55 protein-coding genes, 2 tRNA genes and 1 pseudogene (2 of these 58 cut by a window edge) are annotated in these 53,796 nt (G+C 64.9%); 30 read left to right on the forward strand and 28 right to left on the reverse strand.

The annotated features are described in order from the left end of the window. Positions 1-321 carry the 3' portion of a hypothetical protein gene (locus AC5ZFO_RS09610; protein ID WP_085405488.1) on the forward strand. 174 nt of this gene lie to the left of the window's left edge, so only the last 321 of its 495 coding nucleotides appear in the window; the start codon falls outside the window, past its left edge; the stop codon is at positions 319-321. A gap of 62 nt (positions 322-383) precedes the next feature. Here AC5ZFO_RS09610 and AC5ZFO_RS09615 read toward each other — a convergent pair whose 3' ends face one another. Further along, a complete protein-coding gene (locus AC5ZFO_RS09615) occupies positions 384-770 on the reverse strand; it encodes a VOC family protein (protein ID WP_282521025.1) in 387 nt (128 codons plus the stop codon). A gap of 181 nt (positions 771-951) precedes the next feature. Here AC5ZFO_RS09615 and AC5ZFO_RS09620 point away from each other — a divergent pair, with 181 nt between their 5' ends. The 3 genes from AC5ZFO_RS09620 (at position 952) to AC5ZFO_RS09630 (ending at position 2,404) form a co-directional block, all read left to right on the forward strand. Next, positions 952-1,524, forward strand: coding sequence for a hypothetical protein (locus AC5ZFO_RS09620; RefSeq protein ID WP_282521024.1), 573 nt, complete (start codon positions 952-954; stop codon positions 1,522-1,524). Positions 1,525-1,686: 162 nt separating this feature from the next. Further along, positions 1,687-2,175, forward strand: coding sequence for a hypothetical protein (locus AC5ZFO_RS09625; RefSeq protein ID WP_282521023.1), 489 nt, complete (start codon positions 1,687-1,689; stop codon positions 2,173-2,175). Positions 2,176-2,327: 152 nt separating this feature from the next. Beyond that, positions 2,328-2,404, forward strand: a tRNA-Arg gene (locus AC5ZFO_RS09630). Between the two features lie 547 nt (positions 2,405-2,951). On the opposite strand, the gene AC5ZFO_RS09635 is transcribed toward AC5ZFO_RS09630, so the two are convergent. From AC5ZFO_RS09635 to AC5ZFO_RS09645, 3 genes are all read right to left on the reverse strand, one after another. Beyond that, positions 2,952-3,104, reverse strand: a complete 153-nt coding sequence (locus tag AC5ZFO_RS09635; protein ID WP_014494567.1) for a hypothetical protein — start codon at positions 3,102-3,104, stop codon at positions 2,952-2,954. A 188-nt stretch (positions 3,105-3,292) separates the two neighbouring features. Continuing rightward, positions 3,293-4,258 carry an AraC family transcriptional regulator gene (locus tag AC5ZFO_RS09640; RefSeq protein WP_282521022.1) on the reverse strand — a complete coding sequence of 322 codons (966 nt, stop codon included), beginning with the start codon at positions 4,256-4,258 and terminating at the stop codon, positions 3,293-3,295. Between the two features lie 499 nt (positions 4,259-4,757). Then, on the reverse strand, positions 4,758-5,036 hold the full coding sequence (locus tag AC5ZFO_RS09645; RefSeq protein WP_282521020.1) for a hypothetical protein: 279 nt from the start codon (positions 5,034-5,036) through the stop codon (positions 4,758-4,760). Between the two features lie 309 nt (positions 5,037-5,345). Here AC5ZFO_RS09645 and AC5ZFO_RS09650 point away from each other — a divergent pair, with 309 nt between their 5' ends. Then, a complete protein-coding gene (locus AC5ZFO_RS09650; RefSeq protein WP_282521019.1) occupies positions 5,346-5,807 on the forward strand; it encodes a host attachment protein in 462 nt (153 codons plus the stop codon). Between the two features lie 30 nt (positions 5,808-5,837). Here the strand turns inward: AC5ZFO_RS09650 and AC5ZFO_RS09655 are convergent, their stop codons facing one another. Then, positions 5,838-6,101 (reverse strand): hypothetical protein, encoded by a 264-nt coding sequence (locus AC5ZFO_RS09655; RefSeq protein WP_282521018.1) that lies wholly within the window; start codon positions 6,099-6,101, stop codon positions 5,838-5,840. 291 nt (positions 6,102-6,392) lie between these two features. Between AC5ZFO_RS09655 and AC5ZFO_RS09660 the strand changes: the two genes are divergently transcribed. The 3 genes from AC5ZFO_RS09660 to AC5ZFO_RS09670 all read left to right on the forward strand — a co-directional run bounded on the left by AC5ZFO_RS09660 (position 6,393) and on the right by AC5ZFO_RS09670 (position 8,654). Continuing rightward, positions 6,393-6,839, forward strand: coding sequence for a hypothetical protein (locus tag AC5ZFO_RS09660; RefSeq protein ID WP_063982650.1), 447 nt, complete (start codon positions 6,393-6,395; stop codon positions 6,837-6,839). A 98-nt stretch (positions 6,840-6,937) separates the two neighbouring features. Further along, on the forward strand, positions 6,938-7,810 hold the full coding sequence (locus tag AC5ZFO_RS09665; protein WP_282521017.1) for a DMT family transporter: 873 nt from the start codon (positions 6,938-6,940) through the stop codon (positions 7,808-7,810). Positions 7,811-7,907: 97 nt separating this feature from the next. Continuing rightward, positions 7,908-8,654 carry a hypothetical protein gene (locus AC5ZFO_RS09670; protein WP_282521016.1) on the forward strand — a complete coding sequence of 249 codons (747 nt, stop codon included), beginning with the start codon at positions 7,908-7,910 and terminating at the stop codon, positions 8,652-8,654. Positions 8,655-8,705: 51 nt separating this feature from the next. On the opposite strand, the gene AC5ZFO_RS09675 is transcribed toward AC5ZFO_RS09670, so the two are convergent. Further along, positions 8,706-9,005, reverse strand: a complete 300-nt coding sequence (locus AC5ZFO_RS09675; RefSeq protein ID WP_282521015.1) for a histone — start codon at positions 9,003-9,005, stop codon at positions 8,706-8,708. 64 nt (positions 9,006-9,069) lie between these two features. Continuing rightward, positions 9,070-10,461, reverse strand: coding sequence for a cryptochrome/photolyase family protein (locus tag AC5ZFO_RS09680; RefSeq protein ID WP_496122048.1), 1,392 nt, complete (start codon positions 10,459-10,461; stop codon positions 9,070-9,072). A gap of 169 nt (positions 10,462-10,630) precedes the next feature. Between AC5ZFO_RS09680 and AC5ZFO_RS09685 the strand changes: the two genes are divergently transcribed. Next, the gene (locus AC5ZFO_RS09685; protein WP_282521014.1) at positions 10,631-12,361 is read left to right on the forward strand and encodes a methyl-accepting chemotaxis protein; all 1,731 of its coding nucleotides are present in this window, start codon (positions 10,631-10,633) and stop codon (positions 12,359-12,361) included. A 95-nt stretch (positions 12,362-12,456) separates the two neighbouring features. Here AC5ZFO_RS09685 and AC5ZFO_RS09690 read toward each other — a convergent pair whose 3' ends face one another. Further along, entirely contained in the window at positions 12,457-13,116 is a 660-nt protein-coding gene (locus tag AC5ZFO_RS09690) for a peroxiredoxin (protein WP_014494579.1), read from the reverse strand. Positions 13,117-13,508: 392 nt separating this feature from the next. Between AC5ZFO_RS09690 and AC5ZFO_RS09695 the strand changes: the two genes are divergently transcribed. Then, complete coding sequence (locus tag AC5ZFO_RS09695) at positions 13,509-14,081, forward strand: hypothetical protein (protein ID WP_028154483.1); 573 nt, start codon at positions 13,509-13,511, stop codon at positions 14,079-14,081. Positions 14,082-14,151: 70 nt separating this feature from the next. Here AC5ZFO_RS09695 and AC5ZFO_RS09700 read toward each other — a convergent pair whose 3' ends face one another. Then, complete coding sequence (locus AC5ZFO_RS09700) at positions 14,152-16,005, reverse strand: alkaline phosphatase family protein (protein WP_282521013.1); 1,854 nt, start codon at positions 16,003-16,005, stop codon at positions 14,152-14,154. A gap of 520 nt (positions 16,006-16,525) precedes the next feature. On the opposite strand from AC5ZFO_RS09700, the gene AC5ZFO_RS09705 reads away from it, so the two are divergent. Next, positions 16,526-16,969 carry a hypothetical protein gene (locus tag AC5ZFO_RS09705; protein WP_282521012.1) on the forward strand — a complete coding sequence of 148 codons (444 nt, stop codon included), beginning with the start codon at positions 16,526-16,528 and terminating at the stop codon, positions 16,967-16,969. Positions 16,970-16,987: 18 nt separating this feature from the next. Here AC5ZFO_RS09705 and AC5ZFO_RS09710 read toward each other — a convergent pair whose 3' ends face one another. Then, positions 16,988-17,830: a GNAT family N-acetyltransferase gene (locus tag AC5ZFO_RS09710; RefSeq protein WP_282521011.1), complete on the reverse strand. Its 843-nt coding sequence runs from the start codon at positions 17,828-17,830 to the stop codon at positions 16,988-16,990. A gap of 110 nt (positions 17,831-17,940) precedes the next feature. Between AC5ZFO_RS09710 and AC5ZFO_RS09715 the strand changes: the two genes are divergently transcribed. Next, entirely contained in the window at positions 17,941-18,645 is a 705-nt protein-coding gene (locus AC5ZFO_RS09715) for an SDR family oxidoreductase (RefSeq protein ID WP_282521010.1), read from the forward strand. 278 nt (positions 18,646-18,923) lie between these two features. After that, positions 18,924-19,751 (forward strand): outer membrane protein, encoded by an 828-nt coding sequence (locus tag AC5ZFO_RS09720; RefSeq protein ID WP_496122007.1) that lies wholly within the window; start codon positions 18,924-18,926, stop codon positions 19,749-19,751. Between the two features lie 68 nt (positions 19,752-19,819). On the opposite strand, the gene AC5ZFO_RS09725 is transcribed toward AC5ZFO_RS09720, so the two are convergent. Continuing rightward, the gene (locus AC5ZFO_RS09725; protein WP_496122008.1) at positions 19,820-20,875 is read right to left on the reverse strand and encodes a serine hydrolase; all 1,056 of its coding nucleotides are present in this window, start codon (positions 20,873-20,875) and stop codon (positions 19,820-19,822) included. A 280-nt stretch (positions 20,876-21,155) separates the two neighbouring features. On the opposite strand from AC5ZFO_RS09725, the gene AC5ZFO_RS09730 reads away from it, so the two are divergent. Both AC5ZFO_RS09730 and AC5ZFO_RS09735 read left to right on the forward strand, forming a co-directional pair. Next, entirely contained in the window at positions 21,156-21,545 is a 390-nt protein-coding gene (locus AC5ZFO_RS09730) for an ArsR/SmtB family transcription factor (RefSeq protein WP_063982661.1), read from the forward strand. Then, positions 21,545-22,036, forward strand: a complete 492-nt coding sequence (locus tag AC5ZFO_RS09735; RefSeq protein ID WP_282521007.1) for an SRPBCC family protein — start codon at positions 21,545-21,547, stop codon at positions 22,034-22,036. Before AC5ZFO_RS09730 ends, AC5ZFO_RS09735 begins: the two co-directional genes overlap by 1 nt. Positions 22,037-22,205: 169 nt before the next feature. On the opposite strand, the gene AC5ZFO_RS09740 is transcribed toward AC5ZFO_RS09735, so the two are convergent. Both AC5ZFO_RS09740 and AC5ZFO_RS09745 read right to left on the reverse strand, forming a co-directional pair. Then, a complete protein-coding gene (locus AC5ZFO_RS09740) occupies positions 22,206-23,177 on the reverse strand; it encodes a Bug family tripartite tricarboxylate transporter substrate binding protein (RefSeq protein ID WP_282521006.1) in 972 nt (323 codons plus the stop codon). A 36-nt stretch (positions 23,178-23,213) separates the two neighbouring features. Beyond that, entirely contained in the window at positions 23,214-24,095 is an 882-nt protein-coding gene (locus tag AC5ZFO_RS09745) for an IclR family transcriptional regulator (RefSeq protein ID WP_282521005.1), read from the reverse strand. A gap of 589 nt (positions 24,096-24,684) precedes the next feature. Between AC5ZFO_RS09745 and AC5ZFO_RS09750 the strand changes: the two genes are divergently transcribed. Beyond that, the gene (locus tag AC5ZFO_RS09750) at positions 24,685-25,527 is read left to right on the forward strand and encodes a hypothetical protein (RefSeq protein ID WP_282521004.1); all 843 of its coding nucleotides are present in this window, start codon (positions 24,685-24,687) and stop codon (positions 25,525-25,527) included. Here the strand turns inward: AC5ZFO_RS09750 and AC5ZFO_RS09755 are convergent. Together AC5ZFO_RS09755 and AC5ZFO_RS09760 are read right to left on the reverse strand one after the other, a co-directional pair. After that, positions 25,508-26,194, reverse strand: a complete 687-nt coding sequence (locus tag AC5ZFO_RS09755; protein ID WP_282521003.1) for a response regulator — start codon at positions 26,192-26,194, stop codon at positions 25,508-25,510. The two genes, AC5ZFO_RS09750 and AC5ZFO_RS09755, sit on opposite strands and share 20 nt — an antisense overlap. Continuing rightward, positions 26,191-27,576: a HAMP domain-containing sensor histidine kinase gene (locus AC5ZFO_RS09760; RefSeq protein WP_282521002.1), complete on the reverse strand. Its 1,386-nt coding sequence runs from the start codon at positions 27,574-27,576 to the stop codon at positions 26,191-26,193. The genes AC5ZFO_RS09755 and AC5ZFO_RS09760 overlap by 4 nt, the downstream gene beginning before the upstream one ends. Before the next feature lie 188 nt (positions 27,577-27,764). Here AC5ZFO_RS09760 and AC5ZFO_RS09765 point away from each other — a divergent pair, with 188 nt between their 5' ends. Then, positions 27,765-28,640 carry a DUF3280 domain-containing protein gene (locus AC5ZFO_RS09765; RefSeq protein WP_282521001.1) on the forward strand — a complete coding sequence of 292 codons (876 nt, stop codon included), beginning with the start codon at positions 27,765-27,767 and terminating at the stop codon, positions 28,638-28,640. 14 nt (positions 28,641-28,654) lie between these two features. Here AC5ZFO_RS09765 and AC5ZFO_RS09770 read toward each other — a convergent pair whose 3' ends face one another. Genes AC5ZFO_RS09770 through AC5ZFO_RS09780 form a run of 3 tightly spaced genes read right to left on the reverse strand, consistent with a single transcriptional unit; the run spans position 28,655 to position 31,691 of the window. Continuing rightward, entirely contained in the window at positions 28,655-29,686 is a 1,032-nt protein-coding gene (locus AC5ZFO_RS09770; RefSeq protein WP_282521000.1) for an L-idonate 5-dehydrogenase, read from the reverse strand. A 25-nt stretch (positions 29,687-29,711) separates the two neighbouring features. Next, entirely contained in the window at positions 29,712-30,479 is a 768-nt protein-coding gene (locus tag AC5ZFO_RS09775; protein WP_282520999.1) for an SDR family oxidoreductase, read from the reverse strand. Between the two features lie 12 nt (positions 30,480-30,491). Next, positions 30,492-31,691, reverse strand: coding sequence for a mandelate racemase/muconate lactonizing enzyme family protein (locus AC5ZFO_RS09780; protein WP_166342234.1), 1,200 nt, complete (start codon positions 31,689-31,691; stop codon positions 30,492-30,494). Between the two features lie 174 nt (positions 31,692-31,865). Here AC5ZFO_RS09780 and AC5ZFO_RS09785 point away from each other — a divergent pair, with 174 nt between their 5' ends. Next, the gene (locus AC5ZFO_RS09785) at positions 31,866-32,633 is read left to right on the forward strand and encodes a GntR family transcriptional regulator (RefSeq protein ID WP_282520997.1); all 768 of its coding nucleotides are present in this window, start codon (positions 31,866-31,868) and stop codon (positions 32,631-32,633) included. A gap of 25 nt (positions 32,634-32,658) precedes the next feature. Further along, a complete protein-coding gene (locus AC5ZFO_RS09790; protein WP_282520996.1) occupies positions 32,659-34,023 on the forward strand; it encodes an MFS transporter in 1,365 nt (454 codons plus the stop codon). 9 nt (positions 34,024-34,032) lie between these two features. Here the strand turns inward: AC5ZFO_RS09790 and AC5ZFO_RS09795 are convergent, their stop codons facing one another. The 4 genes from AC5ZFO_RS09795 to AC5ZFO_RS09810 all read right to left on the reverse strand — a co-directional run bounded on the left by AC5ZFO_RS09795 (position 34,033) and on the right by AC5ZFO_RS09810 (position 39,728). After that, complete coding sequence (locus tag AC5ZFO_RS09795) at positions 34,033-35,283, reverse strand: arsenic transporter (protein WP_282520995.1); 1,251 nt, start codon at positions 35,281-35,283, stop codon at positions 34,033-34,035. A 25-nt stretch (positions 35,284-35,308) separates the two neighbouring features. Continuing rightward, positions 35,309-36,583 (reverse strand): MFS transporter, encoded by a 1,275-nt coding sequence (locus AC5ZFO_RS09800; protein ID WP_282520994.1) that lies wholly within the window; start codon positions 36,581-36,583, stop codon positions 35,309-35,311. Between the two features lie 68 nt (positions 36,584-36,651). Next, positions 36,652-37,092, reverse strand: coding sequence for an EamA family transporter (locus AC5ZFO_RS09805; protein WP_166342232.1), 441 nt, complete (start codon positions 37,090-37,092; stop codon positions 36,652-36,654). A gap of 158 nt (positions 37,093-37,250) precedes the next feature. After that, the gene (locus AC5ZFO_RS09810; protein ID WP_496122009.1) at positions 37,251-39,728 is read right to left on the reverse strand and encodes a PAS domain S-box protein; all 2,478 of its coding nucleotides are present in this window, start codon (positions 39,726-39,728) and stop codon (positions 37,251-37,253) included. Between the two features lie 213 nt (positions 39,729-39,941). Between AC5ZFO_RS09810 and AC5ZFO_RS09815 the strand changes: the two genes are divergently transcribed. From AC5ZFO_RS09815 to AC5ZFO_RS09830, 4 genes are all read left to right on the forward strand, one after another. Further along, the gene (locus tag AC5ZFO_RS09815; protein ID WP_282520992.1) at positions 39,942-41,012 is read left to right on the forward strand and encodes a zinc-binding metallopeptidase family protein; all 1,071 of its coding nucleotides are present in this window, start codon (positions 39,942-39,944) and stop codon (positions 41,010-41,012) included. Between the two features lie 176 nt (positions 41,013-41,188). Further along, positions 41,189-43,204 (forward strand): acetyl-CoA carboxylase biotin carboxylase subunit, encoded by a 2,016-nt coding sequence (locus tag AC5ZFO_RS09820; protein WP_282520991.1) that lies wholly within the window; start codon positions 41,189-41,191, stop codon positions 43,202-43,204. 118 nt (positions 43,205-43,322) lie between these two features. After that, positions 43,323-44,189 carry an isocitrate lyase/PEP mutase family protein gene (locus AC5ZFO_RS09825; protein ID WP_282520990.1) on the forward strand — a complete coding sequence of 289 codons (867 nt, stop codon included), beginning with the start codon at positions 43,323-43,325 and terminating at the stop codon, positions 44,187-44,189. Continuing rightward, positions 44,186-44,485, forward strand: coding sequence for an acylphosphatase (locus AC5ZFO_RS09830; RefSeq protein ID WP_282520989.1), 300 nt, complete (start codon positions 44,186-44,188; stop codon positions 44,483-44,485). The genes AC5ZFO_RS09825 and AC5ZFO_RS09830 overlap by 4 nt, the downstream gene beginning before the upstream one ends. Positions 44,486-44,557: 72 nt before the next feature. Here the strand turns inward: AC5ZFO_RS09830 and AC5ZFO_RS09835 are convergent, their stop codons facing one another. After that, a complete protein-coding gene (locus tag AC5ZFO_RS09835) occupies positions 44,558-46,078 on the reverse strand; it encodes a PAS domain-containing hybrid sensor histidine kinase/response regulator family protein (RefSeq protein WP_496122010.1) in 1,521 nt (506 codons plus the stop codon). A gap of 154 nt (positions 46,079-46,232) precedes the next feature. Here AC5ZFO_RS09835 and AC5ZFO_RS09840 point away from each other — a divergent pair, with 154 nt between their 5' ends. The 4 genes and pseudogenes from AC5ZFO_RS09840 to AC5ZFO_RS09855 all read left to right on the forward strand — a co-directional run bounded on the left by AC5ZFO_RS09840 (position 46,233) and on the right by AC5ZFO_RS09855 (position 49,343). Next, the gene (locus AC5ZFO_RS09840; RefSeq protein WP_028153219.1) at positions 46,233-46,790 is read left to right on the forward strand and encodes a GbsR/MarR family transcriptional regulator; all 558 of its coding nucleotides are present in this window, start codon (positions 46,233-46,235) and stop codon (positions 46,788-46,790) included. 16 nt (positions 46,791-46,806) lie between these two features. Further along, positions 46,807-47,472, forward strand: a pseudogene (locus AC5ZFO_RS09845) (DUF4166 domain-containing protein). Further along, entirely contained in the window at positions 47,469-48,905 is a 1,437-nt protein-coding gene (locus AC5ZFO_RS09850) for a TIGR01777 family oxidoreductase (protein ID WP_282520987.1), read from the forward strand. The pseudogene AC5ZFO_RS09845 and the gene AC5ZFO_RS09850 overlap by 4 nt, the downstream one beginning before the upstream one ends. A 60-nt stretch (positions 48,906-48,965) precedes the next feature. After that, positions 48,966-49,343 (forward strand): hypothetical protein, encoded by a 378-nt coding sequence (locus AC5ZFO_RS09855; RefSeq protein ID WP_282520986.1) that lies wholly within the window; start codon positions 48,966-48,968, stop codon positions 49,341-49,343. On the opposite strand, the gene AC5ZFO_RS09860 is transcribed toward AC5ZFO_RS09855, so the two are convergent. Next, positions 49,340-50,191, reverse strand: coding sequence for a LysR family transcriptional regulator (locus tag AC5ZFO_RS09860; RefSeq protein ID WP_282520985.1), 852 nt, complete (start codon positions 50,189-50,191; stop codon positions 49,340-49,342). The genes AC5ZFO_RS09855 and AC5ZFO_RS09860 overlap by 4 nt on opposite strands. A gap of 113 nt (positions 50,192-50,304) precedes the next feature. On the opposite strand from AC5ZFO_RS09860, the gene AC5ZFO_RS09865 reads away from it, so the two are divergent. Beyond that, positions 50,305-50,727, forward strand: a complete 423-nt coding sequence (locus AC5ZFO_RS09865; RefSeq protein ID WP_282520984.1) for a tautomerase family protein — start codon at positions 50,305-50,307, stop codon at positions 50,725-50,727. Between the two features lie 45 nt (positions 50,728-50,772). Here AC5ZFO_RS09865 and AC5ZFO_RS09870 read toward each other — a convergent pair whose 3' ends face one another. Together AC5ZFO_RS09870 and lipB are read right to left on the reverse strand one after the other, a co-directional pair. Beyond that, positions 50,773-51,486: a DNA helicase gene (locus tag AC5ZFO_RS09870; protein ID WP_282520983.1), complete on the reverse strand. Its 714-nt coding sequence runs from the start codon at positions 51,484-51,486 to the stop codon at positions 50,773-50,775. A gap of 200 nt (positions 51,487-51,686) precedes the next feature. Beyond that, positions 51,687-52,424 carry a lipoyl(octanoyl) transferase LipB gene (gene lipB, locus AC5ZFO_RS09875; RefSeq protein WP_282520982.1) on the reverse strand — a complete coding sequence of 246 codons (738 nt, stop codon included), beginning with the start codon at positions 52,422-52,424 and terminating at the stop codon, positions 51,687-51,689. An 82-nt stretch (positions 52,425-52,506) separates the two neighbouring features. Here lipB and AC5ZFO_RS09880 point away from each other — a divergent pair, with 82 nt between their 5' ends. Both AC5ZFO_RS09880 and AC5ZFO_RS09885 read left to right on the forward strand, forming a co-directional pair. Further along, a complete protein-coding gene (locus tag AC5ZFO_RS09880) occupies positions 52,507-52,749 on the forward strand; it encodes a FliM/FliN family flagellar motor switch protein (RefSeq protein WP_015685538.1) in 243 nt (80 codons plus the stop codon). Positions 52,750-52,948: 199 nt separating this feature from the next. Continuing rightward, positions 52,949-53,033, forward strand: a tRNA-Leu gene (locus tag AC5ZFO_RS09885). A gap of 178 nt (positions 53,034-53,211) precedes the next feature. Here AC5ZFO_RS09885 and AC5ZFO_RS09890 read toward each other — a convergent pair. After that, complete coding sequence (locus AC5ZFO_RS09890) at positions 53,212-53,538, reverse strand: putative quinol monooxygenase (RefSeq protein ID WP_282520981.1); 327 nt, start codon at positions 53,536-53,538, stop codon at positions 53,212-53,214. 71 nt (positions 53,539-53,609) lie between these two features. Next, on the reverse strand, positions 53,610-53,796 hold the 3' portion of the coding sequence (locus AC5ZFO_RS09895) for a nuclear transport factor 2 family protein (RefSeq protein WP_282520980.1). It continues 179 nt past the right edge of the window; the window shows 187 of its 366 coding nt (coding positions 180-366); the start codon falls outside the window, past its right edge — the gene reads right to left on this strand; it ends in the stop codon at positions 53,610-53,612.

A 53,796-nucleotide genomic window follows, 5' to 3' on the forward strand; every position in this document is an offset into this window, starting at 1 on the left:
CGTGGCCAGTTCGTCAACACCAATGCCGAATTGAAGGCGTGGTTCGACGGCCTGCGCAGCGGCAAGGGGCCTTGCTGTTCCGATGCCGACGGCTCGGCGCTCTCGGACACCGACTGGGAGAGCAAGGACGGACACTATCGTGTCCGCATCCCGCGCCTGGGCCACGTGCTCGACGGCCAGCAGCAGGAGCTCGTCTGGGTTGACGTGCCCGAGGAGGCCGTCATCTCGGAGCCGAACCGGGTCGGGCGCACCATGGTGTGGCCGATCTACGGCTACATGGGCGTCGCCATCCGCTGCTTTATGCCGGGCAGTATGAGTTAGCCGGGCGATAGCGCGCCCGGCTTCTCGTCGACCTCCGATGAGGCGCCAGATGAGGCGATGGGTCAGGTGTATTTCTTGTCGCGCTCGAGCAGCTCGATGGAGATGCCTTCCGGGCCGCGGATGAAGCAGATGCGCACGCCCGGCCGGATCGTGGTCGGCTCGCGCGTGAAGGTGACGCCCTTGGCCTTGATCTCGGCCGCGACGGCGTCGATGTCCTTCACGGTGAGACCGAAATGGTCGAGACCCTGATGCGGGTGCGGCGGCGGCGGGTTGACGGCGTTGTCGCCCTCGAGCGACGCGATGAAGATCTTTGCGCCGCCGAGATTCACGTCGATCCGTCCCGGTGCGCGCACGATCTCTCCGCCGAGGATGTCCCGCAGCCAAGCCGCTGTGGCCTCAGGATCGGGACTGCGCAGATGGACGTGATCCCAAGTGACGGCGATTGGCATTTCATGTTCTCCCAACGGGGTCTTCGATGTTGCAGCGCATGTTAGCGGCCCCGGCTGGTGATCACCACCGTCCTTGCCGACTCGGCATGAGCGCGGGAACCTTAGTTCGTCTCCCGGATTAAGGTAAGCGGTGGCCGAGTCCGTCGTCGAACGGGCTCCGGCCGCGGTCGGTGATGCAGCCATGAACGCCAGGTTTGACCGGATCGGGTGGGGACGTTTCGCCGGGAGCGGCGAGCGCTTGGCGCGAGCCGTGACGATCGCGAGCGTCTCGTTCGGGCGAAGCCTGCTCTGGCTGCTGGCGGCGATCATCGTCGGCTGCGGTGTGTGGATGCTGCTGCCGCTCTCCAGGGGCAACGGCGCCGAGCCGGTGAAGTCTGACGTGGCAACGGTCGAACCGGCACCTCCGGGCAGTACGGCGGCGGCGGTCTCGCCGATTGTCGAAGCTCAGGCTCCGGCTGCGGCAGAACTCGATCGCCTCAAAATCTCATCGCAGACCTGGCGCCGTGGCGGGCTCGGCTCGAAGGCGCTGGTGACGTTCACGCTGCGAAACGACAATGACTATGCCGTTAAGGATCTGGAGATCGTCTGCGCGTTTACGCGGCGCGATGGCAGTCATCTCACCGACCGCAGCCGCATGCTTGCCGACACGGTAACGATGAAGAGCCGCAAGACCTTTGCGCGTATTCCTGTCGGCTTCATCAACGTTAACGCCGATCAGGCGAAGTGTTCGCTGGTCGCAGCACGGCGCGCGTAACGTCCGGCAGTTCCCGGTAGCGGAAAAGTTACTGTCCGCAGGCCTTGGCCAAAAAATTGGCGTCGCCATTTGAACCGAAGGGCAGGGCCAGGAACCAATCAGAGTATCGCCTGTTTAAGGCGAAGAGCCCACGCGGGGATTGCGGGGGGCGGAGTGCGGCCAATGCCCATCTTTCGGTATTTCATGTTTGTCGGCGGAGCGTTGCTCGGACTGCTGTTCGCGGTGAACTTCGTCATGCCGGCCTCGCCCGTGGCGCCAGCCGCCGCGACCGCAAGCAACGACCAGCCGTCGATCCGGATCCGGTCCGATCGCCATCTGCCCGAGCGTGTCGTGCTCGACACCAGCCAGCCGTCGATTGCCCCGCCCGCGGTGAAGACCGCTGCCGTCGTTGCGCCTCAGCCGCCGGATACCGCGTCGGCAGCGGCCCTCGCAGAGATGTCGGCCAAGGCGCGGGTGCGCGAGACCTTTGCCCAGTTTACGCCTGGTTCGAAGGCCGACGCCGCCAAGAAGCCGCAGGCTCAGGCTCAGCCCAAGCGTAAGGTCGCCAGAGCGCATCCGGCCCCGCAATATCAATATGGTGGGCCACAGTATGGCCGGCCGATGATGGTGGCGCAGCAGCCGCATTTCGGCCTCTTCAACACGACCTGGTGACAAGCCCGCTCTGACCCGCCTCCGCGGAGGCGGGAAGGGCTTTTTATTGGCCAGCCTCTCTGCTAATTCGAACCCGTCCGAACGGCGCACGATGTCTGGCTTGCCAGCCGCGGTCCGCGCTTCTCGGTTGCGGCCCAATACCCGGGCCGGGGGCGCTCGTAGCTCAGCTGGATAGAGCATCGGATTTCGATTCCGAGGGTCGGGAGTTCGAATCTCTCCGAGCGCGCCAATAAAATCAATAGCTTGGCTTATGATCGCGATCAGGCAGCCGAGCTCGATAGGCAGGCCATCCATTGGGGTCTCGAGGCTCGCAACCGGCCGAAGGCTGTTGCTGATGCTTTCAACCAATGCGCTAGTCAGGCTCGGAAAGTCGCCGCTCTCTTGCGCGTCGGCGTTGCCTCCTGCAGTCGCGGCGGGTCAAAGGCTGCGGCGTGCTCGTCCACCGGTTTGCAACCTTGGGGAAAACGCTCCCTAGGTCAGTACGGCTGCATTTTCCGAATCGCCGCCCTGTGCTCGCTCATCCAATATTTCGGCGCGGGAGTGCAGGCTTGAGCCAATTTTTATCCCTGTTGTTATTGGTGACGGCTCTGACGTTGACCCTATGCTTTGGGGTGGCAGCTTGGCGTCAATCCGCCGGCAGAGATGTAGATATCACCGCCGCCATTCCACATCGGGGAACCGGCTGGAGGTCGGAACGGAGCAACTGAGGTCTTGCGTTCGCCTCCGGTTGCGGAATCCTGATCAAACTCAGGTCCAAGCTCCAATCACTTCGTTGACTACTTGCCCTGGATCTTCAGCCCATTGGGGCCGACATTGATCTGCAGGCCGTCGGGCTGTTTCTTCGCCTGGTAGAGGTTGTAGCCGAGCACGGCTGCCGTGACGACCAGAGCCCCGATGATCAGAAACAAGACGTTGCGGTTGATGGACATTCTCTTCCCTGAACCACTTGATTGACGGCGACAAAAACCCCGCGCGGAGGGCGCGCGGGGTTTCTCAGCGCGCGCCCGGGGCTGGCTGGCGGCGCACTGCTCGGACCTGACAACGTCGTTCGAGGGAACCTGTTCCATAGCCGCCCGACCCGTGGTCAAGGCAAGCCATCGGCGTCGCGCCTGCGGCGTCAGCTCGCAGAGAAACCGGTGTGCCGGGCCCGTGCCAGCGTGTCGGAAGGCGCCTCGTGGAAGATCGCGCGGTAGGCCGCGGCAAACTCGCCGAGGTGATGAAATCCCTGGGCGCGTGCGCATGTGGCGACCGTCGCGCCGCCGCCCTTCAGGAGCCGCGAGCGTGTGGCCCACAGCCGCTTCAGGCGGATGTATTGATGCAGGCTCATGCCGCGCACCTTGCTCACCGCGCCGCCGAGCGTTCGGACCGAAACGCCCAACTCGCCGGCTAGATTGGCCGTATAGATCGGAGCGGTCGGATAGGCCGCGACGTAATCGTCGATCTGTTGCACGAGCCTGGCTGATCGCGCGCCTGCATTCGGGGCGGTACGATCAGACAACGGGTCGATTTGAAACAAATCGTCGAAGGCGAGCAGCAGACCCTCCTGGAGATGCGCGGCGACCTCTGTGGTTTCGAACATGTGCGGCTCTACGGACGCGGTCCGCAGGATGTCGAGAACGAGCTGACGCGCGTAGAGATGCGCCGCGGGGTCCGCGATGCGAACCCACAATGCATCGGCGCGATCGAACCAGCCGCGATCCCTGAGCGCGGGGGAGAACATGATCAGCGCGTGGTAATTGGTCTGATGCTCGACGAAATGACAATGATGATTGCCGCGCAAGGCGATGAAAACGCGCGAGTCGAGTTCGATCCCGCTCGAGCTGGCCCGCAGATCGTCGGTCATCGGCAGGATCACCATGCCGCCCGGTGCGCGATAGGCGGTATCGAGAATCCGCGCAAACGACCTAGCCACGATGATCCGGCACCCCGGCAGGTTCACGATCGCACGCGCCGCAGCGAAGTTGGCGACGTCGAGCGGAATGCTACGGGCGTCTTCCATCGACTCGGCGGGTCGAAACGCGTCGACATCGGCAAACCGGATCAGCTGGAGGGCGGAGGAGGGGGCGAGAGCGTCGAAGAACATGCTTCTGGCCGAATGCTGAAATGTGACAATTAAATGAAAATCGATACATCGCAATCAATGGCGAAACAGGATGATTCAGTAAACCGGATTCCGGGCCGTAGTATTGCGGACATCATGCCACGCGGCAGGTCGATGTCACCGTCAACGGTCCCGGTTCATCGGTTGGCCTGAGGCGAGGTCGATGAAATGGAGACGCGTGCAGGCGGGACAGGCGAAGGACTCGAAGCTCCGCCCCTCGAGCCGCCGTCCCTCAAGCCTCCGCTCGCCAGGCCTCCGCTCGCCAGGCCTTGGCTGCCTCTCGAGATGCGTCTGCACATTCATGCCCGTCTGGGGGCATCGGAAAACAATGAAATCCGCCATCGACGTAGAATGACGGCACGGCGAATTTCATCTTTGATCTAGATCAGTTTTGGAATCGCTCCACGCGGACCGCGAGCACGCGAATGGACGCAACGCGCGATCTCGCAAAAGCGAAGGGGCCCGAGGGCCCCTTCAGAAATCACCAGCGGCGATAGCGTGGTCCGTAATAGCGAGGCCCATAGGCGCGTGGCCCATACCCATAATATCGGGGCCCGTAATACGGCCGCGGGCCGTAATACCCATCATAGTTCGGGCGCCAGAAACAGCGTCCCCAGGCGTCGCAGACCATGCGGACCTGCTCGACGTCGGAGACCTGCGGCGTCGCAGGTGCGGGCGCGATGGGCATGGCGGACGCCGCCGGCGATGCCATCATGGCACCGAACAGGGATGCCGCGACGAGGCCAGTCTTGAGATTCATGATGTATTCCTCTGCTTACGCAATACAGGATATCGAAGTCGTTCTGATCAAATTGTGGCGGAACCGAAATGTAATGCTGATGAACAAATCTTCAGCAAGCTCGCCGCAGGCCTGACCTTTCGCTTCGCCAGACTATCCCACGTCGCGCGCGTGACCAATACTGCGCTTGCACTGGCGCTGCATGGCAGGACATCGCGTTTATCCTTGATCCTGCGCAATTCGCCGGGACGGCTTCGTCCCTAGTCTTGCCGTAGCCAGCGCTTCGAGGAATTCGAAGAGCAGGCTCGCGAGATCGCTTGGAGCTGTGCAATGGACAAGATGAGAATAGACAAGGGTGACTGGCTGGTCGTGTGCGACGGGCGCAAGGCGCTCATTCTGGAAAACCTCGGCGACGAGATGTTTCCGAACCTCCACACCCGGGAGGTGCACGAGCAGCCCAATCCCTCGACCGGTGCGCAAGGGACCGATGCGCCGGGCCGGCTGAACGCCGCCGTCGGCGGCGCACGCAGCTCAGTCGAGCAGACTGATTGGCACGATGAGGCCGAGCGCGCCTTCCTGCGGAGCCTGGCCGGCCGGCTCGATGCCGCCGTCAGCGCTGGCGAGACCTCGGCCCTGACCATGGTGGCCTCACCACGCGCGCTCGGCATGATCCGCGCCGATTATTCGGACGTCGTGCGCAAGGCGCTTCAGGGCGAGGTCGGCAAGGACCTCGTCAAGCTGCCGGTCTACGAGATCGAGAAGCAATTGCTGCTGTCGGGCGCCGCCAAATAGCGGCACCCGCAGAGGATGCGCCAGCGCCCCTCAGAAGCAGGGGTGCCGACGGCCGTCCTGGCCGACATAGGCGGCCGAGCTCTGGTAGCAGTGGTTGGTCGACGGGCCGTCGTACAAGGCGAACGTGCCGGGGGTGATGCCGGGCCCGTAATTGTGCAGATAGCTGATCGGGTAGGGCAGCGGGTTGGTGTAGTGGCGGTGGTACCGGTGGTGTCCCCGCGCCTCCGCAAGGCTGGGGGCGAGGATTGCGGCCGACAGGGCAGCAACCGCGGCTACAAGCTTCAACGTGCTCATCTCGATTCTCCGGAACCGGCGCGAATAGGTCAGGTGTTTATAGCCATTTCGGGCCGCCGGGGCACCCATCCGGCGCCTGGAAATCGGGGCCAATCCCGCCGATTCCCGGGTGGGTGTGACAGAATTGTCGGAAGCAGGGGCGAAGGCTGCCCATTTTTGGCCTTTTCGGGATGCTTAACGAATTCCCCACACAAGTATGGCCAAAGAGAATTCGCTCAAGAATCCCGTCGCCGGCCCTTTGGGGGTCCTTCGAGGCCGGTTCATTCCTGAAGGCTTTTGCCGTCACGCACCATGCGCATCACGCTTTTGAGCCTGCTGTTGCTCTCCGTCGCCGCCGCCACGCCGGCGCGCGCCGAGCTGCACATCACCCGTGACCACGGCGGCTACGTCGAGGAGTACAAGGCCAAGTACAAGCGCGTCCGTGAGAAGGGTGAGCGCGTCATCATCGACGGCATCTGCAACTCGGCCTGCACTCTGGTGCTCGGCATGGTGCCGATGAACAAGATCTGCGTGACGCCGCGCGCCAGCCTCGGCTTCCACCAGGCCTATTACGACAAGGCCTTCACCTTCGGCATCAAGGTCACCAGCGCGGAGGGGACGTCCGACCTGATGTCCTATTACCCCAACACGGTGAAGGACTGGATCCGCCGCAATGGCGGGCTCACCACCGACATGAAGAAGATCAAGAACGGTGTCGAGCTCTGGAAGATCATCGACCCCTGTCCGGAAGAATGGTGAGCGGCTGAGCTGCGCGCCCGCGGTCCGTCGCAGCGCAGCATCGCTCGTTTGGAAATTCGCATTGCCGCATAGGTCCCGGTCGGGCAATGAGGGCGGCAATGAACCATAATCAAGAAGCCCTGACCGCTCGCGCCGCGCCGATCCTGTTCGTCGTGCTCTGGAGCACCGGATTCATCGGCACCAAATACATCATCAACAACGCCGATCCCTTGACCTATCTCGCCATTCGCATGGCGATCGTGGTTGGCCTGATGGCGATCATCGCAGGCGTTGCGCGACCGAAATGGCCGGACCGTGTCGACGTCGCGCATAGCGCCGTTGCCGGCATTCTCGTCCACGGCTTCTATCTCGGCGGCACCGCGATTGCGATTGCGCATTCGATCCCGGCCGGACTCTCGGCATTGATTCCGGGCCTTCAGCCGATCCTGACCTCGACCATCGCCAACCGCTGGCTCGGCGAACGCGTGACGCCGGTGCAATGGGCGGGGCTCGTGCTTGGCCTCGGCGGCGTGGTGCTGATCCTGCACGGACGCCCGATGACCGGCGAGGCCGGGCTCGGCTGGCTCGCCTCGGTGGTATCGCTGATCAGCATCACGCTCGGCACGCTCTATCAGCGCCGCTACTGCAACCACATCGACTGGCGCGCCGGCAACCTCGTGCAATATATCGCCGTCACCGTCTTCTTCACGGTCGGCGCCTTCTTGTTCGAGGACCGCGTGGTGCACTGGACGCAGGAGTTCGTGCTCGCGCTTGCCTGGCTCGCCGTGGCGCTCTCGATCGGATCGATCGGGCTGTTGTACTGGCTGATCCGCCACGCTGCGGCGACCTCGGTTGCGAGCCTGTTCTACCTGGTGCCCGCCGTCACGGCGCTGATGGCCTATCTGCTGTTCGGGGAGAAGCTCGATGCGCTGGCGATTGCCGGCATGGCGATGTGCGCGGCGGCAGTGTTCGTGGTCAACCGGCGTTTCTAGGCACGCAGGCCAGTACGTCGGAATACATCCCTGACGTGCGGCGCGCGCGCGTGCTAGGCTGGACTGATTTCAGCTTCCCTTTGGCAAGGTGATTTCCATGAAGAAAGCGAGACGCGCGCTGCTCGGCAGGTCCTTGAGGCCGGTCCGGATTGCCTGCATCAATTACGCCGAGGAGATGATGAGCGAGCGGATGATGGGGAGGCTCACAGCGGCGCTCCAGAAATGCTACGACGAGCATTTCCTGCCGGTCTGGGGCTATCCCATCGACCTCGACGTCACCCGCAAGCCGAAGCCGACGGACTGGCAGCTGCTCTATTTTGACGACGCCACCCACAAGAACTTCCTCGGGCGACACGAGCTGACGCACCGCGGCCAGCCGATCTCAAAGATCTTTCTGAAGGCACTCGGCGAGGACGATCCGGTCAGCCTGGCGGCCTCGCACGAACTGTTCGAGATGGTGCTCGATCCCATGGCCAATCTGTGGGCCGACAAGACCCGGCACACCCAATATGCCTACGAGGTCTGCGACGCCGTGGAAGAGGAGTCTTTTCTCGTCAACGGCTTTCCGATGTCGAACTTCGTCTATCCGTCCTGGTTCGAACCGTTCGAGCATCCCCGCGGCACCAAATTCGACCATATGGGGTCTCTCAACGCGCCGTTCTCGATGACGGAAGGCGGCTATGTCATCAAGAAGGTCAACGGCCGGAAGGTGATCAAGCAGTTCGGCTCAACCGAGAAGCGGAAGCGCTTCGCCAAGGAGGACCGGCGCGGCCATCGCAGCGAATTTCGTGATCCGCAAGGCGAGCATCACCCGGGCCGGCGCGCAGCCAAGCGGCGAGGGTAGGGGTGAGTCTCCGGGCGCGCCCGCCCCCGGAGACCTGCTCGAGCGCTGCGATCAGCGCTTGGCCTTCTTTTTCGACTTGGCAGCCTTCTTCGCAGACTTCTTGGTGGCCTTCTTTGCAGTCTTCTTGGCCGCTTTCTTCGACGACTTCTTTGCAGCCTTCTTCGCAGATTTCTTGGATGCCTTCTTGGTCGCTTTCTTCTTGGAAGCCTTCTTCGGCGCTACTTTCTTCGCGACCTTCTTGGCGGCTTTCCTGACCTGCTTGACGGCGGTGACAGCGGCGTCCTGGGTCGCTTCCACGGCGGTGGTGATCGTGTCCAGCGCCTGTTCGGTGATCGGCTTCTCGTCGTCCATATCGTCCCCCACGGTTTATGGAGCGATGACGATAGCGGGTTTCATAATTGTGTCAAAGCAACGCTCAACCTTTGCGGATCCTTGCGTAGGCGGCGAGCGCGCGCTCGCGCCCCTTCGCGTGATCGATGATCGGCTGCGGATAGGTCTTGCCGAGCGTGACGCCCGCGCTCGCAAGCTCGATTGGTGATGCCTGCCAGGGCTGGTGGATCAGCTTGGCCGGCACGTCTTTCAGCTCGGGCACCCAGCGCCGGACATAGGCTCCATCAGGATCGAACTTCTCGCCCTGGAGAGTTGGATTGAACACGCGGAAATAAGGCGCGGCGTCGGCGCCGCAGCCGGCGACCCATTGCCAGTTGGCGGGATTGCTGCCGGCATCCGCATCGACCAGCGTGTCCCAGAACCAGCGCTCGCCGTCGCGCCAGTCGATCAGGAGATGCTTGACCAGGAAGGACGCCACCACCATCCGCACCCGGTTGTGCATCACGCCGGTGTGCCAGAGCTCGCGCAGGCCGGCGTCGACGATGGGATAGCCGGTGCGTCCGCGCTGCCAAGCGGCGAGCGCTTTCTTGTCTCCCTTCCAGGGAAAGCCATCGAAATTCGTTTGCAGGTTTTCGGTGGCAAGGCTCGGGTGATCGTGGAGGAGGTGGCGGCAGAATTCGCGCCAGCCGAGCTCGCTCAGGAACTTTTCGACGCCGGGCCCGATCGCGGGATTCTCCGCTGCGGCAAACCGCGCGGCGTGCCAGACCTGGCGCGGGCTGAGCTCGCCGAACCTCAAGTGAGGCGACAGGCTTGAAGTCCCCTCGCGATCCGGGCGGTCGCGATCGCCGACATAGACGCGCGCGGTGTGCTGGAGGAAGTCGCGGAGGCGTACGCGGGCCGAGGCTTCGCCCGGCGTCCAGGTCTGGCGCAGGCCGCCAGCCCAGTCGGGCTTTGTCGGCTCGAGCGTCCAGCTCTCCAGCGCGTCGCTGGCAAGCTGCGGGGCGGGGCGTAGCTCCCGCGGTGCGGGCAGAGGCTTGGGCGGATGGCCCAGCGACAGCACCCGCCGCCAGAACGGCGTGAACACGCGAAGGCCGCGGCCCTCCTTGTTGCGGATCGCCGAGGGTGGCGCCAGCAAGTCGCCAGGGAAGCTCTGCGAGTCCACGCCGAGCTTTGCCAGCGCCGCTTCGAGCTGTTTCTCGACGGCCTGGTGTGGCGCCTGCGCGACCCCGTTCCAGTAGACCATTGCGGCTCCGCTCTCGCGCGCCACTTCGGGGATCACCTTGGCCGCCGGACCCTTGCGCAGGATCAGCGATCCGCCGCGCGTTGCGATCTCGGCGCCGAGCGCCCGCAGCGACTGCGCCAGCCACCAGCGCGTCGCGCCGCCCGGCACCCGTCCGGCCATCTCATCCATCACATAGAGGCAGATCACCGGCGAACCTGTCTTCGCGGCAGCATGGAGGGCGGGATGGTCGGACAGGCGGAGGTCATCGCGGAACCAGACGATGACAGGCGGCGCGCTTGGCGTGGTCAGGGCAGGCCTCGTTTACAATTTGGCAAGCATGCCGCGTGTGGCGGTGTGAACCGTCGTTAATTCGGTCGTAAGCCGATTGCATGAATATGCAGGAATTCCGGGGGTGGTTCCATTCATGTCCAACCGTGCGACGGCAAAGTTCTTGCCGCAACTCAAGCTGGGTACCAAGGCCGTCCTGTGCGCCGTGCTGCTGATCGCCGTGAACACGGCGCTCGTGGTCGGCGCCGGCTACTGGTCGCTCACCTCCGCCTTCAACGATCGTGCGCTGCGCGACATCGAGGTCAATTTGCGCACGCTGGCGCTGGCTTTTGCCGAGGTCGTTCCCGACGCCAAGATCACGATGCGGGATGGCGGGGTGGCGCGCGCCGAGATTCCCAGAATGCCGGAGTTCAGGGATCACGCCATCGTCGATCGCGCGGTGTCCTATGTCGGCGGCAACGCGACCCTGTTCGTGTTCGATGATGCGAGCGGGCAGTTCGTCCGCCGCTCGACCAACGTGAAGAAGGAGAACGGCGACCGCGCTGTCGGGACCCAGCTTGCCGCCGATCATCCCGGGCAGGCCGTCCTGCGCCGCGGCGAGGCGTACAAGGGCCCGGCCACGCTGTTCGGCAAAACCTTCATGACCGCCTATTTCCCGGTCGCGGATGCCACCGGCAAGGTCGTCGGCATTCTCTATGTCGGCATCCCGATGGCGCAGCTCGAGAGCATGCTGACCCAGGCCATCGAGAGCATGGCGATTGCGGCCGGTATCGCCGCGCTCCTGGTCCTGGTCCTCACCTTGCTGGTCGTCCGCCGTATCACCAGGCCGCTCACCTCGGTCACGCGCTCGCTGACGGCGCTCGCCGAAGGCCAGAGCGACGTCGAGATCGATTGCGAGGATCGCGCCGACGAGATCGGCGAGATCGCCCGCACGGTCGCCGTATTCAAGAGCAACTCGCTGGAGCGGGCGCGCCTGCGCAGCGAGCAGAGCGCGGCCACGGCTGCCGCGGCAGAGCAGCGCAAGGCGGAGCTGCGCAACTTCGTCGAGCAGTTCCGCGGCAGCGTCGGCGGCATCCTCGACAAGGTGCTGAGCTCCTCCGGTGAGTTCGAGCGGGTGGCGCGGCAACTCACCGACACCGCACGCTCCACCGCCGATCTGTCGGCGCAGTCGGCCGGCGCGTCCGAGAACGCCTCCGAGCACGTGCGCACGGCGGCCTCGGCCTCCGACGAACTGTCCCAGTCGATCTCCGAGATCACCCGCCGGGTGCAGGAATCGAACGAGATCTCCGCCGAGGCGGTACGGCAGGCCGAAGCCACCGACCAGCGCATGGCGCAGCTCTCGGAGGCGGGGGCGCGCATCGGCGACGTCGTCAAGCTGATCACCTCGATCGCCGAGCAGACCAATCTTCTGGCGCTGAACGCCACCATCGAGGCCGCGCGCGCCGGGGACGCCGGTCGCGGCTTCGCGGTGGTGGCCCAGGAGGTCAAGACGCTCGCCGGCCAGACCGCCAAGGCGACGGACGAGATCTCGAACCAGATCGCCAGCATGCAGCTTGCAACGGAGGAATCGGTCACCGCCATCAAGGCGATCGGCCAGACCATCGAGCGCATCAGCGGCATCGCGGGCTCGATCTCGGCCGCGGTCGAGCAGCAGAGGAGCGCCACCCACAACATCGCGGCCAGCGTTCGCGCGGCCGCCTCCGGTACCGCCGATGTCGCGGTCAATGTCCGTCACGCCGCCAAGGGCGCGAGCGAGACGGGAGAGACCTCGAGCCGGATGTTCGCCTCTGCCCAGGCGCTGTCAGGCGAGAGCCTGCATCTGAAAGCCGAGGTCGACAGCTTCCTCGACGGCGTGCATGCGGCTTAACTCATGCTGTCATTCCGGGGGCGGTGCGCAGCACCGCCCCCGGAATCTCGAGATCCCGGGTCTGGTCCTTCGGACCATCCCGGGATGACAGTGGCTTATTTCGGCTGCGGCACGATGCGGATGTAGGGCTTCGGTTCCTTCCAGCCCTGCGGATAGATCGTCTTCGCCTCGTCGTTGGAAACCGAGCCGGCGATGATGACGTCCTCGCCCTGCGTCCAGTCGGCCGGCGTGGCGACGCGATGCTTGGCGGTGAGCTGAAGCGAGTCGATGACGCGCAGGATCTCCTGAAAGTTCCGGCCTGTGGTCATCGGATAGACCAGCACCAGCTTGATCTTCTTGTCCGGCCCGATGATGAAGACGTTGCGGACGGTCTGGTTGTCGGCCGGCGTGCGGGTGAGGGGATCGCCCGAGGTCGAAGCCGGCAGCATCTCGTAGAGCTTCGACACGTTGAAGTCGGTGTCGCCGATCATCGGGTAGTTGGGGGCGGCGCCTTGGGTCTCCTTGATGTCCTCCGACCATTTGGAATGGCGGTCGACCGGATCGACCGAAAGGCCCATCAGCTTGACGCCGCGCTTGTCGAATTCCGGCTTCAGCTTGGCAAGCGCGCCGAGTTCGGTCGTACAAACCGGCGTGAAGTCCTTGGGGTGGGAGAACAGGAGGGCCCAGCTATTGCCGATCCAGTCGTGGAACTTGATCTTCCCTTCGGTGGTCTCGGCTTCGAAGTCGGGCGCGGTGGTGCCGATCGGAAGTGTCATGGTTCTACCTCATCTCATTGAATTTACTATAGAATTTATCTTCGGCCGTCGCGGTCAGTATAGGCTCTCCGCGACCCCAAGTGAACGTCAAGTGAACCGCTTCAAGTAAAATGTGAATTTCTTCTCTGAAGGGCCGATTTCCTAGCACCTTTCTGTTACAGCCGCGCGTGCGACGAAACATCTCGACCGGAGCCGTACGGTTTCGATTGCCCCCATAAAGCCTTTTATGACCCGCATCACGCTCGCCCCGACGCCTCCGGAACCGAAATGGTCCTCGTAGCGACTAATCGGCAACCATTGAGAAAAGTCGCGATCCCCGTATCGAATCATTAACCACCCCTTTACGCCCGCATGAAAATGCTGGTCGATCAGAAGAAATCTGGAAGTGAACTATGTCTGCCGCTGCGCATAAGTCTGTTGAGTCGCCGTCCCTCGAACCGTCCTGCCGCGATACCGCGGCTCATGCATTGACCGTCGTGCGCGACGGCGTGATCACGGGCGAAGGCCCGACCACCAAGGGCCGGGTCCACTTTTCCCGCTCGCTCGATGCCGATGACACCGCCTGGTGCGCGCGCATCCTGACCGCCACGGCCGTCAACGACCAGCCGGTCAGCCGCGCCGAAGCCGAGGCGCTGTTCGAGATCAATGAAGCCGCAACCGAGCGCACCGATGGCGGCCGGTTCGACGACCTGCTCGCCAAGGCCGTTGCCCATTACGCCGCGAGCGCCTCGGGCCTGAAGGTGCCGCCGCGCAGCGTCGCGCTGTCGGCAGAGTCCGAGATCGAGAGCTGGGCGCCGTCCTACGCCGCCAAGGTCAACAGCGAGATGCTGGAGTGGATCGCCGGACAGATGCGCGGCAAGCGCCAGAACAACCGTCGCCTGATGGCGATGGTGGCGACCTTCCTGGGCGCCACCGCGCTGCCTTTGGCGGGCCAGTTGCCGAACGTGTTCGACATCGGCATGTAAAAGATCTGGGCCTGTAAGAATTAGACGAGACTGTCGCGCCCCTTGCGAGGCGCGACAGACGGCGGCGGGGTTATTTCCCCGCCGTTTTTTGTTTGTCGGTGTTCGGCTCGAGCCCGAGCGTGCGGCCTGGGAATCCGGCGGCGTCGAAATAGCGCTGGCTGCCGACGCGCTGGAAGTTCAGCACGGTCACCAGGCCGCCCTCGGCGGGCTTGGACTTCAGCGTGCCGGTATAGGCCTTCGGCACGATGCCGTTGGGCAGGGCCTCCGACATTACGCGGCCGACCAGGCCGCCGTTCTGCGAGCTGCGCAGGCCCATGAGCTGGGCGGCCGTCATGCCGACATCGGCATTGCTCACGGGGATCTGGCTGACATAGCCGGCTTTGAAGTCCGGACCGATCGCGGCCATGAAGTTCATGGTGTCGCCGCGGCTGAAGCTGCCATGCATGCCCTGGCCCTGGCGCAGCACGGTGTCGGCGACCTGCACCGAGCAGTTGGTCGGCGCCTCACCGCAATCGCTCGCATAGGAGCGAAAATTGACGACGATCGCCGGCGTTGGCGTCGCCGACTTGCCGCGCAGATTGATGCTCGACAGCGGCAGGGTACCAGGGATGCGGCCGAGCGAGTCGTCCACGAACAGGCCGGAGACGTAATCCTGCTCGAGCAGCGCCTTGACGGTCTTGACCGCCAGCTTCTTGTCCTTGTTCGGCAGGTAGATCAGGTCCGAGCCGCCATTGGTGGCGATGACGAGGTCAGGCTTGGTCGGATCCTTGCCGAGCACGCCGTTGCCGGCCTTCGGATGGGCGTTGCCGGTGACGGCGGCGTTCTTGTCGTTGGGGTCGAACAGCGGCAGGTCGAGCGCCTTGGCGAGGTCGATTGCCAAAAAGCCCATCGGCAAAAAGTCCTTCGGCGTGTCGTCATAGCTGACCTTGGCCGAGGGGCTGGTCTTGCTCTCCTTGGAGATGGTCGAGAAGCCGTGGTCGGCCTGGATCATGATGTTGGTATTCGCGGCCAGCCCGAGCTCGTCGAGCGCCTTGCGGAGCTGGGCGAGGTTGTTGTCGGCGTTCTTGATGCTCGCCATCGTGCTCGGGCCGTTGATGCCCGGCTTGATCTGGTTGAGGCTGTCGCCCTGGTTGTGCTGGGTGCCGTCAGGGTCGCGCGACCAGAACACCAGTACGAACGGCTTGTTGCGTGCCTTGAACATCGGCAGCACGACCTTGGCGGCGACGTCGGCGAAATAAGCCTGCTGCGCGACATTGGCGACAATGGTGCCCGGCGTCTTGGCGTCGCCGGCCTTGCCGTTGTCGCCGCGGCTCGGGGTGGTGAGGGGGAGGCCGGCCTTGGTCAGCGCGTCTTTCATCTCGTCGGACAGCGCCACGCCGTTCTTGCCGCCGGTGGAATCGTCGATGACGATCGAATGCTGGCCGGGCTTCTCGGGCTTGTCAGTGTGGTCCCATTGGTAGGTCGGGCCGACCTTGCCGATCGCCGCCGTGCTGAGGCCCTTGTCGCGGGCCATCTTCAGGACGGTTTCCTCGTTGAGATAGTCGCCCTTGAAATGCTCGTCGATGTCGCCGAGCACGGCGTCGTTCTCGATGAAGGGGACCACGGTGTCGCCGGCGGGGACAGACGTATAGTTGGTCCAGATCGTGTTGGAGAACACGCCGGTGTCGCCGAGATAGTGACCGGTCGACATCGCCGAGCCGTTGGCCATGGTGAAGGTCGGGAAGAGGGAATGCGGGTTCTTGAAATTGACGCCCTTGTCGCGAACCTCGGCCATCGCCGGCGCGGTCTCCGGCGTCACCTTCAGCGCGCGCAGACCGTCCGGAATGAACAGGATCAGGTTGCGGGGCGTGTTGTTCTGGGCGGAGGCTAGTCCGGTGGACAAGACTGTCAGTCCGGCGGACAGCAACACCAGTGAACGGCGCATCGAAATCTCCTGCGGTGAGGCGGCAATGGCCGCGACCGCGGCCCCCGGCCATCGTTTAGTTTTGCTGCATGACAGTTTTGTTACAAGTCCCGGGGAGCATGCAGATGTGATGGGGGGTGACCAGGCATCCACGGATTCGTCGTTATCGGGCACGAGATCACGGTCATTGCACTCAACGCCTCAGCGCCGTCATTGCGAGCACAGCGAAGCAATCAGAATTCCTCCGCGGCAAAACCCTGGCTTGCTTCGTTGCGCTCGCAATGACGGAGGAAACGCCTTCAAGCAAAATTGCCACCGCCGATTCGGTGAGCGCGATCAACTCCGATCAACCGGTCAAGAGGACGGCATTCCCCGGAACGAAGTGTCTGAAATCAGCACAGAATTCCGGGCGTTCTGCCGCACTGGGTACCCCGTTAATCCCGTGCCTTAACCAACAATTAATTATAGGTTTGCGGGTGGGTGACGGCCCGGCCTAGCGTGCGGTGGGGAGCCGCCGAAGCCAAACGAGTTGGTGCGTATCATGATGTCCAGATCATATGGGGCGCTCTTCGCCTCGCTCAGCGCAGCCGCGCTGCTCCTTTCTGCCAATGACGGTTTTGCCAGGCCCGGCGCCACCGCCACCGCCGCGCACGGGATGGCGCCTTCCGGCGCGATCGCGCGTCCGCAGATCGGTCCTGGCGCCCGGTTCCGCGGCCGCAACACGCCCTGGGTCTATTGGCCGGGCGGCGGCGGGTTCTACGACAACGCAGGCTATAACCAGCCTTTCGTCGATGCCGGGCAGCCGGCCTCCACCGACGTGCGTTACACCTATACGTACGACGTTCCCTGGGACTGGACCCATCGCTTCCCGCCGAACGTGGTGCCGTCCGACCGGCCCTATGTGCCAAGCTGCCCGACGGAGCAGGTGACGGTGCCCGGCCGCGGCGGTGGCGAGCACACCGTCAACATCATGCGCTGCTACTGAGCAGCCTAGCCCGCTCAGCTAGCCCAGCTCAAAGCTGGTCACGCCGAAAATGCGGTCGATCCCCAGTGGCGGGATCGGCCCTGTGTACATCCGCGCCGTCTCGAACACCGGCTTGAGCCCGAGAGATTCCGCGAGCGCAATGGCCTCGCGATTGATCGCGGGGACGTCGAGGAAGACTTCGCCGCCGCCTGCGCTCGCGAGCAGCGCCTGCACGATCGCTTCCGCCGCTCCGCGGTCGTCGGCGACAAGCGGGCCGATCTTGTGTCCGGTCCGGCAGGGCCGGATCACCCCCCATGCCGCGAGCTTGCCGTCGCGCAGCAGCGCGCCGCCGAGATGGCCTGATGTGTTGATCCAGGCGCGCAGGAAGGTGCTGCGCGCGGCTGGGAACACGGTCGCGTCGTCGGCTTCAACGAGCGCGAACGGGACATTGTCGAGGGCTGCGATTTCGGCGGGCGGATTCGGCGGCGCGGCGGCGATGCCGCCGTAGCGGATATTGGCGTAGGCAAGCTGGAAGCCGGACTTCTTGTAATTGTCCTGCTGCGCGACGACGCCGTCGAGCCCGATCACGCGAGCGCCCGCATGCGCGATCGCAGCGTTCCAGATGCGCAGGCCGTGGCCCGCGCCGCGAAAGCCTGAGCGCACGATGTAGAAGCCGAGGAAGGCGAAGCGATCATCGTAATTGACGCAGGAGATTGTTGCGACCGGCTCGCCGTCGATCTCGCCGACGAAGAAGCCTTTCTCGTCCGGGATGGCGAAACAGGCGGCGTCGCCGAGGCCCGGATTCCAGCCCTCGGCCGCGGCCCAGTCGACGGCGGTGGCGATCTCCTCGGGGCGCAAATTGCGGATCTGCAGATCGCTCATGACGGATGCCTTGACGGGCCTTGGGCGGTGGACCTGGCGGCAGGTCCGGCGGTAGAAGGCCTCATGATAGGCCGGGCCCGGGGCTCGCCTCAACACAGGGATGATCGGTCATGGCAGCAGAGAAGGTCGCACTGGTCACCGCCGGCGGCAGCGGCATGGGGGCAGGGGCTGCGCGGCGGCTCGCGGCCGACGGCTTTCGCGTCGCGATCCTGTCGTCCTCCGGCAAGGGCGAGGCGCTGGCAGTCGAGCTCGGCGGCCTCGGCGTCACCGGCTCCAACCAGTCGAACGATGATCTGAAGCGGCTCGTCGACGGGGCAATGGCCAGATGGGGACGCATCGACGTGCTCGTCAACAGCGCCGGCCACGGGCCGCGCGCGGCGATCACGGAGATCACCGACGAGCAGTGGCACACCGGTCTCGACACGTATCTCCTCAACGTGATCCGGCCGACCCGGCTGGTGACGCCGGTGATGCAGGCGCAGAAGAGCGGCGCCATCATCAACATCTCGACCGCCTGGGCATTCGAGCCGAGCGCGATGTTTCCGACCTCTGCGGTGTTCCGCGCAGGCCTTGCCGCCTTCACCAAGATCTTCACCGACACCCACGCCGCCGACAACATCCGCATGAACAACGTGCTGCCGGGCTGGATCGACAGCCTGCCGCAGACCGATGCGCGGCGCGACAGCGTGCCGATGAAGCGCTACGGCAAGGTCGAGGAGGTCGCGGCGACGGTGTCGTTCCTGGCCTCCGACGGCGCGGCCTACATCACAGGCCAGAATATCCGCGTCGACGGCGGACTGACGCGCTCGGTGTGAGTCGGCGCGCGGCTTCGCTCCGCCATTTCCGTGCACTTGTCGTAACGCGACGCGTGGCTTGCGCGGTGCGCCGCTGCGGCGGGGCGACGCGTGGCGTTCGGGTCACACTCGTCGCTGGTCTTGCGCGATAAGTCACCGACTACGTCACAGTCCATACGAACTGCGCCGCAGACCGAGACGAACAGACATGCTCCGCCTATTCCCGATCTGCGCCGGATGGCTCCCACCAGCGCGTATCGAAAACGCGAGATCAAGCGCGTGGGGGAATGGAGATTGGAATGAAGAAGCTTTTGCTGGCGGTCGCTTCGATTGTGCTCGGCACCGCATCCGTGCAGGCGGCCGACCTCGCGGCGCAATACACCAAGGCGCCGGTCATGGCGCCAGCCTACAACTGGACCGGCTTTTACATCGGCGGCAATGTCGGCGGGCAGTGGGGCAACTCCGATCTGAACACCTCGACGGTGTTCTCTCCGACCGGCTATTTTGCGGCGAGCAGCGTCCCCGCCATCAACACGGTCGGCGCCCAGGGCGTCAACAGCTCCAGCGTGACCGGCGGCTTTACGGCGGGCTACAACTGGCAAGTCAACCACGCCGTGCTCGGCCTCGAAGGTGACATCAACTATTTCGGTTTCAAGGGCAGCGCGACGGGCTCTGCGCTCTATCCCTGCTGCGCCCCGACAGGCTTTAATGTGTCGTCGTCGGTCTCGGCCGATTGGCTCGCCACCATCCGTGGCCGCATCGGCTTCCTCGTGGCTCCGACCTGGCTGCTGTACGCGACGGGCGGCGCGGCGATCTCCGAGGTGAAGGGCAATTTCAACTTCACCGACACGTTCGCGGCCGCGACCGAGTCGGGCACGATCCGCGACACGCGCCTCGGCTGGACCGCGGGCGTCGGCACCGAATATGCCGTCGGTGGCGGCTGGTCGCTCAAGGCCGAATATCTCTATGTCGATCTTGGCCGCGCCAGCGTGACCAGCACCAATCTGGTCGGCGGCGTAACGAAATATCCGAGCAACGTTTATACCCACTCGGTCGATCTCAAGTCGAACATCGTGCGCGTCGGCGTGAACTACAAGTTCGGCGGACCGGTCGTCGCCAGGTACTGAGCATCCCGTTCCGATCCTGGTGTGGAAAGCCCCGGCTCTGCCGGGGCTTTCTGTTTCTGCGAGCAAGTTCAGTGCGAAGCCACGAGCTTGGCCAGTGCAGGCAGGACCTTGTAGCGAACGATCTCATGCGGATATTCGCCGCGATTGGCGAGCAGGACCATGGCGATCCGTCGCGCCGGCACAAGACCGAGATAGCCGGAGGCGTTGTTGAGGCCGCCCGGCTTGTCGACGATGGTGACGTCGGGAAGGCGCACATTCTCCCAGGCCATCGCCTCGCCGAACTTGTCGTTAACCCGGAAGACTTCGCGCTGAGTCAGCCGCAACGCCTCGCGCAGATGCGGGTCGATCGAGCGGCCGTCGACGTTGGCGGCGACGAATGCCGCGAGATCCCGCGCGGAAGAGAACATCTGGCCCGTGCCGGGAAAATCAAAATAGCTCTGCTGGTTGCCGGGTGGGCCGATCGGCGTGCCCTGATCCGAATAGCCCTGGACCACGCGCTGCATCCACGCCGCATCCATGACGGCGCGGCTGTCTTCGCCGCGTTCGGGCACGGAGGTCGCATTCATGCCAAGTGGTTTGAGGATGCGCTGATCGAACAGCGTTGCGATCGGGGTGCCGTAGCAGCGCTCGAGCACGAGCTGAAGCAGCACGTAACAGGCGTGGCTGTAGATGCGCTGCTTGCCGGGCGCTTCGCCGGTCTGCGGCTCGAAGGCGTTGAACATGTCGATGAACTGCGCCCGCGAGAACGAGTCGTTCGGCCAAGGTGGATGGTCGGTCGACAGCAGCATGCCCGACGTGTGCGTGGCGAGCTGGCCGACGGTGACGCGGCGGACATAGTCGCCGGTCAGCTCGGGCAGATATTTTGGCAGGGCATCGTCGGGCCGCAATTCGCCGCGGAGCGAGCCCAGCGCCACCAGCGTTGCCTCGAAGGGCTTTCTCAGGGAACCGAGGTTGAACAACGTATCCGGTGTGACAGGCCTTCGCGTGGCGTCGTCAGCAAAGCCATAGTTGAAGAATTCGACATGTCCGCCGGCGCAGAGCGCGGCGGCGAGGCCGCCCGGCTGGTCCGGCGTCATGGTCGGGGTCAGCTCACCCGCAACGATGTCGCGCATCTGCGCGATCATGTCGGAATCAGCCGATGCGCGACGCGACCAGGCAAGCGCGAGGGGAACCAGCGCAGCCCGTGCGAGGGCCCGCCGGGTGAGGTGTGATGAGGTGACAACAGACGGCACGGCTCTGACGCATGATGCGATGCGCCCCCTGTCTCTTCTAACGGGGAGGGCCGGCTGCCCCAATTCACGATTGCGCGTTGTGGGTTCCGGCGGCGGGAGCTTGCGGAAAAATACTTATCTTGTGGGCTAACAATTATTGACGCCGGGCGGTGGCGGGTCTATAGTTAGCTTCATGGCTAACCAACTATCCCAGCTCGACCATGTCTTCGCAGCCCTTGCCGATCCCACGAGGCGGGCGATCGTGATGCGGCTGTGCGCCGGCGAGGCGTCGGTCGGCGAGCTCGCCGATCCGTTCGAGATGGCGCTGCCGAGCTTCATGAAACACATCCATGTGCTGGAGACGAGCGGGCTCGTTCAGTCGGAGAAATCCGGCCGCGTGCGCACCTGCCGTCTCAGCCCGGACGCGCTCGTCGGCGCGGAGGACTGGTTCCAGCAGCAGCGCGCGATCTGGGAGGCGCGGCTCGACCGGTTCGAGGCTTACGTCATGCAACTGAAGAAAGAGAAGGAGAGGGCGGCCGCCAAACGGCCGTCCCGCACAACCAAACGGAAAGGTTCTGAGTGATGACGAATTCTGCCAATCCCGTTCTGTCGCAATGGTCGATCGACCGCGAGATCGTGATGTCGCGCGTGATCGACGCGCCGCGCGACCTGGTGTTCGAGGCGTGGTCCGATCCAAAACATCTCCCGCAATGGTTCGGGCCGAAGGGCTTCAAGCTCGAGACCTTCGAGATCGACGTGCGCGTCGGCGGCGTCTGGCGCTTCAACATGATCGGCCCCGACGGCACCGTCTATCCGAACCGCATGCGCTTCCGCCGCATCGAGCGGCCGTCGCTCATGGAGATGGATCACGGCGTCGACCAGGACGAGGATCCCGGCATGTTCCGCTTCACCATCACCTTTGCCGAGCAGAGCAACGGCAAGACCGTGCTGATGATGCGGCAACTGGCCTCGAGCACCGAGCAGCGCGACGGCATGATCGGCTTCGGTGCCGTCGAATATGGCTACCAGACGCTGGATAAGCTGGCGGCGTATGTGGGTGGGATGAAGAGGTAGCGGCACCTTCAGTCGTCATGCCCGGGCTTGACCCGCCTGCGCGGCCGAAGCCGCTTCGGCGAGGCGAAGGCCCGGGCATCCACGTCTGGCGTCGTGTGCGGAGGCGCGTGGATGGCCGGGGCAAGCCCGGCCATGAGGGATGAGAGAACTGCGCCGCCTCACTCGTTCTTCACTCCCCCTTCAATCCGGCCTCGCGGATCAGCACGGTCCATCTCTGCGTCTCGTTGTCGATGAACTGGCCGAACTCTGCGGCGCTGCTCGCGCGCACTTCCAGGCCCTGGGCGGTGAGCTTGTCCTTTACGGCAGGGGTGGCGAGGACGCGCGCGACTTCGGCTTGAAGCTTGTCGACGAGCGGCCGCGGCGTCGTGGCCGGCGCCATGAAGCCGAACCAGCCGGCGGCGATCACCTTCGGAAATCCCTGTTCGCGCAAGGTCGGCGCCTGCGGATAGAGCGGGCTGCGCTCGCTGGAGGCAACGCCCAGCACTCTGAACTTGCCGCTCTGGATGTAGGGCAGCGCGGTCGGCAGCGCCGTCAGCGTCGCATCGACGCGGCCCGCAAGCAGCTCGGTGTAGGAGGCCGCGTCGCCGCGGAAGGGGATGTTGAGTCCCTTGACGCCGGCATCCCGGAACAGGAGCTCGCCGGCGAGATGCGGCTGCGAACCGGCGCCGGGCGAGGCGAAGGTCAGTCCGTCCGGCTTCGACTTGCCGTAGGCGATCAGCTCGGGAAGCGTCTTGAACGGCGCATCGGCGCTGATGATCAGGAACAGTGGCGCGATCACCGCCATCGCGACGGGCTGGAGATCCCCGCGATCGTAGGTGAGCGTGCCGAACAGCGCCTCTGCGGTGGCGTAGGGCGCCGCGACGTAGAGAAACGTGTAGCCGTCGCCCGGCGCGTGGGCGACGAGGTCATTCGCAATACGCGTGCCGGCGCCCGGCTTGTTCTCGACGATGAACTGCTGGTGCAGGCTGCGGCCGAACTCTTCGGCAAGGAGGCGCAGCGAGATGTCGTTGGAGCCGCCGGGCCCGTAGGGCGAGATCAGCCGCACCAGGCGCGACGGCCAGGCGTCAGCGCGCGCGGCGAATGGAAATCCGGACAGGGAAAGGGCGAGGGTGCCCAGCAATGTTCGGCGTGTGATGGTCATGTCGGCCTCCCGGGGGTGGAGCGCCAGTGTTCTTGTTCATCTCCTGGCCCTCTTCTTGTTTTGTTTCTGTGTCTCCGCCGGCCTTGCCGTGCCGACGATAGCGCGGATGCTATCGGCGAGTGCCGCGATGCGCGGGCCGATCTCGCCCTCCAGTTGGCCCGGCTGGAGCCGGAACGCGGGGATGCCGCAATTGATCGAGAACGACTGCCTGGTTTCGCTCGCGTGAAACAGCGGCGCCGCGACGGCGTGGATCGAGGCCATGTATTCGCCCCAGCAGATGCAGAAGCCACGGCTCGCGCATTGCACAAGGCCGGCGCGGTATCTTTCGCGGAAGGCTGACCAGAGTTCGGCGTCCTCGCTTGCGAGGCGCTCTTCGAGGAGCGCGGCATCGGTCTGCGGCAAGGTTGCAGCCGCGGCGCGGCCCATCGCCGTCATGACCACGGGAATGGGCATGCCGATGTCGGGGACGTGCGGGCCGACGTCGCCGGAGCGCGCGGTCTCGACATAGATCATGGAGGTCGCATCCAGCAGGCCGATGGAGACGGTGCCGCGCACGCTCTGCGCAAGCTCCTGCATCATGGGGCGCGCGACCTGGCGGAACTGCATGTCGGCGAGCAGCGGATGCGCCATGTGAAGTGTGCGCGCGCCGACGCGATATTTGGCGCGATCGGGATCGTAGCGAAGATAGCCAAGCTCGGCGAGCGTATGCGTCAGCCGCGCCACCGTCGGTCGCGGAATCCCCGTCAGAATCGACAGCTCCATGTTGCCGAGCAACGTCGTGCCGGCCTTGAAGGCTTCGAGCACCACGAGGCCCTTTGCGAGTGTCGTCGCGAACGCGGCATCATCGCCGCGCGACGCCAGCACCGCGGCGGCGGACGAGGAAGCTTGGGGCGCTTTGGACCGAATAGTTTGGACCATAGCCTTCTTATGGACGAACAAACCAATATTGTCGAATAGATATAGTATTTACCTGACTTTGTCCGACATGTGGACAGAACGGGCTCCGTTCTCATCGCTATCAAGGAGCGTCGTTCTGCGGCCTTGGATTGCAGATGTTCTTTTTGGGCCATCCATGAAACGTCATGATCTCCTCGCCTTGGGCCGCCTTGGGCAAAGAGGTTGTCGTTGCCGCGACTCCGTCGACGCTCCAAGTCTTCCGACGCTCCAAGTCTTCCGACGCTCCAAGTCTTCGCCAAATTCTTACGTCCATGCAGAAAAAGAGCGGCGAACTCTGGAAGGAGATCAAGGTTATTGAGTAGCGCCGAGCGCTCGCTTCGTCGTCCGCATCAGCGGGACATATTTGCGATGCCGAAAGAGTTCGTCGCGATTCATACTCATGATTAGGGCCGGTGCTTTCCATCGCGAAGTTTTTAGCAGCCTTCGCGAATATGACAGCGCGCAGGCCAATTATGACAGCGCCATAACGTAGATTTTTGTCGCGTCGTGCCGCTGATTTATGACAGAATTGCTACTGCTGGATGTCATATCGGTTACGGCGGAGCGATTCATGTTGCAGTGGCAGGCGCGGTCAAATCCCCTCGCGTGGTGGTGGGGCTCTCTGACGCTTGTCAGTGCGGCCAACATCCTCGTCTGGTTCATGCTGTACCGCGAGTTCTATCCGACGGTTGCCGGCAGCGCCGGCGGCGGTTCGGATATCGGGCTGATGTTCCTGCTCTGCGCCGGCTATGTGTTCGGCTGCGCGTTCCGATCGTTCCTGCCGCGCGCCGACGTGCAGCGCATCTGCCTGTTCGACACCTGGCTCTCCAGCGTATTCGTCGGCCGCACCGTCGCGACCGTGGCCGAGCTGTGCTTCGTCGCGCAATGGGCGATCATCCTGCATCAGCTAGGTCACATGACGGGGGCGGAGACCGCGGTGAACATCGCGCTGGTGATCGTGCCCATCATCATCATCGCGGAGTGCTTCTCCTGGTACGCGGTCGTCACCACGAACTTCCTCTACAATGCGATCGAGAATTCGTTGTGGGCGGTGACGTTTTTCCTCGCCGGCATCGCGCTGTGCCGCCTCATGCCGGAATTCCAGGGACCGGTGCGCTGGGCGCTGATGTCAGGCATCATCGGCATCGCCTGCTTCCTCGCTTTCCTCGTCACCGTCGACGTGCCGATGTATCTCAGCCGCTGGCGGGCAGGGCATGAAGAGGGCAACAAGCTCCTCGGCTTCCTCGAAGGCGTGCATGACGTCGCGACGCGCTGGGTGGTGACCCACGACATCGCGCATTGGAAGGGCGAGCTGACCTGGATGTTCCTGTATTTCACCGCCGCGGTGTGGTCGAGCCTGGCGCTCTGCGCGCTCTACGCCATGGAAGGCTATCTCACGCGTTATCTGGCCTGAGCGACCGGGCTTCGCCGAGATCGGCCTGCGTCAGCAGGCCCTGCCGGAGCGCAAGCCGGACCAACTCGATGTCGGAGCCGACGCCGAGCTTGTCCTTGATCAGCGAATGCAGGTTCGCCACCGTCTTCGGGCTGACATGCAGCGTCTCGGCGATCTCCTCCGTCGTGTTCTCGGCGAGCAGCAGCCGCAGCACCTCGAACTCGCGCGGCGTGAGCACGTCGGCGGCCGAGCTCTCGCCGCTGATACGGCTGAGCGCGAGCTCGTGGTCGATGTCGGGGCTGATGGCGATCTTGCCGGCGAGCACGTCCATCACGGCGCGCACCAGCGTCTCCGGCGGGCTGGTCTTGGTGACATAGCCCCGCGCGCCGGCGCGGATCGCCTGCACGGCGAAGCCGGCATTCTCGTGCATGGTGAAGACCAGGATCCGTGCCGCCTTGTCCCATTGCCTGATGCGCCTGACGGCCTCGATGCCGCCGATGCCGGGCATGCTCAGATCCATGATGACGAGGTCGGGCGCCTCGGATTTGAAGAGACGGTAGGCCTCGGCACCGTCGGCGGCTTCGGCGATGACGCGAAGCCCCGGCTGCTTCTGGAGCACGGAGCGATAGCCCTCGCGGACGACGGAATGGTCGTCGACCAGCAGAATGGTCGCATCGGCCGCGCTCATGCCGCGCGCTCCAGTGGCTGCCGATCGAGACCCGCAAGCGGAATGACCACGCGCAGCGCGGAGCCGCCGTTCGGCGCGGCCTCGAAGCTCAACTGGCCGCGCAAGGCCGCGACGCGCTCGCGCATGCCGAGCAGACCCATTCCGGATTTCGCGGCGGGATCGTTCGACCGTCCGTCGTCGTCGATCGCAAGTGCGATCTCGTCGGCACGCATCGCAAGCTCCAGGCTTACCCGTGTGGCGCCGGCATGCTTGGCGGCGTTGGTGAGCGCCTCCTGCACGATCCGGTAGAGGCTCGCGCTGATCGTGGCGGGCAGGGTCGCGAACGCACCGTCGAACCGGATCGAAAACCGCGTCTGGCCGCGGCTGCGCCCGTTCCAACCCGCAACCAGGCCTTCGAGGCTCGCCACGAGCCCGAGCTCCTCGACGTCGGGCGGGCGCAGCCGGAACAGCGCGCCGCGCAGCGTCTCCATCATGCCGGTTGCGGTCCGCGCGATGCCGTCGCACTCGCCAAGCAGGGAGGGGCAGTCCTGGACGGCGGTCTGGCGGGCTGAGGAAGCGAGCGCGCGGATGGCGGCCAGCGACTGGCCGAACTCGTCATGCAGCTCGCGCGCGAGATGGCGGCGCTCCTCGTCCTGGAGTGCGATCAGTTTCCGCGTCAATTCGCTGCGCTCGGCCAGCGCGGTGTCGAGGCTTTCGGCGAGATGGTTGAAGACGTCGCGGATCGCCGACAGCTCGGCGAGATCGAACGGCGGCAGCCGCGTCGAAAGGTCATTGGCGGCGATCCGTTCGAGGCCGGAGCGGATCATGCGGGTGGGGCGCAGCGCACGCGCCAGCGCGGCGTAGACCAGGACGCACAACAGCGGCAGCGCGATCGCAAGCGCGAGCATCAGGCGGCCGGCCTCGTGCCAGGCGTCGGCCGTCTGCACGGCCGGATCGACCGAGACCACGGTCTCGCCGAGCTTCGTTCCGCGCACGATCACGGGCCGGGTCGCCTCGCGGCCGGGGTCGAACAGGCTGCGATAGAAGGTCGCGAAGACCTGCGGCGGCGGGTTCGCCGGTATCGGCGCGCCGCTACAGAATCGCTGGAGGATGTCGCCGCTCACGCCGCGGAACGCCAGGCACAGGCCGGGCGTCATCACATAGGCCGAAACGGGGTCGAGGTTGGGAAAGTCCGAGCGCGGGCTCGCCACCCACTGGATCTTGCCTTGTTGCAGCTCCAGTGTCTTGGCCACGATGGCGGCGATGTCGTCGAGGCGCCCATGGGCCGCGCGGTCGGCGGTGATGAGGAAATAGGCGGAGATCGCGGCGAAGCACGCGGCCGATATGGCGGCCACGCGCAACGTCAGACGGACCTTGAGATCGAACCTCGGGCGGTTCCACATCGGCGGGCACCTGGCGCGAACGGAATTGTCGCCCAAGCATTAAACGGCAGAACGCAAGCGGGGCAAAGCGCTGCGCATACCGCGGTGCAACGTCGTGAAATTTTCCCGGTACGCGCCGGGACGGGGACGGCTGCATGGCATGAGGTTGCCGTCCAGATTGCGCCGCCGCTCCATGACACGAGGCCCGCATGCGCCGTATCAGCTTGATCCTCTCTGCTTTCCTCCTCGTCGGCCTCCTGGCGGCCTCTTCGCCGGCCGGCGCCGGGGACGCCATCGGCGTTGCCATGGACGATTTCAGCTACACCGATACGTCGGCCGAGCCGGCCAACCAGACCGCCGCCCATGAGCGGCGGCTGTCGGCGTTCATGGCCGCGCTCAGGCGGGATATCAGTGCGGACGGCCGCTACCGGCCGGTGCCGTCTGCCCAGGATGGCGCGGCATTCAAGGTCATCGGCGGCATCCAGAAAACGAGCACGCTGGTGCAATGGGCCAAGGTCGCCGTCATCGACGTCGGCGCCAAGAAGCTCGTGATGGACAAGCTCTACACCTTCCGCGGCGACAATGATGAATCATGGGAACGTGCCGAGATTTTCGTGTCTCGCGAGGTCATGGCCGCGCTCGCCACGCCTGCGCCGGTCGCGCTGGCCGTGTTCGATTTCGAACTTGAGGACAACACCGCGGCACCGACCGCCGGCCTCGCGGCCGCAGATGCATCCTATCTGGCCGAGGTTACCGGTAGCGTGCGCGAGGCTCTCGGCCAATCCGGCCGCTACCGCCTCGTTGACGTTGGCAGCGCAAGCGGCGAGGTGGTGAAGGCGCGAGGCTTGCGCGACTGCGATGGCTGCGAGGCGGCGATCGCGCAGACGCTCGGCGCGGATCAGTCGCTGATCGGCGTGGTGCGGCGGGTCAGCCGCACCGAATACACGCTCGGCTTCCAGGTCCGCGATGCCAGGACCGGTGCGGTGCTGTCGCGTGGCGACAGCGGCCTGCGCATGGGCGCGGACTATTCGTGGAAACGGGGCGCGGTCCGGCTGGTCAGCGATAAGCTGATCGGGAGCCAGTAACCGCGATACCCGCCCTAGAACGTCAGCTGCACCTTCATCGATTGCGAGCGGTCGCTGGCGAGTTCGAACGCGGCGACCGCGTTCTCGAACGGCATGGTGGCCGTGATCAGCGGTTTCACGTCGATCAGCCCTTCGCCCATCAGCCGCACCGCGAGCTCGAATTCGGGGTCGAAGCGGAAGGTGCCGCGGAGCTGCAATTCCTTGGCGACGATGGAGTTGATCGGCAGCGTCATCTCGCCGCCGAGACCGAGCTGCACCAGCGTCGCGCCCGGCCGAAGCACGTCGAGCGCCGTGCGGAGCGCGGCCTGGTTGCCCGAGGCCTCGAACAGGGTGTCGAACACGCCCTTGCCGGCGCGCCAGGGATCGAGCGCTGCGGCATCGGTCGCGACATTGATGGCGTGGGTGGCGCCGAGCTTCTTTGCGACCGCGAGCGGCGCGTCGGCGACATCGGTCACCACGATCTCGGACGCGCCGCCGAAGCGCGAGACCAAGATCATCAGCGCACCGATCGGCCCGCAACCCGTGATCAGCACGCGCTTGCCGAGGAGGGGCCCGGCCTGCTTGCCGGCATGCAGGCACACCGCGAGCGGTTCGGCCACCGCGGCTTCCGCCAGCGACAGCTTGTCCGCGATCGGCACGGCCTGGGTGGCATCGACTGTGATGAACTCGCGAAAGCCGCCCTGGACATGGGGGAAGCGCATCGCGCTGCCGAGGAAGCGCATGTCGAGGCACTGGTTGCGCATGCCTTCCTGGCAATGCAGGCAGTGGCCGCACGGTCTGCTCGGATTGACGGCGACGCGCGTGCCCGGCTTCACATTGGTGACGCCGTCACCGACGGCCGCGACCACGCCGGCGATCTCGTGGCCCAGCGCCATCGGCTGCTGGATGCGCACGACGCCGAAGCCGCCGTGATGGTAGTAGTGCAGATCGGAGCCGCAGATGCCGCCGTTCGCAATCTTGACGCGGACTTCGCCCGGGGCGGGGGCTGGATCGGGATAGCTATCGATCCGCAGGTCCTTCGGGGCGTGGATGACGACGGCGCGCATGGTCTCGTTCCCTTAGCGTTCGCGATTACATCGCGGCGATCATGCCGCCATCGACATAGATGATCTGGCCGTTGACATAGGTCGAAGCATCCGAAGCGAGGAAGATCGCAGCACCGACCAGCTCGTCCGGCTTGCCCCAGCGTTTTGAGGGGATGCGGCCCATCAGCCAATTGTTGAAGTCGGTGTTGTTGACCAGCGCCTCGTTCATGTCGGTCAGCATGTAGCCCGGGCCGATCGCATTGGCCTGGATGCCGTGCTGGGCCCACTCCACCGCCATCGAGCGGGTGAGGTTCTTGATGCCGCCCTTGGCCGCGGTGTAGGGCGCGATGGTGGGGCGTGCGAGCTCGCTGCCGAGCGAGCCGATATTGATGATCTTGCCGTGCTTGCGCGGGATCATGCGCTTGCCGGCCTCGCGGCCGATCACGAAGGCGCTGGTGAGGTCGGTCTCGATCACCTTGCGCCACTCGTCGGTGGTGAACTCCACCAGCGGCTTGCGGTGCTGGATGCCGGCATTGTTGACGAGAATGTCGACGGCAATGCCCTTCTGGTCGAAGTCGTTGAACGCCGCGACGATCGCGGGCTCGTCGGTGACGTTGAACGCAGCGCCCTCGGCCTGATGACCGGCAGCGCGAAACTCGCCGACTGCCTGTTCGACACGCTTGGGATCGACACCGTTGATGATGATCCTGGCGCCGGCCTTGGCCATGCCCTCGGCAATGGCGCGGCCCAGGCCGCGGGAGGAGCCGGTTACGAGTGCGGTGCGGCCGGAAAGGTCGAAGAGGGCGGTGCTCATCTCAAGAAATCCTCAGACGTTGGAGCGACGCACGGTCAGATCGGAGCGGTCGAATACGGCGGGCAGAAGGTCGACGCCGAGGCCGGGTCCTTCCATCGGATAGACAAAACCGTCCTTGATCGTCGGCATCGTGGTGACGAGTTCATTGTACCAGCCCTTGTAGAAGGCGCGCACCGATTCCTGGATCAGCGTGTTGGGCTGGCTGAACGACATGTGGATGGCGGCGATGAAGCCGATCGGGCCGATGCAGTCATGCGGCGCAAACGGGCGGTGATAGGTCTCGGCCATCGCCGCGATCTTGCGACCCTCGGTCAGGCCGCCGGTCCAGCACAGATCCGCCATCACCACATGCATGGCGTCGCGGTCGAGCATGTCCTTGTAGGGGAAGCGCGAGCCCAGCGTCTCGCTGGCGCAGACCCAGACATCGGTCGAGCGGGCATATTCGGCCAGCGCCTGTGGCGAGTTCATCCGGATCGGGTCTTCGTACCAGGTCGGCTTGTAGGGCTCGAGCGCGCGCGCGATCTGCTTGGCGGTCGGCAGGTTCCAGAGCGAGTGGAGCTCGACCATGATCTCCATCTTGTCGCCGACGGCCTTGCGGATCTTCTCGAACGGTTCGATCGCCCGCTTCATCTGGGCTGCGGTGATGTAGAGGCCCTTGTTCTCCTGGGCCGCCGGATCGAACGGCCAGATCTTCATCGCGGAGATGCCGCTCTCCAGCAGGCTTTCGGCCAGCGCGTCGGCGTGGTGCATGAAGCCGTCGAGGTCTTCGTAGGGGCCTTTGGAGGCGCCGAGATTCCAGTTGGCGACCGGGCTGATATTGGTCGAGCGGACATATTGCGTGCCGGCGCAGGTGTTGTAGATGCGCTGCTTGTCGCGGCAGAGGCCACCGAGCATCTGGTGCACAGGCTGATTGCAGACCTTGCCGAACAGATCCCATAGCGCGATGTCGATTGCGGAAGCTGCGCGATACTCGACGCCGGTCGAGGATTGCGCCATCGGCAGGTTCAGCATGTCGCGATGGATCGCCTCGATGTGCAGCGGATTGCGGCCGAGCAGGCGGCCGGCAAAGGTGTCGTGGATCTGCGCTTCGACCGCGCCCGCGCCATAGAAGGTTTCGCCGAGACCGATCATGCCCGTGTCGGTGTGAACGCGCACCCAGATGACGTTGGAAAATTCCTCGGTGCGCAGCGTCTCGATCGACGTGATCTTCACGGCAACAATCCTCCCATCACAGGCGCCTCGCGCCTGACGTCTCATTTCGCACTGCAACATGTTGCAGGTCGCGCGAACGTCTTACGCCTGCTTGTAATATATCACAACATGTTTTAAGGGTCCCACAACTAAGGCGCCACCCAGCAATGAGAGCGCGGCTGACAGGAGGACGACATGGCACGGCGCAAGCGCGCGCTCGAGGTGGTGAGAAACGAGGACGACGGCGAGGGCAAGCCTTCCCGGCGCAACCGGCTCAACTTCTTCGAGCTGGCTTACCAGAGGATCGAAGAGCTGCTCGTCCACTGCGAGCTCAAGCCCGGACAATTCATGACGATGCTGGAATTGCAGCACATCACCGGCTTCGGGCGCACGCCGGTGCATCACGCCGTCAATCGTCTCTCCGCCGACACGCTCATCATCATCCGTCCGCGCCACGGCCTGCACATCGCGCCGATCGACCTTGCGCGCGAGCGGATGCTGCTGGCCTTGCGCCGCGACATGGAGCGCTTTGTCGTGCGGCTCGCGGCCGATCGCGCCAGCCTGTCGCATCGCAATCAGGCGCTGCACATCGAGCGTCTGCTGCGCGAGCGCCGCGCCACCCTGACCCTCGACGAATTCAACAGCATCGATCGCCGCATCGACGCGCTGGTGCTGGAAGCCGCCGGCGAGCCCTTCCTGGTGCACACGCTGCGGCCGTTGCACACGCTGTACCGCCGCATCGGCTACATCCACCATCGCTTCATGCCGGGACAGGCCGAGCTGTCGGGCACGATCGATCGCCACCTCGCCATTCTCGTTGCGGTCGCCGGCCGCCATGTCGAGGACGCCGTGAAGGCGAGCGATGCGTTGATCAACTACATGGACCACATGTTCACGGGCATGGAGGCGGGGATCGATCCGCGCCTGCTCGATTGCAGCATCGAGCCGCTGCTCGGCACGTAAGAGAGTTTTGAAGAGAGGACCAAAGATGTTAACGACGGCGATGCCACAACCGACCGCGAGCGAAGCCGCGGTCCGCTACCTCATCACGAACTACAGTCCCAAGGGCAACAAGGTCGGCTGGCTGATGATGGCCTCGATCCTGGTCGAAGCCTGGGATCTCTATTCGATCGCCTTCGTGCTGATCTTCATCAAGGAGCAGTACAATCCCGATCCGCTGATGCTGGGTCTCGCTGCAGCCGGCACGCAGGGGGGCGCCCTGATCGGCGCGCTGCTCGGCGGCTGGCTCTCCGACAAGATCGGCCGCCGCGTCATGTTCCTGGTGACGATGGTGCTGTTCATCGTGCTCGCGCTGGCGCAGGCTTTCGTACCTAATGTCACCTGGCTCATCGTGATCCGCTTCCTGCTCGGCATTCCGCTCGGCTCGGATATCTCGACCGGCTACACCTACATCATGGAATCCATGGCCAAGGGTGAGCGCGAGGTCATGGGCAATCGCTGGCAATTCATGTTCGCCGTCGGTGAAGTTCTCACCATCGGCGTCATCGTGATCTTCCTGCTGATCGACATGCAGCACGAGATGCTGTGGCGGGTGACGCTCGGCCTCGGCGCGGTGCCGGCGCTGATCATCCTGATCATGCGTCACGACGTGCCGGAGACGGCGGTGTGGCTGGTGCAGAAGGGGCGTTACCGCGAGGCCAAGAAGGTCGCGCGCGAGATGTTCAACGACAATCTCGACATGCTTCCCGACCAGGACGTGCAGGTGCCGAAGGTCAGCACGCGAGCCTTCATCGCCGACCTCAGGAAGGACCCGATCCGCTGGCGCGCCACGATCTATGGCTGGATCGCCTGTTTCGCCCAAGGCAGCGAGTTCTCGACCTTCGCATTCTATCTGCCGGTGCTGTTCGTGATGGTTGGCGTGTCGAGCGTGCTCGGCATCAATCTGGTGACGATGGCGCTGTTTTCCTTCGCGGCTCTGTCTGGCTGGGTCGGTCCGCTGCTGACGCCGAAGATCGGCCACCGCGGCATCTCGATCGCCGGTTTCAGCATCGTGCTGGCATCGCTGCTGGTCGCGGCCTTCGCGCTCTACACCGACAACAAGATCCTGCTGCCGTTCGCGGCGGCCGCCATGTTGTGGGGCCATTATTGGGACGCGTCGAACTGCATGACGATCCCGACCATGGTTGCGAAGCCCAAGTATCGCGGCACGGCCAGCGGCTTCGCCTACATGTTCGTGAAGCTGCCGTCGTTCCTGGCGATCTTCCTGTTCCCGACGGTGTTCGCGGCGATCGGCCAGGCGAATGCCACGCTGATGGTCGCGATCTTCCCGCTGATCGGATTGCTCGCCGCAATCTTCATCCTGCCGGAAGTCTACGGCTACGAGAACGACTGATCCCGCAAGCTACCTGATCGCGGCAGCCAAGGCCGCGATCAGGGCCGGCGGCGTCACCAGCAGGCCGAGCTTGAGGAAGGGCCAGGCGCCGACCTCGATTTTCTCGCGGCGGAGCGCAACCAGCCACAGGATGGTCGCGAGCGAACCGGTGATCGAGAAGTTCGGTCCCAGGTCGACGCCGATCAGGATGGCGCTGACGACCGAGGTGGGCAGGTGATCGGCGGCCACGATCGACCCGGCGACGAGGCCGACCGGCAGGTTATTGGCAATATTGGTGGCGACGGCGGTGGCGATCCCAACGCTCCAGCCGGCCCCGGGTACGGACTGCGCGACGGCCTCGTGCAGAAGTGCGCTGAGATGGCCGATCACGCCAGTCTTCACCAGTGCTTCCACCATCACGAAAAGCCCGCCGACCAGCGGCAGCACGCTCCAGGACACGTGCTTCAGCACCGGCATGGGCGACTGACGGCTGAGCAGCAGGACGAGGCCGGTCGTCACGGCGCCGCAGATGAAGGTCGGCAGGCCAAGCTGCTTGTCGAGCGCGGAGGCCGTGATCAGCACGACGCCGATCGCGACAATGCCGATCGCGGTCAGCTTGCCGCCGCGGCTGAGCACCTTGTGCGGCACGCGGCGCTCGATGGTCTCCGCCTTCAGCGCGCGATGCTGGGTGAGGCGCAGCACGACATAGGTCAGTACGATCGAGGCGAGCGAGGGCAGGGCGAACTGACGCAGCCATTCGGTCAGATGCGGCATGCGCGAGCCGAACACCACGAGATTGGCCGGGTTCGAGATCGGCAGCACGAAGCTCGCAGCGTTGGCGATGAAGGCGCAGACGAAGAGATAGGGCAGCGGCTTGGCGCCGGCCGCGCGCGTCGCGGCGTAGACGGCGGGCGTCAGCACGATCGCGGTGGCGTCGTTGGAGAGCAGCACGGTGACGACCGTGCCGACGAGATAGATCAGCAGAAACAGCCGCTGCGGCGAGCCGGCTGCATATTCGACCGCAAGGGCGGCAAGATAGTCGAACAGGCCTTCGAGCCGGGCGAGCTCGGCGATCAGCATCATGCCGATCAGGAAGAGATAGACGTCGACGCCTTTCTCGATGCCTGTGAGCGCATCCTGCCACGACAGGAGCCCGAGCAGCACCAGGGCGCCGGCGCCGATCACGGCCCAAATCGCCTCGGGCAGGCGAAAGGGCCGAAAGATGACGCCTGCGGTCGCGGCGACGATGATGCTCCAGGCCCAGATGGCGTCAGACGGCACGTTCAGTCCTTGAGGTTTGGTCGGTTCATTCGGCAGCGATAACCGATGCTGGAGCCGCTGTCTTCCCCTGTGCTTGCCGGGTCTCGGGCAAAGCGAGGAGGCAGACGATGGCACCGATCGCGGCGACCGCGCCGAGCGTGATGAACGCCGCGCTGTAGCCGGCGCCGACCACGACAAGGCCCGCAAGCGTCGTGGACAGCGCCGCGCCGATGCTCTGGGCGGTGATGACGGCGCCCTGCGCGACGTTGAAGCGGCCGGTGTTGCGCATGAGGTCGGCGACGATCACGGGGAAGATCGCGCCAAAGATGCCGGCGCCGACGCCGTCCAGAAGCTGCACGCCGACCAGCCAGAACGGATTGTCGGAGAGCGTATAGAGCGCGCCGCGAATGGGCAGGATCAACAATGCGGCGAGGAAGAAACGCTTGTGGCCCCAGCGATCGGCCTTCGCGCCGACCAGCATCGCGAACGGCACCATCACAATTTGCGCTGCGACGATGCAGGCCGACATCAGGCTGGTGCCCATGTTCTTGTCCTGCAGCGCGAGCTTCTGCCCGACCAGCGGCAGCATGGCCGCGTTGGACAGGTGAAACAGCACGACGCAGACCGCGAAGACGAGGAGGGGGCGGCAGGTCAGGAGCACCGCGAGACCTGAGGGCTGTTCCGGCAGGTCACCGATATCGGCTTCGTGCAGTCCGCGGGCGAGGTCATGGTCGATGGCGCGAGCGGGGATCGCGAGAATGCTCACGAGGCTTGCGACCGCCATGGCCGCGAGGAGGTAGAACACCACGGTCGGACCGAACCAATAGGCGGAAAGTCCCGCCAGCCCGGCGGCGACTGCATTGCCGGCGTGATTGAAGGTCTCGTTGCGGCCGATCCGCCGGGTGAAGGCGGCATGACCGAAGATGCCGAGCGAGATGGCGGCGATCGCGGGCGGAAAGATCACCGCGGCGGCCTGTGCGATGCCTTGCGAGACCGCGACCGGCAGGAAGGTGGGAAACAGCGGCAGCGACAGTGACGCCAGCGTCACCATGATGGCGGCGATGACCATCGCCAGCCGCTTCGCCCGCGTTGCATCGATCAGCGCGCCGGCCGGCGTCTGCGCCACGATGCCGGCAATGGTCGCAATCGACATCACGAGGCCGATGCGCGCCTCGTCCCAGTGCTGCTCGGTGAGGAGATAGACGGCAAGATAGGGCCCAAGCCCGTCGCGGACGTCGGCGAGGAAGAAGTTGGCCGCATCCAGCGCGCGGCCGGCGCGTCCCGTCTGGTCGGTGGGAAGATGGGAGGCTTGGCTCGACATCGGTCTCTCGATCGAGGCTAGGAAGCGACTGGCCAGAAACCGATCTCACGCCACCTTGGTTCCGCCCCTCAAAACTTCACAGCCAGCAGCACCGCGCCGGCGCCGATCATGGCGATGCCGAGCCAGCCCTGTCCAGTCGGACGCTCGCCGAGAAAGGCAAAGGCGAAAAGGGCCACCAGCACGACGCTGAGCTTGTCGATCGGTGCCACCAGCGTCGCGGGGCCAAGCTTCAGCGCACGGAAATAGCACAGCCAGGATGCGCCGGTCGCGAGCCCCGACAACACCAGGAACAGCCAAGTCTTCGACGAGACCGCCGACGGCACCGCGAATTGTCCGGTGAAGAACAGCAGCACCGAGAAAGCGAGCAGCACCACGATTGTGCGGATGAACGTCGCCAGATCCGGATTGATGTTCTCGACGCCGACCTTGGCGAAGATCGCAGTCAGCGCCGCAAAGCAGGCCGAGAGCAGCGCCCAGGTTTGCCAGGCGGAGAGGAGGGCGGGTTTCATGTCATCGATATCCGTTGCTTGGGGACGGAGCGCTTAGCGCCGTCATTGCGAGGAGCGTAGCGACGAAGCAATCCAGACTGTCTCTGCGGAAAAATTCTGGATTGCTTCGCTACGCTCGCAATGACGGAGTGCGTAGCAGCCGCTCGTGAACGTCGCACTCACCTGGCCACCGACAGCTTCTCCGTGATCGCCTTGCGCAATATCCGCGACAGCGATTCCACCGAATATGGCTTCTGGATCAGCTCGAACCCGCGATGGGCGTTCTCGGCGAGGACGTTGCTGTAGCCGCTGGTGAGCACGACGGGCAGGCCCGGATAGCGCTCGCGGATGACGCCGGCGAGTTCGACGCCGTTCATGCCGGGCATGATGACGTCGGAGAAGACGAGGTCGACGGCGAATTCGTTCTCGCCGAGAATGGCGAGCGCCGCATTGGCGTTGGCGACCCGGCGGACGACATAGCCGAGGTCTTCCAGCAGCTCGGTCGAGAACTGGCCGACGTCGTCATTGTCCTCGACCACGAGCACGCGATAGCCGCGCCCGGTGGTGGCGCCTTCGCTGGTCAGCGCCGCAGAGTCCTTTTCCGCGGCAGGGCTGTGCGCCTGCGGCAGGTAGATGGTGAAGGTCGCGCCTTCGCCGTGCGTGCTCGTCACCGCGATGTCGCCCTCCGACTGCTTCGCGAAGCCGAAGGCCTGGCTGAGGCCGAGGCCGGTGCCCTTGCCGACCTCCTTGGTGGTGAAGAACGGCTCGAAGATGGCGTCGATGTTTTCAGGCGCGATGCCGCTGCCGGTGTCCGCGACCGAGATCGCGACATAGTCGCCGCCGCGCGCCGACTGCGCCCGCAGGCTCGGGATGCCCGCGACCTTGCGCACGGCGATGGTGAGGCGGCCTTCGCCCTCCATGGCGTCGCGGGCGTTGATGGCGAGGTTGATCAGCGCGGTCTCGAACTGCGCGACGTCGGCCACCGTGAAGCAGTCGGCATCGTTGACCTCGACGCCGATCTCGATGCGGCCGCCGACCAGCGGCCGGACCAGTTGCGCCACGCCCTCGACCTGGCTGCCGACGTTGAAGATCTGCGGCTTCAGCGGCTGCCTGCGCGCAAAGGCCAAAAGCTGCGCGGTGAGCTTGGAGGCGCGCTCCACGGTGTCGGAGATGGCGTCGACATAGCGGCGGCGGCGTTCTTCCGGCAGCTCGCGGCGGCGCAAGAAGTCGGTCGCGGAGCGGATGATGGTGAGGAGGTTGTTGAAGTCGTGGGCGACGCCGCCGGTAAGCTGGCCGATCGCCTCCATCTTCTGCGACTGCCGCAGCGCTTCCTCGCCGCGGCGGCGCTCGGTGATGTCGACGGCCTCGGGCACCGCACCGGTGATGTTGCCGTGGCGGTCGAGCACGGGACGCATGCCGAAGTCGAAATCGCGCTCCCCGATGGGCAAGCGCAGGCGCATCTCCAGCCGTACCGCTTCGCCTCTGAGCACGGTGTCGAAGGCCTTGCGCACGGTTGCGCTCATGCCGTGGGTGCCGGTGAACCAGGGCGTGTCCCAGAACGGCTTGCCGATCACGTCCGCGGCGCTCGCCCCGATGCCGTCGAGCGCGGTCTTGTTGGCATAGAGCAATTCGCCCTCGAGGTTGACCAGGCCCTGATACTGGTTGCTGGTCTCCAGGATGGCGCGCAGCCGCGCCTCGTTGGATTCGAGCTGGGCGGTGCGCTCCACGATACGCTCTTCCAGCGTTTCGTTGAGTTGCCGCAGCTCGATCTCGGCCTGCTTGGCGACGGTGATGTCGTGGGCGACGCCGATGAAGCCGATATGCTTGCCGGTCGGGTCCCAGCGCGGCTGCGATTCCGAGCGCAGCCAGCGCCATTCGCCGGATGCGTCCCTGTATCGCGCCTCCAGCACGAACGGTTTCAGCGACGCTTCGCCCTGGACCGATTGCTGCAGCACATGCGGCAGGTCGTCGGGATGCAGCACCTTGCGCCAGTCGAAGGCGATGGCCTGATCGTAGGGCAGGCCGACGAAGTCGACATAGGCCTGGTTGGCGAAGGAGCGCGTGCGGTCGAGCTTCGTGACCCAGATCGGCACCGGCGCGCTGTCGGCGATCAGCCGGAAACGCTCCTCGCTCTCGCGCAGCGTCTCGCGCGCGAGCGCCTGGGCGGTGACGTCGATATGGGCGCCGACGAGGCGAATGGCGCGGCCGTCGCTGTTGCGCTCGATCTTGGCGACAACGCGGATCCAGCGGGTCTCGCCGTCGTTGGGGCGGATGATGCGGTATTCGGCGGTGTAGTCTTCGTTCGTCCCGGCCAGCGCATCGAGGAAGTGCTCGACCGCGGCGTCGCGATCCTCGGGATGGATGCGGTTGACCCAATCCTGATGCGACTCGTCGGCGGCATCCGCCGGCAGCCCGTGGAGCATCAGATACTCCGGCGAGCGGCGGTTCTTGAAGCCTTCGCGTAAGTCGACCTCGAGGCCGCCGACCTTGCCGATGCGCTGGATACGCGCCAGCTCTGCCTCGCGCTCCTGGAGCGCGTGATAGGCGTTGTCGCGCTCGCGCGCGATCTCTTCGAGGTGCTGGCGCAGCCTTTCGGAGGCGGTGATATCGGGCAAGGGGTCGTTCAAGGTGTCGGCCGTTGTGATGCAAGAGCGCACGTGCCGGGCCGATATTCACACAGACAAAGCGTGATAGCCATTGCTCAAAAGGGAATATGGACGGAAAGGCGCCACCGATCGCAGGGGCGGGTATGAACGAACGCCGGGTCTGGCTATTTGTTCCCGAATGTTGGAACGATGAGCCCCCGTGCGCGTATTTGCGAGGCGCCGCAACTCTTAATCATAAAACTCCCTTCCCGAAGAGGCTAAATCTTGAAGCTCTTTGTCTGCCAGGACTGCGGCAACGTCCTCTATTTCGAGAACCGCGCCTGCGAACGCTGCGGCCACCGCGTCGCGTTCCTGCCGGAGAAGGAGACGATGTCGGCGATCGAGCCCGACGGCGAGGCCTGGATGACGCTCGCCGACAAGGGCAAGGGGCGGATGCTCTGCCGCAATGCCGAGTACGATGCGTGCAACTGGCTGACGGATGCGGGCGATACCACCGGCTATTGCCGCGCCTGCCGCCACAACGGCATCGTGCCCGATCTGTCCGATCCGGTTCAGCTTGCCGGCTGGCGCGAGTTGGAGGTGGCGAAACACCGGCTGTTCTATTCCCTGATCCGCTGGAAGCTGCCGCTCCAGACGCGGCAGGAAAATCCCGAACATGGGCTGATCTTCAATTTCCTCGCCGACGATCCGAACAGCGGGCAGACGATCATGACCGGCCATGACAACGGCCTGATCACGATCGCGCTGACCGAGACCGACGAGATCGAGCGCGAGCGGCGCAGGCTCGAGATGGGCGAGCCCTACCGCACGCTGCTCGGGCATTTCCGCCACGAGGTCGGCCACTACTTCTGGGACGTGCTGGTGCGCGAGGGCGGCAGGCTGGAGCAATGCCGCGCCGTGTTCGGCGACGATTCCGCCGATTACGGCCAGGCCTTGCAGCTCCATTATGCCGAAGGCGCGCCGCCGGACTGGCAGCAGACCTACGTCTCGGCCTATGCCACCATGCATCCCTGGGAGGATTTCGCCGAGACCTGGGCGCACTATCTCCACATCGTCGATACCCTGGAGATGGCCTCCGAGTTCGGCATGGAGGTGCGGCCCAGGGTCGATCGCGACGGGGAGTTGACGGCACGCATCCGTTTCAACCCCTATGAGACGAGGGACGTCGAGGCACTCGTCAATGCATGGCTGCCCTTCACCTTCGCCATCAACAGCGTCAACCGCGCCATGGGGCTGCGCGACCTCTATCCCTTCATCCTGTCGCCGGCGGTGGTCGGCAAGTTGGGCTTCATTCACGGCTTGGTCCGGGACGTGGCCAAGGCCGCGAAGCCGTAAGTCCGCGCATGGGCTCACCAGGCCCATTTCGGTCTTGCGCTGGTACGCCAGAGGGCGCGGATTTAGACCGTTGCCTCCGGCCCATTTTGATGTACCACGGGGGCCACACGGCCCGTCCCCCACAGGCCCCAACGGCCAGGGAAGGGTCCCGCCCAAGGTCGAGACTCAAGAAAAGCATGTTCAAACGCATTCTGATCGCCAATCGCGGCGAAATCGCCTGCCGGGTCATCAAGACCGCTCGCCGCATGGGAATTCAGACGGTTGCGGTCTATTCCGAGGCCGACCGCGATGCCCTCCATGTCGAGATGGCCGACGAGGCCGTGCTGATCGGCCCGCCCGCGGCCGCCGAGAGCTATCTGGTGATCGAGAAGATCGTGGAGGCCTGCCGCAAGACGGGCGCCGAGGCCGTGCATCCCGGCTACGGCTTCCTGTCCGAGCGCGAGGCGTTTCCGCGCGCGCTTGAGGCCGCCGGCATCGTCTTCATCGGCCCGAACCCGGGCGCGATCGCGGCGATGGGCGACAAGATCGAATCCAAGAAGGCCGCCGCGAAGGCCAACGTCTCGACCGTGCCGGGCTATCTCGGCGTCATCGAGGACGACAAGCATGCGGTGAGGATCGCCGACGAGATCGGCTATCCCGTGATGATCAAGGCCTCCGCCGGTGGCGGCGGCAAGGGCATGCGCATCGCGCATTCGAAGAGCGAGGTCGCCGAGGGCTTCAACCTTGCCAAGGCCGAGGCGAAAGCCTCGTTCGGCGACGACCGCGTCTTCGTCGAAAAGTTCATCGTCGATCCCCGCCACATCGAGATCCAGGTGCTGGGCGACAAGCACGGCAACGTCATCTATCTCGGCGAGCGCGAATGCTCGATCCAGCGCCGCAACCAGAAGGTCATCGAGGAGGCGCCGTCGCCGCTGCTCGATGAGGCCACCCGCCGCAAGATGGGCGAGCAGGCCGTCGCACTCGCCAAGGCGGTGAATTACGACTCCGCCGGCACCGTCGAATTCGTCGCGGGGCAGGACAAGAGCTTTTTCTTCCTGGAGATGAACACGCGCCTCCAGGTCGAGCATCCCGTCACCGAGCTCGTCACCGGCATCGACCTCGTCGAGCAGATGCTCCGCGTCGCCGCGGGCGAGAAGCTCGCGATCAGCCAGAAGGACGTGACGCTCACCGGCTGGGCGGTGGAATCCCGCCTCTACGCCGAGGATCCGTTTCGTAACTTCCTGCCCTCGATCGGACGCCTCGTGAAGTATCGCCCGCCGGCCGAAGCGAGCCAGGACGGCATCACCGTGCGCAACGACACCGGCGTGCAGGAGGGCGGCGAGATCTCGATCCATTACGATCCGATGATCGCCAAGCTCGTCACGCATGCGCCGTCGCGCGCGGCCGCGATCGAAGCGCAGGCCACCGCGCTGGATTCGTTCTATGTCGAGGGTATCAGGCACAACATCCCGTTCCTGTCGGCGCTGATGCACCATCCGCGCTGGCGCGAGGGACGGCTCTCGACCGGTTTCATCGCCGAGGAATTCCCCAAGGGCTTTGCCGTGCGCGTGCCCGAAGGCGAGGTCGCGCGGCGGATCGCCGCGGTCGGCGCCGCCATCGACCACGTGCTCGGCGAGCGCAAACGGCAGATCTCGGGCCAGATGGGCGGCCGCATCGTGCAGCGCGAGCGTCGCCGCGCGGTCTGGCTCGACCGCCAGGAGATTCTGCTCGAGGTCGGACGCGAGGGCGATGCGATCACGATCCGCTTCGTCGATGCCGAAGGCAAGGCCGGCAACGCGCATCTGCTGCAGTCGCCATGGAAGCCGGGCGATCCGGTCTGGCAGGGCACCATCGACGGCCATTTCGTCGCGGTGCAGGCGCGCCCGATCGCCAACGGCATCCGCCTTGCGCATCAGGGCGTCGAGGTGCCGGTCTATGTCTGGACCGAGGCGGAAGCAGCCTCGGCGCGGCTGATGCCGGTGACCACGGCCTCAGACTCCGGCAAGAAGCTGCTTTGCCCGATGCCGGGCCTCGTGGTCTCGATCGCGGTGACCGAAGGGCAGGAGATCAAGGCCGGCGAGACGCTCGCGGTGGTCGAAGCCATGAAGATGCAGAACGTGCTCCGCGCCGAGCAGGACGGCACGGTGAAGAAGATCCACGCCAGCGCGGGCGCGACGCTCGCGGTGGACGCGCTGATTCTGGAGTTTGCGTAAGGTCTGGGTGACGCATTTCTGGATTGCTTCCGCCTTCGCCAAGGCTTCGGCGGACAAGTCGCTGCGCTCGCAATGACGGAGTATGTTGCGGCTGCGTCGCAACAGTTGAGAGGGCACCATGGCCTTTCGTTCCCGCCGCGAAAAACTGCGTTCGATCCTGAACGGCTCGGCCTGCGTTCATCCCGGCTCGGTCTATGACGCGATCTCCATCCGCATCGCCGCGGATCTCGGCTTTCCGCTCGGCATGTTCGGCGGCTCGGTGGCCTCGCTCGCGGTGCTCGGCGACCCCGATGTCACGCTGATCACGCTCACCGAGCTGGCCGAGCAGATGCGGCGGATGTCGCGCGCGGCGACGCTGCCGGTGCTGGTCGATGCCGATCACGGCTATGGCAATGCGCTCAACGTGCGCCGCACGGTGCAGGAGCTGGAGACCGCGGGCGCCGCCGGCCTCACCATCGAGGACACGCTGTTGCCGGCCGCCTTTGGCGAGGCCAAGACGCAGCTGATCTCGCTGGAAGAAGGCGTCGGCAAGATGAAGGCGGCGCTGGACGGCCGCAGCGATCCCTCGCTCGTCATCATGGGCCGCACTGGAGCTGCCTCGGTCACCTCGATCGAGGATGCGATCCGCCGCGCCAGGGCCTATGAGGCGACCGGCGTCGACGCGCTGTTCTTCACCGGCATCAAGTCGCGCGCCGAGCTCGAGGCCATCGTATCAGCTACCCATCTGCCGATCGTGCTCGGCGGTGCGCCGGACGAACTGAACGCGATCGACTATCTCGCCGGCCAGCGCGTCCGCATCGCGCTTCAGGGCCACGCGCCGATCGCGGCTGCCACGCAGGCCGTCTACGAGACGCAGAAAGCGTTGCGCGAGGGCACGCTGCCGAAGAACCTCAAAGGCCTGCCATCGCCGGACCTGACCAACCGCGTCATGCGCGAGGCCGACGTCAAGGCGCGCAGCGCCGATCTTCTCGGGCTGAAAAAGTGAGCCAGGCGATCCTCCAAGTCATGATCCGCGGCCGCGTCCAGGGCGTCGGCTATCGGGCCTGGGTCGAGTTTCAAGCCACCACGTGCGGGCTGGAAGGCTGGGTCCGCAACCGCCGCGACGGCAGCGTGGAGGCGCTGTTCGCAGGAACACCGAAGCATGTCGCCGACATGGTCGCGCTATGCCGCCACGGCCCGCCGTCCTCGCGCGTGGACAGCGTCACCAGCGAGACGGCAAGTGTCGATGAACTGAATCTGCGCAAGGCAGGGGAGAAGTTCTCGGTTCTGCCGACTGTGTAGGTGCGCTCTCCGAAGAGGTCGTCATGCCCGGGCTTGTCCCGGGCATCCACGTTCTTTGTGCCGCGCGTGCTATCACCGCGGCAGCTTCGAGATCGCCTCGCTCAGCTCGTGGATCTCGTAGGGCTTGCGCAGGATCGGGAAGTCGCCGCGGACATCGGCGGCGGCTTCGCTATAGCCGGTGGCGAGCAGGATCGGCAGGCCAGGGTGGATCTGGCGCAGATGATGGGCGAGACCGAGCCCATCCATCTTGCCGGGCATCACGATGTCGGTGAACACGAAGTCGACGCCGTTCTTCTCGAGCTCGCGCAAGGCGGACTCGGCGTCGGCAACCCGGTGCACGCGATAGCCGAGCTGCTCCAACAAGCCGATGCTGACGATCGCGACATCGGGATTGTCCTCGACCAGCAGCACGGTGCCGCTGCCGGGAACCGGTACCGCTTCAGGGATCTCGATCGGTGCGGTCGCGGTTTCGCGCGGCAGCAGGATGGTGAAGGTCGTGCCCTTGCCGAGCTCGCTTGCGACCTTGACCGTGCCGCCCGCCTGATGGGCGAAGCCGTGCACCTGCGACAGGCCGAGGCCGGTGCCTTTTCCGACGGGTTTGGTCGTGAAGAACGGCTCAAAGATCTTGTCGACGACGTCGGAGGGGATGCCAAGCCCGGTATCGGCGACGGTGATGGCGACGAACTCGCCGCTGTGGAGCGGATCATCCAGGACGACGTTGCGTGCGCCGACCGTCACCGTACCGCCGTCGGGCATGGCATCGCGAGCGTTGATGACGAGATTGAGCAGCCCCGTCTCGAGCTCGGAGACATCAGCCTTGACCGACCAGACCTCGCGGTCGATGTCGAAGGCGAGACGAACGGCGCTCCCGACGCCGGCGTGAAGCACTTCGCGGATCGCCTCGATGCGGTCGCCGAGGCGGATCGCCTGGGGATTGACGCTCTGCCGTCGCGCGAAGGTCAGGAGCTGGCCGGTCAGTGCGGCGCCGCGCTTGGTTGCGGTCTCGATCGCGGACATCGCGCGCTGAATCTTGGCCTCGTCCTCATCGCGCTTCTTGAGGATGTGAAGGCTGCCGCTGATGATCATCAGGAGGTTGTTGAAGTCGTGCGCGACGCCGCCGGTGAGCTGTCCGAGCGCATCGAACTTCTGCGACTCGGCAAGTTGCCTCTGCATCGCTTCGAGCTTGAGCTGCGAATTGCGCCGCTCGGTGATGTCGCGGGTGATCTTGGCGAAGCCGACCAGGTTGCCGTGCTCGTAGATCGGATCGATGATGACGCTCGCCCAGAAGAACGTGCCATCCTTGCGGACGCGCCAGCCTTCCTCCTCGTAGCGGCCGTGGTCCCGCGCGATGCCGAGGGCGCGCGCGGGCTTGCCGTTGGCGCGGTCGGTCTCGGTGTAGAAGCGCGAGAAATGCTGGCCGAGGATCTCTCCGGGCGAATAGCCCTTGATCCGCTCGCCGCCGATGTTCCAGCTCGTGATGATCCCGGTGGGATCGAGCATGTAGAGCGCGTAGTCCGCGACTCCTTCCACCAACAGCCGAAAACTGCGCTCGCTTTCGAACAAGTCTCTCTGTTGACTGGACTTTGTCGTCATTCTCAACCCGCCTGGAACCGGGGCAAACGCCCGGAAGGGCGTTTGGTTCCCGTTCTCTGGGCCGCTTTTTAGGCAAATACGACGGACGGTATACAGGACGCAAGCCGCGGAGCGCGCTCTTGACAATCAGTCGCGTTCGTCAGATATTTCTGTTATGACAGAAATAACCGGAAAGAAGAAACTGCCCGCCGCCGTCGAGCGCTTCATCCTGCATTGGGGCGACATGGGGGACGGGTGGGGCGTCAACCGCTCGGTCAGCCAGATCCACGGGCTGCTCTATCTCGCCGAGGCGCCGATGACGGCCGAGGACATCGCCGACACGCTCGGCATGGCGCGCTCCAATGTCTCGAACTCGCTGAAGGAGCTGCTCGCCTGGAACCTGATCCGGCGGGTGCCGATCCTCGGCGACCGCCGCGACCATTACGAGGCCGAGACCGACATCTGGGAGGTCGCCGCGAGAATCGCGGCGCGGCGCAAGGAGCGGGAGCTCGATCCGGCGATCACGGCGCTCCGGGCCTGCGTGTCCGATGCCGCCGACGATCCCACCATCAATCCGGTCGCAGCCAAACGGCTGAAGGAGATGCTCGCCTTCACCGAGCTCGCCGACCACTGGTTCATGCAGATGCTGAAGGTGCCGCGGCCGCGGCTGGTCGCCTTGATGCGGCTTGGCGAGAAGATCGCCAACCTGCTGCCGCTGGGCAAGGCCAAATAGCGTTGAGGAGGGTGCGATGACGTCCGCTCGATTATCAGACTCCAGCGCATCTCCCTCCGCTCACGTCAAACTGCTCGACGACCGCCGCTTCCGCGGGTTGCTGTCGGACGAGGATTGGGGCCGGTTGCCGCTCGCAACCTGGCGGCGCTTTTCAAAACGCGTCGCTGACGGCGACAGCGTCGTCTATGTCGGCGTGGTCGACGAGGTCAGCTTCAGCGACATCGGCTAGTGGTTCGCGCTGGCCGCCCGCCTGATCGGCGGACCGCTGCCGACCGGCCGCGACACCGGTGTCCCTATGATCGTGACCGTCACCGAGCACGGTGCGACCGGCGGCCAGACCTGGACCCGCATCTGCGCGCGCAAGCGCGGCTTTCCGCAAGTGATCCATTCCGCCAAGCGTTTTGCCGGCCCGACCGGACTCGAAGAGTATGTTGGCTTCGGCGTCTCGATGGCGCTCCGCATCGCGGTCGAGGGACAGGCCCTGACCTTCCGCAGTGCCGGCTACGGACTCCAGCTCGGACGCTTGTGGATCCCGCTGCCGCAATGGCTCACGCCCGGCGATCTCACGGTGACCCATAGCGATCTCGGCGAAGGCGCGTTTCGTTTCACCCTCGATGTCACTCACCCGCGTTACGGCGCTCTGATCCACCAGTCCGCCGTCTTCAGGGAGGCCGTATCATGACGCCGCTGTTGTGGACCCTCATCGCCATCCAGATCGTGATGGGCGTGTTCGACACCTTCTATCACCACGAATTCACCGAGCGCCTGGCCTGGCGCCCGTCGCAGCGCTTCGAATTGAAGCTGCACGGTATCCGCAACATGCTCTATGCGCTGCTGTTCGTTGTGCTCGGCTGGCTCGAAGTCCATGGCGTGCTGGCACTGCTGATCGTGGCAGTCCTGGTCGCCGAGATCGTGATCACGCTGATGGATTTCGTCGAGGAGGATCTGAGCCGGAAGCTGCCACCGAGCGAGCGGATCAATCACACACTGCTGGCGATCAATTACGGCGCCATCCTGGTGCTGCTGTTGCCGGTGCTGATCGATTGGGGGATGCAGCCGTTTGGCGTGACCGTCGTGCATCAAGGCCTGCTCAGCATTGCGGCGACCGCCTGCGCCGTCGGAGCGGCGCTCTGCGGCGTCAGGGATTTTGCGGCGATGCGCCGGCTCGGCCGCATGCGAAGCGTCCCCGCGCAGGGGCTCGTCGAAAAGCTGCCCGGTCGCAAGACCGTGCTGATCACTGGCGCGACCGGCTTCATCGGCAGCCGCCTTGCGACGAGCCTCAGCGGGGCAGGGCATCACGTCATCGCGCTGATCCGCAACCCCGCGAAGGCCGAGATGCTGCCGCCGCCGGTCACGCTGATCACGAGCCTCGATCAGCTCGCCGCGGACACGCCAATCGACGCAATCGTCAATCTCGCCGGCGAGCCGATCGGCAACGGCCTCTGGACCGAGGCGAAGCGCGCGAAGATTCTCGGCTCGCGGATCGACATGACCGGCGAGGTCGTAAAACTGATCGCGCGGCTCGAGCGCAAGCCGGAGGTGCTCGTCAGCGGCTCCGCGATCGGCTGGTACGGCCTCTGGGCCGACCAGGTGCTGACGGAATCGGCCAAGTCTCATGCCTGCTTCAGCCACGAGCTCTGCGCGGCCTGGGAGACCGCGGCGCGGCCGGCCGAGGAGCTCGGTGTCCGCGTGGTCTATTTGCGCATCGGCCTCGTGCTTGGCACCGAAGGCGGCTTCATCACGCGCATGCTGACGCCGTTCGAGTTCGGCCTCGGCGGTCCGCTCGGCACCGGGCGGCAGTGGATGTCCTGGATCGAGCGCGACGATCTGATCCGGCTGATTGCCTATGTGATGGCGACGCCCGATCTCGCTGGGCCCGTCAACGCCACCGCGCCGATCCCGGTCACCAACGCAAAGTTCACCGAGGAGCTCGGCCGCCGCCTGCACCGGCCCGCGGTGTTCCGTATTCCCGGCGGCCTGTTGCGCCGGATCGGCGGCGGCTTTGCCGACGAGCTTCTGCTCGGCGGTCAGCGCGTGCTGCCGAACAAGGCGCTGAGCCGCGGTTTTGTCTTTCGGCACGAAACGCTGCGCAGCGCGTTCGAGGCGATTTTGTGAGGTGATGTCATGTCTTGCGATAGCTGCCCGCGTGTGGTGAACGGTTGGTTTCGGGGATGCTTGACGGCAGCGACGACATTGGCGGCATTGCCGGTCATCGCGATGATCCTGTCCCTGCCGTACCGGGGTCTTGAGGAGAACCTCGGCGGTATCATCACCTTGGTCTTGTTTGTCTTGCCGCTGATCTTGATCCTGGTCTGCCTGCTCAGTGGGATGCCGGCCGCACTCGTGATCTTGTTCGGGGAAGCGCTCCGCATTCGCTCTGTGTTGTTCTACGTTCCTGCCGGTGCGGCGATCGGTGCATTCATTTGGCGGATCACCGTTGGGGCCAACCATCCGTTGGGGCTGCTCTTTGTACTGGCCGGAGCTCTCGCGGGAATCGTCTATTGGTTTGCCGCGGGCAAGTATGCGGGCGAGGAAGGGCAGCCTAAGCGCTAGGCTGCCACGCTTCGGAACGTCGCCGCCACCGCACGCAGCGCCGCGAGCTTGGCGGGATCGCTGACCTTCGAATGCAGCATTACCTTCGAGCTGCCGAGCTTCGGCAGCTTGTGCACAGGCCCGATGTCGATCAGGCCTGCCGGCGCGATCCGGCGCGCGAGCGGTGCGATTGCGAGCCCGGCAAGCGCGGCCGCGACCACCGCCGTAACGCCGCCGCCGACAAAGCGTTCGCGCCAGGCGATGCCGGCCTTGTCGAGCGCGCGAACGGCGACGGCGCGGACGCCGCAGGGCGGGGCGAGGGTTGCGAGCGGCAGCGGCTCACCCTTCGGCAGAGTGAAGCGCCGTGACGCGAACCAGCCGAACTCGTCTTCGGCCAGCTTTTCGCCGCCGCGGCGGCTGCCTTCCTGGCGGACGATCACGGCATCGAGCTGACCTGCGTCGTAGGCGTCCTGCATCTCGCGCGAGAAGCCGATGGTGACGGCGAGGGTGAGGTTCGATGACATTGCGTGCAGGCGTTCGAGCAGCGGCACCAGCTCGGGGCCCGCGGCGTGATCGGAGATGCCAAGCGAGAGCGACTGTGCGGTCGGCGCCTCGCCTGAGAGTGCGCGGTCATGCGCTTCCATCAGTGCGCGGGCGCGATCGAGGAACGCGGCGCCGTCGGCGGTGAGCCGGACCGCCCGCGGCGAGCGCTCGACGAGGCGCTTTCCCAGCAATGTCTCCAGCCGCTGCAGCTTCAGGCTGACGGCGGCCTGCGTCGTGCCGAGCGCTTCGGCGGCACGCGTAAAACTCTGGAGGTCGGCGACCAGCAGGAAGGCCTTGATGGTGGCGATGTCGAGGGTTGCTGTCATTACGTATCATTATCACTGGTATCAGTAAGGATAAGATATCAAAATGACGGGGCAAGGTCTAGCTTCTCATCAACGCCGCGCAAACTCCGCGCAGCATCTTGAGGAGAACGACCATGCCCCTGATCACCGTGTCCTACACCACCTCCCGCCAGTCGCCGTCGCTGAAGGCCGATATCGCCAACGCCGTGTCCGAGCTGACCGCAAAAATCCTGCACAAGGATCCCAGGGTGACCGCCATTATCGTGAAATCGGTCGACGCAGGCGACTGGTTCGCCGGCGGCAAGTCGCTCGCCGAGCAGAAGCTTGCCAGCTACTGGATCGACGTCCATGTCAGCGAAGGCACCAACACCAAGGACGAGAAGGCGGCCTATCTCGCCGCGATGTTCAAGCGCATGGCCGAGATTTTGGGCCCGCTGCATCCCGAGACGTATCTGCACGTCGACGAGGTCAAGAGCGATGCCTACGGTTTTGGCGGCCTGACCCAGGAGCGGCGCTACATCGCCGGCAAGCTCGAAGTTTCGCTGCAGGCGGCGTGAGGTCGCAGGCCGCGGGTGAAGAAACTCACCCGCGGCCTGAGGCCATCAGCTCGCCGCGCGGAACTGGACTTCGGCATTGTTGATGAAGCACGTCTTGTCGAACAGCTTGAGGTCCAGCGGGTTCGGCAGCCTGATATCGTCGAGGTCCGGGCAGGGCTTCACCGACGGATCATAGGACCGGTCGATCTGCGAGATGAAGACGACGATCAGCCCGGCGTCGCGCGCGAAGGATTTCAGTGCGCGCACCTGAACAGCGAGATCAGGAGTTTCCCGCCTCTGGTCGAGCAGTTGCAGATAATCGATCACCACGACCGTGCCACGAGGCGCCGCGGCCATCTGCTTGACGACGTAGTCGGCGCTGATGGCGTCGGAGCAGTCGATCTCGAACATGTCAGCGAGTTGCGCGGGGTCCACGCCAATCGCCCGCAAGCGGTCGAAGACGTCTTTCTCGGTGTATTCGAGCGAGAAGAACGCAGCGCGATGGCCCGACCTCATGGCCTCCACGGCAAGTTCGAGGCTCATCAGGGTCTTGCCCTGACCGGGGCGCGCGCCCACCAGCACCAGATCACCCGGGCGGAATTGCGGGAACAGGCGATTGGCGGGCGTGAGTGCGGCGGCCTTTGCCGCGAGCATGCTCCAGGCGGAAAACCCTTCCGCCGCAGCGATGCGGTCAAGCGCGTCGTGGAGCGGAATGCCTTCCTCGCGCGACAGGCGCTTGGCTCGTCGCTTCAGATGATAGATCGGCGCAGAGAGTCTCATCGTCAAAACCTCCCATTGCGAGCAGAAAGCGCAATCCCTCCTTATGCCTGGCGCTCGAACAGTCGGTCCGATGATCTATTCGCCCGGCATGAGGTCTGCTTTCCCGGCGGAGGGGGGAGGCGTGGGCGGCACCTGACACAAGCATAGCCGATTCCACTACAAGCGGAGAATATGCGCCGGTCAGGCTCGAACAGGAAAAGTTAGACTGCCGCTTCCGCCACCAGCGCGCGGGTTGGTCCGAACAGCTCCTCGAACGCCTGGCGCAGCGCCACGTCGACATCGGCCATGGTCACGAGCTGGCCGAGATCGACCAGCGAGGTGACGCCGTAGCGGGGATCGGCGACGCCGCAGGGCACGATGCCGGCGAAATGGGACAGCTCCGGCTCGACATTGATGGCGATGCCGTGGAATGAGACCCAGCGCTTCAGCCGCACGCCGATCGCCGCGATCTTGTCCTCGTGCTCGGGCCCCTTGTCCGGGCGCTTCACCCAGACGCCGACCCGGTCCTCGCGCCGTTCGCCGCGGACATTGAAGGCGGCGAGCGTCCGCAGGATCAATTCCTCCAGGCTCGCGACATAGGCCCGGACGTCCGGCCGGCGCCGCTTGAGGTCGAGCATGACATAGGCCACCCGCTGGCCGGGCCCGTGATAGGTGAGCTGCCCGCCGCGCCCGGTGGCGAAGGTCGGGAAGCGGGGATCGAGCAGGTCGGTGTCCTTGCCCGAGGTGCCGGAGGTGTAGAGCGGGGGGTGCTCGAGCAGCCAGACCAGCTCGGGCGCCTCGCCGGCGGCGATCTGAGCGACTCGCGCCTCCATGGCGGCCACGGCTTCCGGATAGGGCACCGGCGCGTCCGAGATTCGCCACTCCACAGGCTCGCCGGTGGAGGCGGAAAACGACGTCAAATCGAGGTCTTGGCGGGGGTTTTGAGGCGAATTAACCATTGGCTAACCATAACGTGGTGATCATCTCAGGAGCAAATGCCAAGTCCTTTGGCTTAAGTCCCAAGTTGCGGCGGTCCTGACAGTGCCCACTCTCGACAAAGTCACCGTGGATCTCATGGTCGTCCTCGGGACGACCACCATGCCAATCCATCAAGTATTACGTCTTTCCCGCGGCGCCATCATCGAGCTGGACGCAACCGAGGCCGACGAGGTCAAGGTTCTCGCCAACAACCTGCCGGTCGCCTCCGGCGTCGTGCTGGTTGACCGCAACCGGATCGCGGTCGAGGTCAAGCAGATGCTGCCGCGCACGACTGGCACGCGGTAGGGCCGGGGCACGCGGTAGCGGCCCCGGGGCATCCTGTAGGGCCGGGGCACTCGATAGGGCCGATCCGGGCAGGGGTCCGGATTTTTCCTGCCAAGCTTGTGGAATTCGGGGCCTTTGCAGGCTTGTACCCCTCTGATGGATTTGTTAGATCGGCGCCGTTGATCCGGCAGGCCTCAAGCCCTAAGCCGGCATCCCCAAAGCGCTCGTGGCGGAATTGGTAGACGCGCTGCCTTGAGGTGGCAGTGAGTAAAATCGTGGGGGTTCGAGTCCCTCCGAGCGCACCAAGGCATGTAACCAATTGAAATCTAAGTGTTGTTTCCGGGTGGCTTGAAAGCCGCCCTTTTGCGGCGCGAATTTGCGCCAACAAGCCCCCTGGAAGTTGATGCAGACGCCGGAGACGGGATACCAGGTGGCACGCCGCGCTCGTGCGGTAGAGTCTCCGCTGGCGACGCTGTAACGCCGTCAATTGGAGCTCAGAAGACTTCGAGCATAGTCGCTCCGCAGCGACTCCCAAACCTCGATATCGCGATCGCGTGCGAGCAGTGCGGGAAGCGCCTCATGCCAGGCGTCTCGATAGGGTCGCTTGATCTGAACGTTCACGACCTCGTCATGGCTCTCCCAGGTCTCGTAGAGCATGAAGCGATTTTTGGACGCCGGATCGCGATGCAGGACCGCTTGATGAAACGTCGGCTCGTTTCTCATCGCGTCGAGCACCGCCCCGAGCAGCCGCAGAAAATTCGTGCGCTGCTCGGGCACGACGTCAAACTTGATGACATAGGTGACCGGCACGGTGCTTCTCCTCGGCATGTGTTCGGGCGTGATTGCCGGCGACGGACCAGCGTTTGCACGGCGGTCGTCCCTTAGGCTGGAAAGAACTGGTAGTCGGCGACGATTTTTCCGCTGTCGTCGACGACGAGGAATTCGAGCCCGCGGGCCAGAACGGAATCTCCGCTGGCTGGAAGCATTTCCCAGTGAAAGACCACGGTGTCGTGCACCCGGCGTGCATCGCCGGCCGCTCGAAACCGGTTGCGATTGTTCCTGACGTTC

The sequence above is a fragment of the Bradyrhizobium sp. Unk1 genome (assembly GCF_059512345.1).

Bases quoted from the DNA above. Each gene is read 5' to 3' on its own strand.
- AC5ZFO_RS09745 (WP_282521005.1), bottom strand. From the start codon at position 24,095: ATGGTCCAAACTATTCGGTCCAAAGCGCCCCAAGCTTCCTCGTCCGCC.
- AC5ZFO_RS09615 (WP_282521025.1), bottom strand. From the start codon at position 770: ATGCCAATCGCCGTCACTTGGGATCACGTCCATCTGCGCAGTCCCGAT.
- AC5ZFO_RS09645 (WP_282521020.1), bottom strand. From the start codon at position 5,036: ATGAATCTCAAGACTGGCCTCGTCGCGGCATCCCTGTTCGGTGCCATG.
- AC5ZFO_RS09705 (WP_282521012.1), top strand. From the start codon at position 16,526: ATGATGTCCAGATCATATGGGGCGCTCTTCGCCTCGCTCAGCGCAGCC.
- AC5ZFO_RS09635 (WP_014494567.1), bottom strand. From the start codon at position 3,104: ATGTCCATCAACCGCAACGTCTTGTTTCTGATCATCGGGGCTCTGGTC.
- AC5ZFO_RS09740 (WP_282521006.1), bottom strand. From the start codon at position 23,177: ATGACCATCACACGCCGAACATTGCTGGGCACCCTCGCCCTTTCCCTG.
- AC5ZFO_RS09775 (WP_282520999.1), bottom strand. From the start codon at position 30,479: ATGAGCACCGCCCTCTTCGACCTTTCCGGCCGCACCGCACTCGTAACC.
- AC5ZFO_RS09715 (WP_282521010.1), top strand. From the start codon at position 17,941: ATGGCAGCAGAGAAGGTCGCACTGGTCACCGCCGGCGGCAGCGGCATG.
- AC5ZFO_RS09840 (WP_028153219.1), top strand. From the start codon at position 46,233: ATGACAGAAATAACCGGAAAGAAGAAACTGCCCGCCGCCGTCGAGCGC.
- AC5ZFO_RS09805 (WP_166342232.1), bottom strand. From the start codon at position 37,092: ATGAAACCCGCCCTCCTCTCCGCCTGGCAAACCTGGGCGCTGCTCTCG.
- AC5ZFO_RS09820 (WP_282520991.1), top strand. From the start codon at position 41,189: ATGTTCAAACGCATTCTGATCGCCAATCGCGGCGAAATCGCCTGCCGG.
- AC5ZFO_RS09625 (WP_282521023.1), top strand. From the start codon at position 1,687: ATGCCCATCTTTCGGTATTTCATGTTTGTCGGCGGAGCGTTGCTCGGA.
- AC5ZFO_RS09760 (WP_282521002.1), bottom strand. From the start codon at position 27,576: ATGTGGAACCGCCCGAGGTTCGATCTCAAGGTCCGTCTGACGTTGCGC.
- AC5ZFO_RS09655 (WP_282521018.1), bottom strand. From the start codon at position 6,101: ATGAGCACGTTGAAGCTTGTAGCCGCGGTTGCTGCCCTGTCGGCCGCA.
- AC5ZFO_RS09660 (WP_063982650.1), top strand. From the start codon at position 6,393: ATGCGCATCACGCTTTTGAGCCTGCTGTTGCTCTCCGTCGCCGCCGCC.
- AC5ZFO_RS09640 (WP_282521022.1), bottom strand. From the start codon at position 4,258: ATGTTCTTCGACGCTCTCGCCCCCTCCTCCGCCCTCCAGCTGATCCGG.
- AC5ZFO_RS09730 (WP_063982661.1), top strand. From the start codon at position 21,156: ATGGCTAACCAACTATCCCAGCTCGACCATGTCTTCGCAGCCCTTGCC.
- AC5ZFO_RS09685 (WP_282521014.1), top strand. From the start codon at position 10,631: ATGTCCAACCGTGCGACGGCAAAGTTCTTGCCGCAACTCAAGCTGGGT.
- AC5ZFO_RS09620 (WP_282521024.1), top strand. From the start codon at position 952: ATGAACGCCAGGTTTGACCGGATCGGGTGGGGACGTTTCGCCGGGAGC.
- AC5ZFO_RS09720 (WP_496122007.1), top strand. From the start codon at position 18,924: ATGAAGAAGCTTTTGCTGGCGGTCGCTTCGATTGTGCTCGGCACCGCA.
- AC5ZFO_RS09710 (WP_282521011.1), bottom strand. From the start codon at position 17,830: ATGAGCGATCTGCAGATCCGCAATTTGCGCCCCGAGGAGATCGCCACC.
- AC5ZFO_RS09675 (WP_282521015.1), bottom strand. From the start codon at position 9,005: ATGGACGACGAGAAGCCGATCACCGAACAGGCGCTGGACACGATCACC.
- AC5ZFO_RS09835 (WP_496122010.1), bottom strand. From the start codon at position 46,078: ATGACGACAAAGTCCAGTCAACAGAGAGACTTGTTCGAAAGCGAGCGC.
- AC5ZFO_RS09690 (WP_014494579.1), bottom strand. From the start codon at position 13,116: ATGACACTTCCGATCGGCACCACCGCGCCCGACTTCGAAGCCGAGACC.
- AC5ZFO_RS09770 (WP_282521000.1), bottom strand. From the start codon at position 29,686: ATGCGCGCCGTCGTCATCCACGCCCCGAAGGACCTGCGGATCGATAGC.
- AC5ZFO_RS09825 (WP_282520990.1), top strand. From the start codon at position 43,323: ATGGCCTTTCGTTCCCGCCGCGAAAAACTGCGTTCGATCCTGAACGGC.
- lipB (WP_282520982.1), bottom strand. From the start codon at position 52,424: ATGGTTAATTCGCCTCAAAACCCCCGCCAAGACCTCGATTTGACGTCG.
- AC5ZFO_RS09695 (WP_028154483.1), top strand. From the start codon at position 13,509: ATGTCTGCCGCTGCGCATAAGTCTGTTGAGTCGCCGTCCCTCGAACCG.
- AC5ZFO_RS09870 (WP_282520983.1), bottom strand. From the start codon at position 51,486: ATGAGACTCTCTGCGCCGATCTATCATCTGAAGCGACGAGCCAAGCGC.
- AC5ZFO_RS09765 (WP_282521001.1), top strand. From the start codon at position 27,765: ATGCGCCGTATCAGCTTGATCCTCTCTGCTTTCCTCCTCGTCGGCCTC.
- AC5ZFO_RS09700 (WP_282521013.1), bottom strand. From the start codon at position 16,005: ATGCGCCGTTCACTGGTGTTGCTGTCCGCCGGACTGACAGTCTTGTCC.
- AC5ZFO_RS09790 (WP_282520996.1), top strand. From the start codon at position 32,659: ATGTTAACGACGGCGATGCCACAACCGACCGCGAGCGAAGCCGCGGTC.
- AC5ZFO_RS09850 (WP_282520987.1), top strand. From the start codon at position 47,469: ATGACGCCGCTGTTGTGGACCCTCATCGCCATCCAGATCGTGATGGGC.
- AC5ZFO_RS09800 (WP_282520994.1), bottom strand. From the start codon at position 36,583: ATGTCGAGCCAAGCCTCCCATCTTCCCACCGACCAGACGGGACGCGCC.
- AC5ZFO_RS09750 (WP_282521004.1), top strand. From the start codon at position 24,685: ATGTTGCAGTGGCAGGCGCGGTCAAATCCCCTCGCGTGGTGGTGGGGC.
- AC5ZFO_RS09670 (WP_282521016.1), top strand. From the start codon at position 7,908: ATGAAGAAAGCGAGACGCGCGCTGCTCGGCAGGTCCTTGAGGCCGGTC.
- AC5ZFO_RS09725 (WP_496122008.1), bottom strand. From the start codon at position 20,875: ATGATCGCGCAGATGCGCGACATCGTTGCGGGTGAGCTGACCCCGACC.
- AC5ZFO_RS09860 (WP_282520985.1), bottom strand. From the start codon at position 50,191: ATGACAGCAACCCTCGACATCGCCACCATCAAGGCCTTCCTGCTGGTC.
- AC5ZFO_RS09650 (WP_282521019.1), top strand. From the start codon at position 5,346: ATGGACAAGATGAGAATAGACAAGGGTGACTGGCTGGTCGTGTGCGAC.
- AC5ZFO_RS09755 (WP_282521003.1), bottom strand. From the start codon at position 26,194: ATGAGCGCGGCCGATGCGACCATTCTGCTGGTCGACGACCATTCCGTC.
- AC5ZFO_RS09665 (WP_282521017.1), top strand. From the start codon at position 6,938: ATGAACCATAATCAAGAAGCCCTGACCGCTCGCGCCGCGCCGATCCTG.
- AC5ZFO_RS09735 (WP_282521007.1), top strand. From the start codon at position 21,545: ATGACGAATTCTGCCAATCCCGTTCTGTCGCAATGGTCGATCGACCGC.
- AC5ZFO_RS09865 (WP_282520984.1), top strand. From the start codon at position 50,305: ATGCCCCTGATCACCGTGTCCTACACCACCTCCCGCCAGTCGCCGTCG.
- AC5ZFO_RS09785 (WP_282520997.1), top strand. From the start codon at position 31,866: ATGGCACGGCGCAAGCGCGCGCTCGAGGTGGTGAGAAACGAGGACGAC.